This is a genomic window from Alkalimonas delamerensis (assembly GCF_030717955.1).
GTDB lineage: Bacteria > Pseudomonadota > Gammaproteobacteria > Enterobacterales > Alteromonadaceae > Alkalimonas > Alkalimonas delamerensis.
This window is the reverse complement of sequence record NZ_JAUZVY010000001.1, coordinates 861,180-918,850: the sequence shown is the minus strand read 5'-3', so window position 1 is coordinate 918,850 and position 57,671 is coordinate 861,180. Positions and strand designations below refer to the sequence as shown.

The window sequence follows — 57,671 nt, the reverse complement described above, 5'->3', positions numbered from 1 at the left end:
AAAGGCTTCGGTTTCATCGAACAAGCTTCTGGCCCAGACGTTTTCGCTCATTTCAGCGAAATCCAAAGCTCAGGTTTTAAAACCCTGGCTGAAGGTCAACAAGTTCAGTTCAGCGTCACTGCTGGCCAGAAAGGTCCACAGGCTTCCAACATCACTGTGATCTAATCGTTAAGGCAGTGCCGCAGATCTCAGAGTCACTCTGAATCCACGGACCGCTTAACCAAAAAGGCAACTGCATCGCAGCTGCCTTTTTTATTGGCTGTGACAAAGTTTTACTTGCTCAGCTACAGGGACTCAGCCAAGAGGAGCACAGCTAGAGAGCTTAGCTGGATTGAGCCAGCCGCCGCTCCTCGACCATCGCATACAGCACCGGTACCATAAAGACACTTAGCAGCACAAAGAACATGCCTCCCAGTGTCGGGATCGCCATCGGGATCATCAGATCGGCGCCACGACCTGTAGCGGTGAGGACCGGCAACAGGGCTAACATCGTGGTAGCCGAAGTCATCAGGCAGGGACGGATCCGCTTTAACGCGGCCTGCATGACTAAAGCCCGCACCTCACTGCGACTTTGCGGTTTAGCCGCACTAAACTGCTGCTTCAGGTACGTGGCCATCACCACCCCATCATCAACCGCGATGCCAAACAACGCCAGAAAGCCAACCCAGACCGCAATGCTCAGATGATAGCTTTGCAGCTGAAACAAAGACCGCAGATTGGTATCGAACCAGTCGATGTTTAAGAACCAGGGCTGGGCAAACAAATCCAGCATGATAAAACCGCCCGACCAGGCCACGGCAATGCTGCTGAAAATCATCAGCGCGGTGCTGACCCGCTTAAACTGCAAATACAGCAGCATAAAAATCAACACCAGCGATAAGGGTACCACCCATTGCAAAGTTTGGCTGGCTCGCTGCTGATGCTCGAAGCTGCCGGCAAAGCTGTAACTGGCACCGGCCGGTAGCTGCCAGTCGCCGCTTTCAATAGCCGCATCCAGATAGGCAGCCACTTCATCCACCACATCGACTTCAGCCCAGCCGCTTAAGCTGCCAAAGGTGACATAAGCGGTTAAAAAGGTATTTTCCGAACGGATCATCTGCGGGCCGCGCTGGTAGCGAATCTCCGCCAGCTGGGTTAAAGGCACCGGATAGCCGGATGCGGTATCAATCAGCACCTCAGCCAGATGCTCCAGACTGTCGCGACGCTCTCGCTGGTAGCGCACCGTGATGCCATAGCGTTCACGCCCTTCCACAGTACGGCCAACCTCCATGCCGCCTATTGCCGTCGCAATGGCCTGCTGCACCTGCTGCATGCTGACACCATAGCGGGCTATGGCAGCGCGATCTGGGTGGATCTCCAGATAAGGCTGACCCACAATGCGCTCGGCACTGACTGAAGCGGCTTGTACGCCGGGAGCCTGGCGCAGCAATTGTTCCAGCTCGATTGCCAATTGATCCAGTGTTGCCAGATCCGGCGCCGATAATTTCACCCCCATTGCCGCCCGCATGCCGGTTTGCAGCATCAGCAAGCGGGTTTCAATCGGCTGCAACTTAGGTGCTGAGGTCACGCCCGGCAGCTGGGCAGCCCGCACGATCTCTTGCCAGATATCATCCGGCGACTTTATATGCTCCCGCCATTGCCGGTAGGGCCGGCCACGCGGATCTTCAATCAGCTCGCCTTGCTTATCACGCACGAAGTCGCCTACCCGGTTGTCGTAACGAAACGCCAGCCGCCTACCCGCAGCATCGGTTTTAAACTCGCTGTGGTATTGGATCACCGTTTCAATCATGCCAAGGGGGGCCGGATCCAGGGCGGTTTCGGCCCGGCCAATTTTGCCGACCACCGAGCGCACTTCCGGGATGGCTGCAATGGCCGCATCTTGCTGCTGCAACACCGCCAGCGCTTCGCCAATGGAGGCATGCGGCATTAAGCTTGGCATCAGCAAAAAAGCCCCTTCATCCAGCGCTGGCATAAACTCGCGGCCAAGACCGGGGTATCGATGCGTCAGCTCTACCCAACGCTCGCTGTGCTGCCAATGCCCTGGCAACCAGCCCAGCGTCTGCTGCGCGCCCAGCCAGACCGTCAGGCCAAAGCCTACCACCAGCACAGGCAAGACTAAGAACAGCCATTTCAGCCGCAAAAAGGTGGCCAAAAGCCAGGGGTAGCCCCACAAAAACAGCATAAAAAAGCCCAGCACCCCTGCCAGCAACAGGGTGACAAAGCCCCAGTTGGCCAGGCTACCGGCCAATGGCCCGAGTGGCAGCCAGACCTGACTGAGCAAAGTGACCGCCGCCAGCAGCACCAGGATCACCAGCAGGCCATGACCAAGGCGCCATATCAGAGCTGCTGGTAGTGAAAAGCGCTGGCCAAAAGCGCGCAGCCTTCGCTCGATGCGTTGACAAAGCGGGAACGGCTGCAACTTTTTCCAGATACTTGCCCGATAACCGGACCAGAGCAACACCGCAGCATAAAACAGACTGGCCAACCAAAGCAGCCCCGAGCCAAACCAGATGGCCAGCAGTACAAAAGCCGCCAGCAGCCACCAGCGCGCACTGCTGAGCAGGTGCTGCTGCCAGGCCTGCCATGCATCGGCTTTGCGCCAGCGAAACAACAAGGCCAGCAACACCGGCAGCACTGTTAATGCAAGCAACGCCGCCGATAACAGCACAAAGGTTTTGGTGTAAGCCAAAGGCCCGAACAACTTGCCCTCGGCACCTGTCATGGTAAAGACCGGTAAAAAGCTAATCACCGTGGTGCTGATGGCCGTTAAAATGGCCGGACCGACTTCGTGCCCAGCCCGCCTGACCGCAGCGATGGCGGTTAAATCCGGTTGCTGCTGCCGCTGCCTGAGCAGGTTTTCACTGACAATAATGCCCATATCGACAATGGTACCAATGGCAATGGCAATGCCCGCCAGCGCGACAATGTTGGCATCGACCGCCAGCCACTTCATGGCAATAAAGCTCAGCAGCACCGTCATCGGCAACATCAGGCTCACCGCCAACGCCGCCCGAAAGTGCAGCAGCAAGGCCAGCACCACAACCACCGTCACCAGCAATTGCTGGCTGAGCGCATCCTGCAAGGTGCCCAAGGTTTCATCAATCAGTTCACTGCGATCGTAAAAAGGCACCACCGTCAGTTGACTTAAGGTCAACCAGCTGGGCCAGCTATCGGCTGGCTGAGCCCTTAAAAAGCCCAGCCAGTCGGCTTGCACGGCCGGATCCCGCCCCTGCCAGGCAGGCAACTGCCAGTCGCGGGCAAAGGCATCGACTTCAGCTGCAGTCACCTGCTGCCAGTCAACCACCGCCTTGGCCGGTAAGCCGCGCTGTACCTCGTCAAGACGACGCTTGACATTGGTTATCGCCTGACGCGGGTTGTAGCCCTCGCGTACCGTGACCACACCCCCGACGGCCTCGGCGCCATTGACATCCAGCGCCCCGCGCCGCTCAGCCGGGCCAAATTGCACCCGGGCCACATCGGCAACCCGGATCGGGGTGTTGTCCGGTGCCAACCGCACCACGGCCTGCTCGATATCGCTTAGCTGTTTGACAAAACCGACGCCCCGGATCAGGTACTCAACCCCATTCAGCTCCCGGCTGCCTGCACTGACATCCAGATTGGCTGCCATCACCGCCGAAGTCACTTGCGACAGCGTCACCCGATGCATGCGCAGCAGATCGGGGTCCACCTCCACCTGATATTCCCGCTGATAGCCGCCAATCGAAGCCACTTCGCTGATGCCTTCGGCAGCCAGCAGGCCAGTTCTCAGGTACCAATCCTGCACGCTGCGCAGTTCATCCAGATCCCAGCCTCCGGTGGTGTTGCCCGCCGGATCCCGCCCTTCTAAGGTGTAGAGAAACACCTGCCCCAGTGCGGTTGCATCCGGCCCCAACGTGGGCTGCACCCCATCCGGCAAGGCATCGGGTGGCAGACTGGCCAGCTTTTCCAGCAAGCGGGTGCGCGACCAGTAAAACTCAACGCTGTCGTCAAAAATCACTGCGATGCTGGAAAAACCAAACATCGACAAGGAGCGCACATCCTTCACGCCGGGAACACCCATCAGTGCCACGCTTAGTGGGTAACTGATTTGGTCTTCTACATCCTGCGGCGAGCGGCCTGGCCAATCGGTAAAGACGATTTGCTGGTTCTCGCCCAGGTTCGGAATCGCATCCACCGCGACCGGTTCCAGGGGCATGCCGGTTTTCCAGCCAAATGGCGCGAAGGCCACACCAGCCACCAGCAAGAGACCAGCCATCAGCAGCACCAGCAACTTTTGCTGCAGGCAGCTTTGCATCAAGCGATCAAACCAAGGGGAGCGGCCAACTGAGTCCGTATCAGTGTGCATGCTGTCCCTCCCCGGCAAACTGCTGCTGGATATCGCCACAGCGCAGCATCATGGCGCCGTAGTAAGGGTTAAGCACACGGTCCTGAGGCTGCAACCAGGCCGCGCCCCGGCCGCCTCGCGCCATCGGGCAATAGGCCCGGTACCAGCCGCCGGCCAGCACGCCTTGCTCGGCCAGTGTTAGTAGCGCCTGTACCTGAGGGTAGTAGAGCTCACGCGCCTGCTCTAATGAGCCAACATGATGGCTATGACCTTTGCCCTGCTGTATCGCCTGCACCTCAGCCGCCAGTTGCTCTGGCCAATCAATGGCGGCGACAGCCCGGTGAAAATCAGAAGCGCCCTGCTGCCAGCCGGCTAAGTCATCGTCCGTCAGTGCCTGGTACAGGCTTTGGTACGCCTGCAGCACGGCTTCTTGCTGTGCGTCTGTCAGCGAAAATGCAAGATGCTGGCTGGTATCCGACGATGGCTCATTGGATGGGGCGGCCTCACGGCTTGGGAACTTCGTTTCAACATCGCCACAGCGCAGCATCATGGCGCCGTAGTAGGGGTTGAGCACGTTCTCCTGAGGCTGCAACCAGGCTGCGCCCCGGCCGCCTCGGGCCATCGGGCAATAGGCCCGGTACCAGCCGCCGGCCAGCACGCCTTGCTCGGCCAGTGTTAGTAGCGCCTGCACCTGGGGGTAGTACAGCTCGCGCGCCTGCTCTAAAGAGCCAACATGATGGCTATGACCTTTGCCCTGCTGCATCGCCTGAATCTCAGCTTCTAGTGCCTCTGGCCAATGAATGGCAGCGACAGCCCGGTGAAAATCAGCAGCGCCTTGCTGCCAGCCGGCTAAGTCATCGTCAGTGAGTGCCTGATACAGCTGGCGGTAACTCTGCAGCAGCGCCTGTTCATCGTCAGCTTTTAGCTGAAAATCAGTGACCAGCTGGCGGCTACGGGAGCTGGCGGTTGAATCTTCGGTGCGCGGCTCCTCGGCATGAGTGCCATGGTGATGAGCATGGGGATCGCCACCTTCACCCGCTGCCGCCATCATGCTGGACAAGCCGCGGATTTGCAGTTCACTATCAAGCCGCATCGCGCCTTTGCTGACCACCAGCACCTGCTCATCCAAACCGGACAGCACTTCGTAATAGGTGCCAAAGCGCCGGCCTAAACGGACCTCACGACCGGCGTAAGTCGGGCGTTCATCGTCTAGCTTTACATAGACCAGGGCTCGCTCGCCGGTCAATAAAGCGGCCGACACTGGGATTAACAGAACATCATCCTGCGTGCTTTTTAGCTGGGCCCGGGCCAGCATGCCCGGTTTCAAGCGGCCATCGGGATTCTGCAGCAAGGCCCGCACCCGAACCGTACGCCGGCTGGCGTCCACCACCGGCTCCAGCAGCAGCACTTCTGTCTCCAACGTTTCACCTGGCAGGGCCAGCAGTTCGACCTCAATGCGCTGGCCAGGCTGTATCAACGGCAATTGATGTTCAAAAGCTTCCAGTTCCAGCCAAAGTGTTTCCAGGTTAAGGACGGTAAACAGCGGCTGGCCGGTGCTGACATAGGCCCCGGCATTGACCATTTTTTCCATCACTCGACCTGAAACCGGCGCACTGATAGTCACGGTATCCTGCAGGGTTTCACTTTGCAGGATGGCTTCGATTTGCTCGCCAGGCACGCCCAGTAAGCGCAAGCGCCGGCGGGCGGCGTCCAGTGTGGAACTGGCCGGCAGACTACCCGCACGAGCACTGCCCTGAGCCGCCGCAAGCTGCTTAGCCTGCACCAGCTCTTGCTGGATCACGATCAGATCCGGGTTAAAAATCTCCACCATCGGCTGGCCAGCCTGCACATCCACCGCTGTGGTGTCCAGGTACAACTGCTCAATCCGGCCGGAAGCCCAGGCGCTGATGGTTTTTAGCTGGCTCTGATCGGCTGCCAACTGCCCCACCAGCGACAGGCTGGCGGTGGCCTGCTGCCGCCGAACCGGGGTTAGCTCCGGTTGCAGCAACGCATTGGCTCTGGGGCTTAGCCGGATCACGGCGTCATCCCCTTCTGGCAGGGGATCATCGTCCTGCTCGACCGGGATCAGTGCCATGCCACAAATCGGGCAGCGATCATTCGGATTTTCCGAGCGCACATGCGGATGCATGGAACAGGTGTAGATGGTGGTTGCCTGATTGCGCATCGACGCCAGAGGGTCATCATCCTGCTTGGCCGCCGATTGCGCCGGAGCATGATCAGCGTGGCTGCCATGCTGATGCGGTGTTGCAAAAACACCATAAGAAACGATCAACAACCAGATAAAAAGCGCTGAGCGCTGCTTTGTGAAAGTGAACATAGAAAAAGTCCTGCCAGATTAAACGCCAAAGCAACCACATGCCACAGCATGCAGCCAAGGTTCAGATAATCAGCAGCACTCAGATCAGCAGTAAGGATTTTTCCAGATAAAGTGGGGTCGTTCGGGGATAAGGTGGGCCTTGCGCCAGATACAGGCTGTGTTGCTCAGCAGGCAGCTCAGCCGGCACCGGCTCAACCACAGCCTGCAACCACAACACCACAGCAGGCAGCTCAGGTGTTGCTGTTTGCACCGCATCCAGCGCACAGCCAGAGCAGAGATCGTGATCTGACAAGAGCTCATGCACCTGGGCTTCAGCAACAGTTCTATCAACAACAGTGCCATGGCAAGAAGGCACTTCCGCTTGCAGCTCTGCGTCATGGCTGGCTGCAAACAACTGGCCACAAAACAGCAAACACCAGGACAAAGCAAGGCTGACCATCATCGGGATGGCCCAGATTTTTTGCCGTTGTACCAGGGTGCTAAGCATGTGCAGTAACCAGATTTAAGATGTGCCTAATCTACGCTTTTGCAGTGAATTTGTCAAAATCCCAGCCAAGACTTGACTCTGGAGTAAGCTCAAGGGTTTATACTCTGGTTGGTTTCCAATTATAAGCTCAGGAGAGCCACCCGATGAAAATTGGTGAGCTGGTCAAGCAATACGGTGTCAGTGTCGATACCATCCGCTTTTACGAAAAACAGCAATTACTAAGCCCTAGCGCGCGCTCGGATGCCGGTTATCGCTTGTACAGTAACGCCGATAGTCAGCGGCTGGGCTTTATTCTACGTGCCAAAAGCGTGGGTTTTAGCCTGCAACAAATCCGTGAACTGCTGCTGATTGAAGACAACAAAGCCGCCTGGCAGTGCGCCGATGTCAAAGACAAGGTGCAGTTAAAAATGCAGGACATTCGCCAGCAAATCGCTGAGCTGGAACAATTTTATCAGGCACTGGCGAAGCTGGATCAGGCCTGTTGCGGCGGAGCTTTAAGTGCCACCGAGTGCTCCATTTTAACCGCGCTGGAGCAAGGCAAACCGGCGCAACCTGAAACACATCAGGAGGATGCGTCATGCTAAGTTTTATCGACAACTTCTGGCAGCTGTTTGTGCTGTCTGCACCCTGGCTGCTGGTCGGCTTGCTGGTCGCCGCCATTATGAAAGCCTGGATCCCAATGGACTGGCTGCAACGCCAGCTCGGAGGCGATGGTGTCAAACCTGTGGTGAAAGGCGCTTTGTTGGGCGCACCACTGCCGCTGTGCAGCTGTGGCGTGATCCCGGCGGCGATGCAATTACGCCGCGGCGGTGCCGGCAAAGGAGCGACTGTGGCCTTTTTAAGTGCCACCCCGGAAACCGGCGTCGACTCGATTTCCGTCTCCTATGTGCTGCTGGGGCCGCTGATGGCCATAGTGCGGCCTGTCGCTGCTATTCTAAGCGCCATCACCTCAGGTTTATTGGTCGGCAAAGCCACCGGGCACGATCAAAAAGCGACCGATCCCTCAGCGGTAAAAAGCTGCTGCGCCAGCAAAACCGCAGCCACTCCAGCACCAGAACCAGCACCAGTAAAATCGGCTTGCTGTGCAACTAAAAAGACAGCAGCAGCCCAGCTGTCCCGGCGACAAAAACTGTGGCAACAGGCCAAAGAAGGGGTGCAGTACAGCACCGGCAAGCTGCTGAGCGATTTTTATCTGTGGCTGATGATTGGTTTATTCTTCGCTGCTTTGGTGCAAACCCTGGTGCCGATGGATGCGCTGGCCAAATACGGCAGCAGCATCTGGACCATGCTGTTGATGGTACTGATTTCAGTGCCGATGTACGTCTGCGCCACCGCCTCCACTCCCATAGCCGCGGCTTTGATGATGATGGGTATCTCCCCCGGCGCTGCCCTGGTCTTTATGCAGGCTGGCCCTGCCACCAACATTGCCACCATCAGTGTGGTACTGAAAGAGCTGGGCAGGCGCGCGCTGGCCGCTTACTTATTTGGCGTGATAGTGATGTCGGTCTTCTTCGGTTGGTTGCTCGATACCGCACTGGATTATTTTGATATTTCGGTACAAAGCGCCATGCAACATCAGCACTCGGTCCTGCCAGACTGGCTGGAGCTCGCCGCCGCTTTGCTGCTGGCTGCCTTGATCCTTCGCATCCTCTGGCAGCAATGGCAACAAAAGCGGTCATTCGCCTCAGCTAACCATTGAAGCAGAAACATGCTTGGAAGCGCTTGCATTGCAAATGTTAACAAGCGTATGATGGGACTTGACCGTAATCACCAACAGGATGCTGGAGAACGGATGCAACGAGTCGGCTGGTTGTTGTTTATACTCAGCATGGTCCCTTGGGTTAATGCCTCAGAGCCACCCGAGCTCGAGTGGTGTCTGGACGATCATCCTTACTGGCATTTTTACCCAGACGATGGTGAACCTTTCGGACCCACCGTCGATTTAATGCACACCATCGCCGAGCGCGCCGGCATTCGCTTACGCTTCAGTGCCAATACTCCTTTCTCCCGTTGTTTGCGACAAATGGAATTAGGGCAAACCGACTTAATGACCAGCCTTAATTTCAGCGATGAGCGCGCCCGCTACATGCACTTTATCCCCTACGACGAAGCCAAGCCTGAGGTAGTCTATTTGCTGGTTGAAACCAGGGATATCACTAGCTGGCAACAGCTCAGTGAAAAGCGTATCGCCGTGGTACGCGATTATGTCTATACCCAGGAGCTGTTAAGGCGGTTGGATAAGCATCCGTTGCAATTGGTCCATGCTGAGACTTTGGATGATGCTTTTGCCTTGTTGCTGTTGGGGGAAGCCGATGCCATGATTGGGCCGGCACAAAGTTCCATTAATGTGATTCAACACAACCCCCGCTTCCATCAACGCTTTAAACGCGCCAGTTACGAATTTGACTTCCGGGAAAACAGAACCGTCAATCTCACCTTATCCAAGCGTAGTCCTCACCAGAAGTTGCTGCCAAAGCTGCAACAAGTCATCGCTGATATGGTTGAAAGTGGTGAGGTAGAGCAGTTCCGGGTGGATCTAACCGCGCTGGATGATTAAGAGCGACACTGGCGCTTGCTTTCCGGCAACCCAGTCTCTAAGCTGCCCTTTTTCAGCCACCGAACCCCATTATGACCGGAGAAATTGCCGCCCTGCTGACAGCCTGCTGCTGGGTTGTGGCTGCCCGACTTTACCGCAACCTGGGTGCCAGTTTTAGCGCTCTGAGCCTGAACTTCTGGAAAGGATTGATCAGCCTGTTGCTGTTGCTGCCTTTAGGGCTTTTACTGCCAGCTACCGAACTCAGTACGCAGCAACAAGTCTTATTGCTGCTGAGCGGCGCCATCGGCATCGGCCTCGGCGATACGTTTTTCTTTCTCGCTTTAGGGCGCCTGGGCGATCGCCAATGCCTGCTGGTGGCCGATACGCTGGCTCCACTCCTGACGGCTTGCCTTGCCATTGTCTGGCTGAGTGAATGGTTGCTGTGGCAACACTGGCTGGGGATGGCGCTGATTTTCCTGGCTTTGGAGCGGGTACTGCATGCCGGCAAAGAACATCAACAATCGCCCTCTTGGTCAGGCCTAAGCTTCGCAGCGCTTGCTGCGCTCTGTCAGGCCGTTGGCGCAGTGATAAGCCGGGATATTTTTCTGCACAGTGATGTCTCGGTGTTGCAAGCCAGCAATTGGCGCTTTGTCGGCGGCATGCTGCTTATCGTGCCGCTGATGCTGCTATGGCGGCAGCGCCCTCTACCCAGACCAGCTTCAAACTGGCGCACCTGGATGCTGTTGTTGCTTGCCGCGGTGCTGGGAACCACCCTTGCGATGCTGCTGCAAATGCTGGCCTTCCAATTGACCAAAGCGGCCATTGCACAAACGCTGCTGGCCACCAGCATTGTGCTGTCGTTGCTGCTAAGTAAAGGTCTGGGTGATAAAATCCCCAAAGGGAGCTTAAGCTGGACCCTGGCTGCCCTTTTGGGGGTCGGCCTGCTGCTGGCTTAATGCTATGCTAATGCGGTATGAGATAGGTAGTGCCCGTCCAGAAAGGCGGGCACTGGCGCAGCGCAGGGATGCGCTGCCATTTTCACTGCGTAGTAACGCATTGAAAATGTGAGACAAATGGAAAGCGGGTATAGGGATGTACCGTTTCGCGAACCTAAGGATGGAAATCGCAATTTTCATTTGTCGTTCCAGAATAAGGGCAGGAGCCTGTTTCTGGATGAAAACCAGGCAGTGCCCATCCTAAGAGGTGGCAACCAGCAGAGGACAGCCATGCTAACCAAAACCAGTACGCCACTCGATGTGCGTCTTGCCTGCCGGGAGCAGCAATTTAACGGTACCACCTCAGGTCTGGCCGCTGGCTTTGTGCAGGCCAACCTGGTGATCCTGCCCAAAGCCGATGCTGCCGATTTTCTGCTGTTTTGCCAGCGCAACCCCAAACCCTGCCCACTGATCGCGATCTCAGCCCAGCCTGGTGATACCGGCATTGCAGCCGCTGCCACAGACCTGGATATTCGCAGCGACTTACCCAGCTACCGGCTGTTTCGCCACGGCGAACTGGTAGCAGAGTTGCCGGACATCCGCGAGCTCTGGCGCGATGACCTGGTCACCTTCTTACTAGGCTGCTCCTTCTCCTTTGAAGAAGCCCTGCTGGCCGATGGGCTGGAAATTCGTAACATCAGCGAAGGGGTCAATGTGCCGATGTACCGCACCAGTATCCGCTGCCAAAGCGCCGGTAAATTCAGTGGTCCCATGGTGGTCAGTATGCGGCCGATGAAACCAGCCGATGCCATTCGCGCCATTCAAATTTGCAGCCGCTTTCCGCAGGTGCATGGTGCACCGGTCCATTTTGGCGATCCAGCCGCCATTGGCATTGCCGATCTCACCCAACCGGATTTTGGCGATGCCGTTAGCATTAATTCAGGCGAAGTACCGGTGTTCTGGGCCTGCGGCGTCACACCGCAACTGGCCATTGCCGAAGCTAAGCCAGAATTTTGCATGACCCACAGCCCGGGCTGCATGCTGGTGACCGATATTCCAAATTCAAAATTGGCGCTGTTTTAGCCGGAGGATGCATGAAATTAAACTGCGATCTGGGCGAAAGTTACGGCAGCTGGACCATGGGCATGGACAGCAGCGTGATGCCTTACATCGATATGGCCAACATTGCCTGTGGTTTTCATGCCGGTGATGCCGACGTGATGCAGCGTACTTTAGCATTGGCCAAGCACTACCGAGTTGAAGTCGGCGCTCATCCCAGTTACCCGGATCGACAAGGCTTTGGCCGCCGCTCAATGAACTGCTCAGCCGAAGAGCTGGTGAATCTGCTGCATTATCAAATCGCTGCACTGGATGGCATGGCGCAAATTCATGGGCTTGAGCTGAGCTACGTCAAACCCCATGGTGCCCTCTACAACGATATGATGCACCACCCTGCCATTCTGGAAACCGTGTTTACCGCCATTAAAAGCTACCACAAACCGCTGGCATTGATGCTGCTGGCTACCGCCGAACAAGCAAAACATCAGGCTGAAGCCGATGCCTTGGGCATTTCCTTGCTGTTTGAAGCCTTTGCCGACCGGCGCTATACCGACGCTGGCCTGTTGATGCCGCGCAGCAAGCCAGGTGCGGTACTGAATCAAACCGAGGTGATGACGCAGGTGCAGTTGCTGGTCGATGAAGGCGTGGTGATCACCGACAGTGGCAAGCGCCTTGCGCTTCAAGCCGATACACTCTGTGTGCACGGCGATAACGAAGCCGCCATTGCTGAAGTGAAGCATATTCGTCAGTTGTTGCAAGGCTAGCTTTTATGCTTGATTACAGCATTCAGATTGCCGGTGAAAACAGCCTGATCCTCTACCCGCCGCAGCAGATGTCGGCCGAGGTCAATCAGTGGGTGCTTGCTGCCTGCCAGCAAATAGAACAGGCATTGGCCGATGTGTTGCTGGATGTCACGCCATCCTATGCCTCCATCCTGGTCAGCTACAACCCGCTGCAAACGGATCATTTTTTGGTCAAAGCCCGGATCCGACAAGCCCTGGCAGCGCAAAGCGGTGAAAGTCAGCAGGCCGGCAAACTGGTCGAGCTGCCGGTGTATTACAGTGAGGAAAGCGGCCCGGATCTCACCCGGCTGGCGAAGCTGCATCAACTGAGCATCGAACAAGTGATTGAACTGCATCAGGCGCCGCTGTACCGGGTGTATGCCGTAGGTTTTGCCCCTGGTTTTGCTTACATGGGCGAGGTGGATGAACGCCTGGCCACCCCGAGGCTTGACAGCCCCCGCGCCAAAGTGCCCAAAGGGGCGGTGGCGATTGCCGATCGCCAGACGGCGGTCTATCCGGCCGAATCGCCGGGTGGCTGGAATTTGCTGGGCCTGTGCCCGCTGCAGCTGTTTGATCCGGCCAAAACGCCCAGCATGCCGGTGGCTGTGGGCGATCAGGTGCGCTTTACCGCCATCGATAAAGCCGAGTTTTTGCGCCTGGGAGGCGTATTATGAGCGGTTTTCGTATTGAGCAAGCCGGCCTGCTTTGCACCTTGCAGGATCAGGGGCGTTTTGGTCAAAGCCGACTCGGCCTGACTACGGCAGGCCCGGCCGATGGCCATGCTTTTCGCTGGGCCAATGCTTTGCTTGGCAATGCAGCAGGTAGCTGCGCTCTGGAAATCACCCTCGGCGGCCTGCAACTGAGCACTGAGCAAGATACTGCAATTGCCGTTTGCGGTGCGGCTGTGCCGCTTAGCATCAACGGCAAGCCAAAAGCTTTATGGCAAGGCCATGCCATCAAAGCAGGCGATCGCATTGAGCTGGGGATGGCAACGTCTGGCGTACGAGCTTACCTGGCAGTCGCTGGCGGCTTTTCTGTGCAGCAACAGTTTGGCAGCAGCGCTACCGTACTGCGCGAAGGCATTGGCGGGCTGGATGGCGGCAAGCTCACAGCCGGGCAATTGCTTCCGGTAACGAAGCAAACGGCAGCCATGACTGCACAGCCGCTCTTTGCCCTGCCCGAGCGGTTTTGGCCGGATTATCAGAGCCCACTGACATTGCGTCTGATTGAAGGCTATCAGTGCGAGGATTTTTCGGTCGCAGAGCGGCAACGCTTTTATCAACACCCCTACCAGATATCGCCCAAGTCCGATCGAATGGGCTACCGACTGCAGGGCCCGCCACTGCACTGCCAGCGCAGCAGCCTGCTGTCAGAAGGCATCTGCTATGGTGCTGTGCAGGTGCCTCCGGATGGCCAGCCCATCGTACTGCTGTGCGATCGGCAAACCCTGGGTGGCTACCCCAAGCTTGGCTCGGTGTTGTCGCTTGATTGCTGGCAACTGGCCCAGCGACCGGCAGGCTTTGAGCTGAATTTCGCCGCCATTAGCATCGAGCAAGCACACAACACGCTGCATTTGCAGGAACAACGCTTTTGGCAACAACACAGCCAACTGGAGGTGCTTTGATGAAGTCATTGCTGCCACTCAGTCGTCAGATTGAAGATTTGCTGGTCGCGCGTAACTTACGTGGTATGCAGCAGCTGCAACAGGCACTACGCCCTGGCTATTACCTGCGCGCGGCTCGTATCCTGAACCAGTGCCAAGGGGTGGTTTTTATTGGCACCGGCTTTCCGGTGGCCGATACCTTTGAAACCGATGGCCCTGTTGGCGCTATTGCTTTGTACGATTGCCTGCAGCAACTGGGCGCCCGACCTGTGCTGGTGTGTGGCGATCCACTCTATTCGGTGCTCAAAACCGATTACCATTGCCATCCACTGCCCATCAACTGCCAGCAAGATGTGGCGGCACTGGCGGCCGAAGCCCTGCGACATTATCAGCCACAGGCAGTGATCTCAATTGAGCGGCCTGGGCGTGCTCAGGATGGCAACTATTACAATATGCGAGGCGAAGACATCAGTGGCCGCTGCGCCAGCTTCGATGACTTTTTAAATCTGGCCGCCTGCCCGACGCTGGCCATTGGCGATGGCGGCAATGAGATCGGCATGGGCAATATCAACACAGCGGTCCAGGCGCTCACTATTATTCCGGCAGCCACCGAATGCGATGAACTCTTGCTGGCCGATGTGTCCAACTGGGGCGCTTATGGCTTGATTGCGCTGCTTAGCGTCTGGCGCGAGCAGGATCTACTGGCGCAAATACAACCGCTACGAATTTTGCAGTATTTATCCGACCGCGGCAGTGTCGATGGTGTCAGCCGCCTGAATACCTTAACCGAAGACAGTTTGGATGCCAGCGAAGGCATGGCTGTTCTAACCTCTTTACGTGCCCTTTGTGGCTTTAGCTGAGTGTAACTATGAGTATTGTGTTTTTAAATGGCGACTATCTGCCGGCTGCAGAGGCCCGCATCTCACCGATGGACCGTGGTTTTTTATTTGGCGATGGCATCTACGAAGTGGTGCCGTCCTACCAGGGACGCTTTGTCGGCCTGACTCCCCATCTGCAGCGGATGCTGAGTGGCCTGGAGCAGCTGAGCATTGACGCAGGCCTGAGCTTGGCCGACTGGCAGCAGCTGTTGACGGGTTTGCTGGCGAAAAACCAGAGTATGGGCGAAAACCTCGCTGTGTATCTGCAGGTAAGCCGCGGTGCTGACAGCAAGCGCGGTCACGCCTTTCCGGCCAATATAAAGCCTACGGTGTTTGCCTTTGTGTTTGAAATTCCACCGGCTCCTATCGCCGACAAAGCCAAAGCACCGCGCTACCGGGTGGTGACCGCCGACGACTTGCGCTGGCAGCGCTGCCACATCAAGTCGACCTCTTTGCTTGGCAATGTGCTGCACTACCAGCAAGGCTACGCTCAGGGCGCGCAGGAAACCGTGTTATTTAACCGTGAAGGCAATCTGACTGAAGCCGCTTCCTGCAATGTGTTTGTGGTCAAAGACGGCGTCATTGCGACCCCACCGCTGAGTACCGAGCTGCTGCCTGGTATTACCCGGCTGATTCTGCTGGCGATTTTGCGAAAATACAGCAGCTACCCGGTGGAAGAGCGCGCCATCAGCAGGGCTGAAGTACTGGCCGCCGATGAAGTCTGGTTAACCAGTTCCAGCAAAGAAGTCGCTCCTGTGGTGCAAATCAACGATCAATGGGTTGGCGATGGCGAGCCCGGCGATATCTGGCTGGATGTGCAGACGCTGTTTAGCGCCCATAAATACGAGTTTTAAACGTTAGGGCGTGTTGACGAAAGAGCCCGCTGCTGCGGGCTCTCTTGCAAAAAAAAGCTTAGTCGACCTTACGACTCAGCGACCAGCGCATGATCTCGCCCCAGCTTGGCTCTTTGCCATACATCTGCATGCCACGCAGAAAAATACGGCCCCCCAGCTGGCGCATCCAGTACAGAGTCGCCAGCAACAAGGCCAGCGACAAGCTTAGCTGCCACCAGGGCACTTCCACCATCGACATCTTAACCGGCATGGCGACAAAGGAGGTCAGTGGCAACCAGCTTAGCAAGGTCATGGCCCAACCTGTCGGGCTGTCGATCACCAGCCAGGTCAATAACAAGGGTAGCCAGGTCACCATCATCACCGCACCTTTACCACTGGTGTTGGGATCGTCAATCGAGGCAGCAATAGCCCCCATAAAACAAGCACAAAGCAACAAACCTGCCAGCGCAAAAGGGATCAGCCAGAGGATTACCCAGCCATTCAACCAGCTGAGATCCAGCCCTTCGCCGGCAAATAAAGACACCACCAGATAAAACACCAGCATAATTAAAGAGGTGGTGAGCATGGCTTTTAAAGCACTGAAGCTGTGCCCCAACACCTTGCCGTCCATCCATTGCTGCGGCGTTAAAATGGCGTACAACTGCTCGGTGACCCGCTGTTGCTTTTCGCCGGTTATGCTCATCAAAATCTGGCCAAAGGCGGTGCTCAAGCCAATCAGCAGCAAAATCAGCACGGCAAAAGCAATCATTTTCTCCGGAGTATCTTCCCCCTTAAAATCTTCGGCCAGGAACTGCCGCTGCAAGGTCACTGGGTGCTCCAGCTCGGCCAGTTGCTGCGCATCAAGCCCGAAAGCGATGGCTTTTTGCTGGCGGAAAAACCCTTGCAACTCGAGCTCCAGCTGCGCCAACCATTTGCTGGAAGATTGAGTGTGCAGCACCCAGTCCTCGCCATCGGAGGTCAGCACAGCATGCCAGGTTTGCTGCTCCCGCAGTTGCTGCAGCTGTTGCGACAGCTCAATGCTGGGTCGTTGAAACTCGAACTGGTCGGTATTTTGAATGCGAAGTTCAGCCGGTACCGCAACCCGGTAGACCGAGCGACTTTCATCGGTTAGATAAACCCAGGCAAAAACGCCCCCCATCACGGCAATCATAATCAGATAGGAAATCAGCTGCTGCTTCCATTTAAAAAACCGCAAAAACTCCCAGCGCGCGACGATCAGACTCTGACGGGAAATCATGCCACCACCTCCAACTTCACCCGGCTTTGATGTTTGGCCATCGCCTGCAAGTACAACTGATGCAGATCCGGCGTTTGCATGGCGATTTGTTCCGGCTCTATCCGCTCCAGCAATTGCCGCAGCACCGGCGCAACCTGCGCCTCAGCCTTTAACCGAATCAACGCCTGCCCAGGAGCCTGCTGCTCCAGACTGCTCACTTCAGGCAGGGCCTGCAACCACTCTATCGGCAAGGGCGTTTCGCTGCGTAGCAAGATCTGCTGCTCTGGTTTTGCTTGCTGGCGAATGTCGGCCAGACTTCCCGCCAACACCACCTCGCCTTTGGCCATCAGCACCATGCGATCGGCCAGCTTCTCGACCATTGCCATCTGATGCGCACTCAGCAGCACCGTCATGCCGTTTTGCTTAAGCTGCTTTAAAAACTCAACCACTTTTTCCTGATTGATGGGGTCCAGCCCGGAGAAAGGTTCATCCAAAATCACCAAAGCCGGCTTGTGCAGCACCGCGGCAATCAGCTGTACTTTTTGCTGGTTGCCCTTAGACAGCTGCTTTAAGTCTTCGTGTCGGCGCTCGCTGAGCTCAAACACTTGCAGCCAGTGCTCCATTTCTTGCAGAGCATCCGCCTTACTCATGCCATGCAATTGCGCCAGAAACAGCAGGTTTTTCTCGATGGATTTATCGCCGTACAAGCCCCGGTCTTCCGGCAAATACCCCAGCAGCCGACGCGGCACCTCGTTGAAGGTTTTGTCCTGCCAATGGATGCGGATCTCACCACTGTCTGGTTTGGTCATGCCGACCAGCATCCGAATAATCGAGGATTTTCCGGCGCCGTTGGGCCCCAGCAAGGCGAAGATTTCGCCACTGTCAATTTGAAAGCTGACCTGATTGACTGCAGTCACCGTGGCGTATTGCTTGGTCACTGCTTCGATATGAAGTTGCACTGTAAAGCTCCTTGCCTGACAACAAAAGCAGCACCAAGGCTAGCATTGCATCAGACAGGAGCCCATCAAAAAAGTGTTAGCAAATATAAAAACAAGCTTGTGAGCCCAACCTTAAAATCATCGGCTAAAAACCAGATGCAGCTGATTGCGGTGTTCGCTTTTGTCTTGCGCATCGAAAGGCAACACCAGATCGTCCTTGCCATTGCCAGTCAGATCGGTAATCAGCACCCGGCTGCTGTCCCGCGGTACTTCGAGATCCAGCCGCTCGCTGCGGCGGCTAAAAAGCCGGCTGCTATCAGGTGCATACAAACGCAAACGTCCACTTTCCCCCACCAGCAGGTGCTTGCGCCCTGTACCAGTTAAATCCGCCAGTTGAAACAAGGGCAAATCAAAGCGCACATTGCTGATGCTGACATCGACCCGGGCTTGTTGCCGTAAATCGGCCCGGCTGGGATAACGGCCATGCTCGTCCATCAGGAAAAAATCGATGTCAAGATTGGCATTGCCACGCAGCAACACCCGAATGATGGTGCCAACACCAATGTTGGTGCTGGGGATGTAAAAATCCTGGCGGCCATTGCCATTAAAATCCCCTATCACCACATCTATCGGGACATTGTCGGTTTTGACCCGGGTATCCGGCTCGGCATCGAACTGCAGCCCTTGCTCCGTCATGCGGCCATAATGAATGCGGTACTCGTTGTTGCGCTCCAGCGCATCGGCCATCAGCTCGCGCTCCATCACCAGATCCGGGATGCCGTCGCCATTCATATCCTGCACTGCAAAAAGCCGGTCCAGCTGTTGTCCCTGATAACTGCGGCCGGCATCGTTGCGCTGATCCAAAGTTCGCTCTGTCGACAAGGGCACTGGCCAATCCAATGCGGTTGGCTGTTCGCTGAAGCTGCCGTCATCTGCTTGCAGAAAGGCCCAGAAACGACCGTCATCCACCACCAAAAGATCCTTGCGACCATTGCCATTGCTGTCCAACACAAAGGGACGACGTGGTTGGTAATCCAGCCGGCTGCTCTGCCAGCTTTGAATACGACTGGGCAGCTGCAACCGGTAATGGCGGAAGCTGCCATCGGCTTGCTGGCGCAGCAGGTGCGACTCGGTAAAGTCCGGAATAAAAAAGTCCGTCAGCTCGCTTCCCAACTCCAGGGTAAAATTGCGCTGTCGCAGCCGCACCGGGTCGAGCACCCGATGCACCGAGCTTACTTCCAGCAGTTGCTGGTATTGGCCACTCGGTAACTGCATGTGATAAAGACCATCAAGCCCCCAAAACACCAGTTGCGGTCGTTCATAACCCGCCAGTTGAGCTTTGGTAAAAAATTGCGCCGATGGCGGAATCGCAAGAGGCTGCACTTCGTAGGCATCGCTGTCAATCAGGCTAAGCCAGCGTTGGTACTGGTTAAAACCCGACACCAGCAGATAAGGCTGCTCTGGCAGTTTCATCACACTGCCATTGGCCGGATGCTCCAGCTGCAGCTGCACCCGTTCCAGCGTCAGCTCCTCGGCCTGCAGCAGACCGATGCTGAGCATGCCAGTCATCAGTAAAGCGCTTATTTTTCTTTTAATCATGAAGTTAGCATCCAGCCGTTCAGGGATTCAGCATCAAAGGTAGCATGCAGCCTAAAAAGAACACAATGAAATGTATACCCAAGTGACCTCAAGATGCGAGTTTCAGAGTCGCTGGGCGCTTTCAGTGCAAGGCACACTGGCGACGCAATGTCGGCCACCTTGCTAGCCAGAGTAACGCCGCAGTGGAAGCACCCAGCGGCTCCCGCAGGGTGGGGCTAAAAGCGCTTTATGCGGCGTTAGCTGTTGTCGATTTGGAACCACCAAAGCTTCCAACAACTGCCTTGCCTAAAGCGCTTTTATCTCCCGCTGAAGTCCGTATCTTGAGGTTACTTGGGTATAGCTGAACAACAGAACGAAAAACGCCGGGTGATGGATCACCCGGCGTGGCAGGATAGCTTGTACGCCTGAGGTTTAACGGGCGTTGGTGCTCTCAAAGATTTTATCGGCAGATGCCGCAACAAAGCCGGTGTACAGCATGCCTGGCGCCACTTCGTAGCGACGGGCAAACTCGTAGAAACAGCTAGGAATAGTGGCCGGGCCATCGCTGAACGGCAGGGTAATCAGATCAGCCAGGGTGGAGGATTGCTCCAGCAACACCTCTTTGCTGCCTTTGATTTCGCCGCCCGAAGTATTGAGCAGAAAGCCACCGTCTTTCAGTGCCTGATTGACCTGCTCCAGCGTCTCGAAGTTTTCCAGCGCATTGACACTGACGGTAAAGTGGTTGGCACGGAAGCCCCAGGCCGCCATCCAGGCCGCGTACTCGCTTTCTGCCAGCAGGGCTTCGTAGGTGGCATGATCCATTGACCAATGGGTACCGGAGTACAAGAAGTTATCGGCAGTCACCGCATCGTCCGGGATCTGGGCAACCAGCTCAGTGACAATACGCTGCAGATTTTCAGAGCACTGCTCCAGCAACAGCTCGGAGATAAAGACCTTCGGCTGATTGCGATCCGGGTGCTCAAAATGCTTGGCATAGAGCTTTTTCGCTTCAAAATGGTACTCGCCACACTCTTGGTAGCCCACCGCTTTGAAATGCGCGGCCAGCTTTTCCAACCCGATTTTTTCCAGGTTGAAGGTCCGTAAGGCGATATGGTCATTGATGATGTCTGCCTGCTGCGAGCTTCCCAGCAGCTGATGGACACGCTTGGCAGAAGGCGTTACTTCCAGGTAGTTCTGCCACAAATTTTCGAACAGCTCATTGACGTTGCTATGCATGACGCTCACCTTACTTCTTAACTTCCAGGATGCCCCAGCGGGGCAGCTAGTATAACAAATTTGATATCAATCAATACCGGCTTAACGACGGCCTTTTTCCAGTACAATAAAGCGGGCCAGCTCGCCTTCGCTAAGTTGCAGTGCATCAGCCAGCTCAGGCTTCAGCAACAAGACGCCTTCGTGTTCATCAAAGCGAGCCTGGTCGCTGAAGCTGGCACGAAAGCCTTGGGTACCGGTATTGCTGATGGCCAGCATCTGGCCGTGATCCAGCTGCTCTACCAACCGAACCGGCACTTTCAGGCTGCTGGCCACCGAATGGATCTGACTCAGCCTGGCTTCGATGGTGGGGCCAGCATCGAACAAATCGACATAACCACGATGGACAAAGCCTTCTTGCTGCAACATTTTCAGCGCCGGTTTGGTTTGCTGATGCACCTGACCAATCACCTGCTGCGCTTCTTCTGGCAACAACCCCACGTAAATCGGATGCCGCGGCATCAGCTCGGCGATAAAGGCTTTTTTCCCCACCCCAATCAAGTGATCGGCAGTTGGAAAATCAATGGTTAAAAACAGCTTTTGCAACCAGCCCCAAAATGGCGGCTGGCCATTGCCATCTGAAACACCGCGCATTTCGGCAATCACCGTATCCGCGAAACGCTGCGGATGTTCGGCCATAAACAAAAAGCGCACTTTGGACAGAAAACGCCCGGTGTAGCCTTTGCGGTAGCTCTGACGCAAGAACAGCGTGCAAATCTCTGAAGCACCGGTGTAATCGTTGCAAAGTGTCAGCGTTTTCAGCTGATTTAGCACATTCAGCTCGGCCGAGTGATGCATCACCCTGTTTTGTTGAAAATGATAGAGTGGTGTCTCAAGCCCAACTGCCGCTTCAATACCGGTAGTACCGACAATATCGCCAGTCGCAGTATCCTCCAGCACAAACAAATAGCCCTGCTGACCCGGCTGCTCGACCTGCTGCGCAAAACTGGCTTCAGAGTGCACAATCTTTTGCTGCAGCCGACCGTCGTTGACCGGCAAGGAGGTAAAGCCAGCACCAGACTCTTCGGCAATGTGGCGCAGCGCGGCAAAATCACTGCTCTGAATAGGGCGAATCACCAACATGCGTGTTTAACCCTGCACGATTTTGGCAACTGCACGCTCAAAGCGTACCAGACCTTCACGGATATCGGCATCCGGGATCACCAGTGACGGCGTAAAACGCACCACATTGGCACCGGCCACCAGCGCCATCAGGCCTTCTTCGGCAGCCGCCACCATAAAATCGCGTGCCTTGCCGGCATAATCGGCGTTCAGCACGGCACCCAGCAGCAAGCCCTGGCCGCGAATGGTATCGAACACCTGGTATTTTTCATTGATCTGAGACAAACCATCACGAAACAGCTGCTCTTTGGCTTTTACGCCAGCCAACACTTCCGGCTGGTTGACAGTATTCAGTGCCGCTAGAGCCACAGCGCAAGCCAGCGGGTTGCCACCATAGGTCGAACCATGGGTACCTGGGACCAGATGCTTGGCAATGGCGGTGGTGGTTAACATAGCGCCAATCGGGAAGCCGCCCCCCAGAGCTTTGGCCGTGGTCAGGATATCCGGCGTTACCCCTAACCCCATGTAGGCATAAAGCTCACCGGTACGACCGACGCCGGTTTGTACTTCATCAAAAATCAGCAAGGCCTGGTGCTTATCGCACAGCGCCCGCACTTGCTGCATGAATTCAACATCGGCGGGTACAACCCCACCCTCGCCTTGCAACGGTTCAACCATCACCGCACAGGTGCGATCAGAGATTAAGGCTTTTAAGCTGTCGATGTTGTTAAACTCGGCATGCTCAATGGCTTCCGGCTTAGGGCCAAAACCATCGGAGTAGGCTGGCTGACCACCGACAGTGACCGTAAAGAAAGTACGGCCATGGAAGCCTTGTTTAAAAGCAATAATTTGATCTTTGTGCTCACCAAACTGATCTTTAGCAAAACGACGAGCCAGTTTCAGCGCGGCTTCATTGGCTTCAGCACCGGAGTTGGCAAAGTAAACTTTCTCGGCAAAGGTAGCATCGACCAAGGCTTTAGCCAGCAACAAGGCAGGCTCGTTGGTCAGCACATTGGACAAATGCCACAGCTTTTCACCCTGCTCTTTTAACGCAGACACCAGCGCCGGATGGCAATGTCCCAAACAGTTCACCGCAATACCACCGGCAAAATCGATGTACTCCTTGCCCTGCTGATCCCAAACCCGTGAACCTTCGCCCTTCACCGGAATCATCTGAGCCGGAGCATAGTTTGGAACCATCACTTCATCGAATAGTGCTCTGTTTACCTGTTGCATGAAAAACCTCACTGAATGGATTGTCGGCAGGGAACCGGAGAAAAGATACCACCGAAATTAAGATAACTTAGTGTAATCGTCATGACTGCCATTTTGCAGTATCATTCTGTACACTATTGAAAGTTATTTATTCGATTTGACCAATAAAGGTGTCGAAATGATAAGTTCGGACGATGAACAGCTGCTGGCCATCCTGCGCACCAACGGCAGAGCCAGTGTGTCGGATCTGGCGCGGGCGCTGCAGGTATCGCGCACCACCATCCAGAATCGGCTGCAACGGCTGGAACAACAAGGGGTGATTCAGGGCTATACCGTGGAGTTGGGCAGCCGTTATCTGGCCGAGCAGGTGGCCGCCCATGTCTCAATTAAAGTGAAACAAAAGCTCACCGCCCGCACCAACCTGGAGCTTAAGCACATGCCGCAGGTCGCAGCGCTCTATGCCATCAGTGGCGAATACGATTTAATCGCTGTGGTGCAAGCACAGAATACCGAGCAGCTGAGCCATATCCTGGACGATATTGGCAATCTGGAAGGGGTGGAAAGAACCAACTCCTCGGTGATTTTGGAAACCAAATTTAAGCGTTAAAGCTTTTTCTGCCAGAACACCGCCTGCCCCATGGCAGGATCCAGCTGATAGCCAGCAAAGCCAAACTTTTGGTAGCTGGCTTTGGCCACGGTATTGCCTTCCAACACTTCCAATGTCAGCTTGCAGCAATTGCGGGCCCGGGCCAGTTGCTCCACCGCCTGCAGTAATGCAGTACTCAGTCCCTGGCCGCGATAGGCTGGCAGCACCGCAATGTCGTGAATGTTCATAATGGGCTTGGCTGCAAAGGTGGAAAAGTTTTCCACGCAATTCACCAAACCGGCTGGCACCCCATCGATATAGGCGATAAAGCTAAAGGTATCGCTGCGCTCAGCCAGCCGCTCGGCCAGATGAGCCTGCACCTCATCCGCCAAGGGCTCGCCGCCCCCCATTGGGTCCAGCGCATAGGCATTAAGCAATGCAACCAGTGCCCTGGCTTGCTCTGGATCCCGATAATTTACCGCTTTTACATCCATTTCAACCGTCCTAATAACTGATAATGGTGATCACACCCAACAACATAAAAATGGCGCAGGCAGTGCGGCGGGCCCAATCGAGCGAAATTTTCTCCATCAGCCAGCTGCCGGCATACACCACAGGCACATTGGCGGCCAGCATACCAAAGGTAGTACCCCAAATCACCATCCAGATAGCGTCCTCGAAGGTGGCCGCCAGGATCACGGTGGCAATCTGAGTTTTATCGCCAATTTCAGCCAAAAAGAACAAAATGCAGCTGGCCATAAAGGCACCGAATTTGAGCACACCGGTATCCTCACTGTCGTCTTTATCGGGAATAAGCAGCCAGAGTGCGACCACAATAAAAGAACCACCCAGCAACCAGCCCTGCCAGCCTTCGGGAATAAACTGCGCCACCCAAACCCCAAGCCAGGCTGAAGCCGCATGATTTAACAAGGTAGCCACCAGAATACCGGCGATAATGGCTAATTTGGAACGAAAACGAGCAGCCAGAAATAAAGACAGAAGCTGGGTTTTATCGCCAATCTCGGCAATAGCGACTGCGGTGAATGAAGCAAGAAAAGCATCCATGGGAACGACTCAGCGGGAACTTCAACCAAAGACACGCGACAGACTCCCGCTATGGGTCTGTGGCATGTCTCAGGTCTCATCAGTTTGCAGTGCGGCTGCAAATGTTGTTGCCATGTGCATTGAGGCACAAGGATGTTGACAACAACGCCAGTCAAGATGAGCTGGCCGATTACTCCCCCAAGCGCGGTGCGGATTGTATCTCGTTGAAAATAGAGATGCAAGTGCGTCTTTTGCTGGATTAAGCACAGGTTCAGTTGTAGTCTGTTAATCTTTAATGAAGGCTAGAACTAAACCATTCTTGTTTTTGTCTCATATACTAGGGCTAACACGCCTTAAGCTATTGAATGCGTTTCAGGAGTTGATCATGTCCAATTCAGTAAGTGCTACTCAGGCAGTCTCTGCGCAGAAATCACAGCTTCGCCTGGCTGTCTCAACTTTTTGTTTAGTATTGGCCCTGCTTATCCTGACGGGCTGTGCCAGCAAGCCAGAACCGCGTATTGACTATGCCCGGGATGTGAACTTTGCCCAGTACCAGACTTTTGGCTTTTTTGAGAATCCAGAAACCAATACTGCCGAGTACCAAAGCCTGCTGACCGATCACTTCAAATCTGCTTTGCGTCGTGAAATGGAAGCTTTGGGTTACCGTTACCAGGCTGAAGAGCCACAACTGCTGCTGAATTTTGCCTCCATCACCGAAGACAGAACCGATATCCGCAGCAGCCCCTTCCGTGCCAACGTTGGTTTTGGCCGTTATGGCTACCGCTCGGCTTGGCACCTGGGTTTTCCCATCTATCAGTCGGATATCGAAACCGTGCACTACAAACAAGGCACTGTGCGCATTGATTTGGTCGATGCCGCCCAAAACCGCCTGATTTGGCAAGGGGTGCAAGAAGGCCGTCTGACCCGCGACGCGCTGAAAAATCCAAAGCAAGCAGTGGATGAAACCGTGGCTTTAATTTTTCAACGTTTTCCAACCCGACAGCCCTGAGTCAGTCAGAGCTGGATGAAAGCAGCCTGCGGGCTGCTTTTTTTGTGGCTAAAAAAAACCGGCCAATATGGCCGGTAAAGGAATTCAGGTTGCATCAGGTCCAGCACAGACCGATACCAACCCGCACTCGCACAGGAGGAACAAACACCCCTCTTTCGACAGGCTGTGCTAGTATGTCAGGCCTTAATGACAGCTTAATGACGATGCCACCCCTTTGCTGAACTTTCGCCACACCAAACAAAAACAGGTGCTGCTGATCGCTTTGCCAATGATCGCCTCCAACCTGACCATCCCCTTGCTCTCTTTGGTAGATACCGCCGTAGTAGGCCATTTGGAGCATGCCTGGTATTTAGGCGGGGTCGCCCTTGGCAGCAGTTTAATCAGCCTGGTCTTTCTATTGCTGGGCTTTTTGCGCATGAGCACCACAGGGCTCACGGCTCAGGCGCTGGGGGCCAAGCAGCAGGATGCTCAGCGTGATGCCTTGTTGCAAGGGATGCTGGTGGCAACCGGCCTGGCCTTGCTGCTGTTGCTGTTGCACCCTTTGGTGATGCCGCTGGTGCAGCTGGTTAGTCAGGCCAGCAACGAAGTGTTGGAACAAGCAGGCATTTATTTTCAGATCCGCATCTGGAGTGCCCCCGCTGCCCTGCTTAATATGGTGCTGCTTGGCTGGTTTCTGGGCTTGCACAATGCCCGTTACCCGATGATGCTGCTGATCTGGAATCAAAGCCTGAACATTGTGCTGGATCTGTTGTTTGTGCTTGGCTTTGGCTGGAAAGTGGCCGGTGTTGCGGCTGCCTCCGTTTTGGCCGATTACAGCACTCTGCTGCTGGCCTTACTGCTGGTCCGAAAACTATGGCAGCAGCATCAACTTCCTCCCTTTAGCCTGCTACAACTCAAGCAACTGACTGGCTACCCACGGCTGTTTGCCCTCAACCGTGATATTTTTATTCGCAGCCTTTGCCTGCAATGCGTCTTTGTGTTCATTGCCTTTCGAGGTGCCAGTTATGGCGATACCATCGTCGCAGCCAATGCGGTGCTGATAACCTTCCTGATGCTGGTGTCCTACGCGCTGGACGGTTTTGCCTATGCCGCCGAAGCCTTAACGGGCAAAGCCGTTGGTGCCCGTGATCCATCCGAGCTAAACACCCTGTTCCGACTATTGGCAGGCTGGGGCCTGGTGTTGGGTCTTGGCTTTAGCGGCCTGTTCTGGCTGGGTGGTCCTACCCTGATTACGCTGTTAACCAGCATTGAAGAGGTTCGGCAACAAGCCAGTCTGTTCTTGCCCTGGCTCTATGGCTTGCCGCTGATTGCGGTCTGGAGCTACCTGCTGGATGGCATCTACATTGGTGCGACCAAAGCCAGGGCCATGCGCAAAAGCATGCTGCTGTCCTTTGCTGGTTTTGTGCTCTGCTACGCTTTGCTGCAGGGACTGGATAACCATGCACTCTGGCTGGCGCTGTCACTCTTTATGCTGCTGCGGGGCCTGACGCTTGGCTGGCCTTTGCATCGTGGCGGCGCTCATTTCTTAGTGAACCATTAAAAAAATTCAAGTTGTGCAATTTTCAGCCGACAACCTGGATAAGCTATACTGCATTTGAAACACGAGGCACTGATTATGGCAATTGCACCTATCCCCCCCAAAGCTGCCGAGACCAGCAGCAAGCAAGAGGCAGCCCCTAAATCCGAACTGGATAAAGCCGTTGCGGATCGCGCTGCCAAAGAAACAGCCAAGAATGCCCAGAATGCAGCTATTTTGGCAGCCAACGAGCAGGTCAGTTTGAAAGCCAACAGCGAAAGTCTTCGCTTGCTGTACAAAACCGCGCTGGAGGCCATCAACAAAGAGCTGGAGCCGGTACTGGGCGAAAATGCCGCCCAGAAAACCTACGACTCCGGTATTGATGTTTCACCAGAAGCAACCGCCGAGCGCATTGTTAGCTTTGCCACCAAGTTTTATGGCCGCTATGAAAAAATGACACCGGATATGGATGAGCAAGAGCGGCTGGACAGCTTCTTAAAGATCATTGGCGGTGCCATCGATCAGGGCTTTAGCGAAGCCAAAGACATTTTAAAAGGCCTGAATGTGTACGAAGGTGAGATTGAAAGCAATGTCGATGCCACCTACGACTATGTACTGAAAGGCCTGGCACAATTCCGTGAGCGGATGGAAGAGTTGATGCAGAAAGAAAGCAACGATAAACCCGCGGTTTAGCAGCCAAAAAAAACCGGGCCAACGAGCCCGGTTTTTCATGGTCATACCTTCACAATTTATAAATTGTCTTCAAACAACTTAAAGATACGGCGGTATTGATCCAGCCAGCTGCTGGGCTGGACATAACCGTGATCTTCGACCGGATAAATCGCCGTTTCAAAATGTGGGATTTCCAGCTCTATAAAGCGCTGTACCAACCGCACCACATCCTGGAAGAATACATTACGATCGACCATAGGCGCACTGATCAGCAGCGGGTAACGCAAGCCTTCTGCAAAGTAAATCGGCGAACTGCGTTCATAAGCAATGGGATCAATGTCCGGCGTGTTCAGGATATTGCTGGTGTACGGGTGATTGTAATAGGCCCAGTCGCTAACCGGGCGCAGAGCGGCGCCAGCTCGGAACAGTTCCGGCTCGTTAAACATGGCCATAAAAGTCATAAAACCGCCGTAGGAGCCACCGTAAGTACCAACCCGGTTGCGATCAACATGAGCGTTCTCCACCATCCAGTTGACGCCATCCACCAGATCTTCCACTTCCGGCGTGCCCATTTGCCGGTAAATGGCGGTGCGCCAGTCACGGCCATAGCCTTTCGATGCCCGATAATCCATATCCAGCACCACGTAGCCATGCTGCGCCAACAAATTGTGGAACAAGAACTCGCGGAAATACACCGACCAGCCCAGATCGCTGTTTTGCAGGTAGCCGGCACCGTGGTTAAAGATCACCGCTCGGTGGCGCTCGCCCTGGCCGTGGTTTTCCGGTAAATACAGCTTGGAGTAGATAGGATCGGCCTGATGACTTGATGGCACAGGCACAATCTTAGGTGCTTGCAATGGCAAGGCTTTGAAGGCATCGGAAATGGTATAAGTCAGGCGCTGAACCTCAGCCGCAGGCTCGGCTGACGTGACATACAGCTCATGCGGTTTCAGGTTGTTGGAGTAACGCAACAACAAGCGGCTTTCATCCGGAGACAATTGAAAGTCAACGGCACCTGGCAACTGGGTCACTTGCTGCAAGCTGTTGTTGCTAAGCTGCAACCGAAAGACATCGTACTGGCCTGGGTGATTGCGGTTGCCTTTAAAGTAGACAAAACGGCCATCGCGGGTCAGGACCGGGTTGGCAACTTCAAAAGTGCCTTCGGTCCGCTTTTGTGGCCGGCGCTGATCCAGTTGCTTGGTATAGAGGTGGGAAAAACCACTTTCTTCCGACAGGAAGTAGATGGTATCGCCGGCAGGCAGCCAGCCAAAATCATTGAACGCGTAATTGACCCAGGCCGGATCGTGCAACCGGTGCTGTGGCACCAACCGTTTGTTGGCAAAGTCGACTGTAGCCAGCCAGCGGTCCTTGTTGTCAAAGGCTTTCAGCATCACAGCCACTTCGGTGCCCTGCGCATTCCAGCGCATGGCACTTTGAGTCCAGTACCAATCAGTCATCAGCCCAATATCGCGAATGATTTTTTCACTGCGGTAACGCTCACCACGAGCCCGGGCATTCTCGGCTTTCACATCTTTCAGCACGTCTTCGTTGTAGCCAGGCAAACGGCTGTAACTGAGCACTTGCTGCTTGCCATCGCTTAAGTCAACCAGGATCAACTCCTGCGGCAAAGGTTTGAAATCATGCACGCGGGCCCGAACCGACTCGGCAATGATGTCACCACTTGGCGTGATGTAATTGGGCATGATGTCGCGATCGTTGCTGCTTTGCTGCTCACGAACGGCCACCAGCAGGTAGTTGCCCTGCGGCGACAAGCTGGCATCAACAATGTGCTTGTTGCGGCCAACGTAAATGCTTTGCGGCGGCATCGCCGGGTTTTGTTGTTTCAGGGTTTGCTCTTGCTGATGGCGCTCTTGCTGGTTGCGGTGTTGCAACGCAATAAAATCGATCAGCTTGTGCTGCTCTTGTGCCAGATAGCTTGCAGGCACGGCCGGTGCTTTCGGTGCATCTTCGGTTCGGATACTGAACAATTGCTCGGTCAGACCCGTCTGCGGGTCAACCGCAAAATACTGCCAACCGGTGCGGTAAGCCAGACGACCATCGGTCAGAAACTGTGGATCGCGCTGCGCATCCTGGGTACGGGTCAACTGACGGATGGCACCACTTTCGCTGTCATGGACAAACAGATTGCCCTGAAAAATATAAGCCTGCAGCCGGCCATCGCTGGAGTATACAGCGTTGGCCGCTCCCATTTGATGCAGCTCGGCCAAAGGCACCTGCTCGCCGTTGTCCCGGCTGCTGTCGTGAATTGAGCGACGATACCAATCGCGAAGCTCACTACCTTCACGTTTGCGCTGGTAATAAATGAACTGGCTGTCGGCCGACCAGAACTCATTTTCCGCCTGACGTCCCAGCCAGTCTGGGTGCGCCATAATCTGCTCCATGGTCAAGCGAATGCTGGCATCGCCCGGATAAACCGGATCCAACTGAATGGTTTCAACAGCGTAGGTTCTGGGTTCTGACTTGGCCTGCACAGGCGCAGCCAGCAGCGAGGCACCGGCCAGCGCCATGGCCAGCAAGGAAATCGATAATGGTTTCATAGTGGTACTTTTTTGGTTGTTAGACGTATGGACTATGCGCCTTTATACAAAGGCTACCGTCTGGATGCAAGCAAAGCAGGACTAAGAGGGGAAGAAACAGGTTTAATCGCAACAGTCAGACGCCAGCAGACGACGACTGTTGCAAACTGACAGAAAGATTAAGCCGCGACCAACTCACGACTGACTTCAGCAAGGCGATGCTCCGCTTTTTCCAGTGCTTTGGTTGCCGCTTCTTCGCCCAGATTCAAGCCCTCGGCATAGATAAAGTGCTGCTCACTCAAGCCAATGAAGTTGAAAAATTGCTGTAAGAATGGGGTTTGGCTGTCGGCTGCAGTGCCCTGATACAAGCCACCACGAGTCGCAAAGACCACCACAGGCTTCGCATCCAGCAAGCCAACCGGACCTTGTTCGGTGTACTTGAAGGTAACACCGGCACGGGCAACCCTATCCAGCAACGCCTTCAACTGCGATGGAATGCCAAAATTGTACATTGGCACCCCCAGCACAATGGCATCTGCTTGCTTAAAGCGTGCAATCAAATCATCGGAGTGACGCGCCAAAGCGGCTTGCTGCAAAGTACGCTCTTCTTCCGGCGTCATCCAGGCCGCAATTTCATTCATTTCCAAGTGTGGCAGTGGCTCTGCATTCAGGTCCAACCTATCCAGCTGCACCCCAGACGGCAAGGTTGCTAAAAAAGAGGCCACCAGTTGGCTGGATTTTCCGGCTTTACCGCTAATGGAACTTTCAATCACCAATACAGTTTTCATCGTGTTGTCTCCTATTTAGGCTATGTGGCAATGATAAAGGAATAAAACAGAATGAAAATCGCATTTAATCGCCATAATCATTCTAAAAAATGAGATAAACCCAATGGCGTTTTCTGGCCGTATAAGGCACAACGACAACCATGACGATGCAACACAACCTGGAAATTACAAATGATGTTGAACTCGGCATATGTTCAAAGGCATGATGGAAGTACGACTTCATCAACAGAGCCTACCATGTTACCAAAGGATGAGACCACGGCTAACGTTCGCACCGGCCAATGGGAAGATGCGCTTGGCTACGTCGCAGTTCATCAGGATAAAGCTGCCTACTCGGAGCTGTTCCGCTATTTTGCGCCCAGGCTAAAAGCCTTTGGCATGAAAATGTTTGGCAATGAGCAGCAGGCATTGGAAATGGTGCAGGACACCATGCTGAATGTCTGGCGCAAAGCCCGCCTATTTGATCCTAGCCGGGGCTGTGCATCGACCTGGATTTTTACCATAGCGCGCAATGTTCGCTTTGATATGTTGCGCAAAAAGCAAAGTCGCAAAGACGACATCAGTGCCGACGATCTTTGGTACGACGGCAACTACCCGGAATTGGAAGATTCCGGCAGTCATCAGTGGGATACCGTGCTGATGACTGAAAAATTGGCTCCACACTTCGAACGACTGCCTGAGGCACAGCGTCTGGTGATGGTTAAGGTGTATTTAGAAGAAAAGTCGCATCAGGAAGTATCGGATGAGCTGGCGATCCCACTGGGCACCGTCAAATCCCGAATTCGTCTGGCGCTGGATCGTTTGAGAGAGGCACTCGATGACACACGCAGTTAAACATCATCCGGGCATTCCGTTACTGGAACAGTACATTGAAGGCACGCTGGAAGCAGACATTGCTCTTGCAGTCGCTGCCCATATTGACTTGTGCCCGCATTGCCAACAACTCTGCCAGGATTTAACGGCGGAGCAGGGCTTGCAGCTGGAGCTGACAGCGCCGACCAGTTCGATGGACAGCACTGATTTTGATGGCATGCTGGCCGATATTCTGGCCGAGGCGCCACTCGAGCCATCCGCCACCACAACCAAGCAAGCAACTCATGTTCAAGTCCAGTTGAAGGACAAAACCTTTACCGTGCCCAGAGCTCTGGCTCGACTGGTAAAGCAGCAGACCAAGTGGACCCAGCTTGGCAGTATTGCCACCAACAAGCTTCCGGCTGGTGATAAACGTCATGTGTCTTTGCTCTACATCGACAAAGATACCGCCATTCCGCAGCATACCCACAAAGGGCTGGAAATCACTTTGGTGCTTAGTGGTCAAATTGTGGATGAACAAGGCAGCTATGGCGTCGGCGACTTGCTGATCAACACCCCAGACGATACCCATACGCCGCGTACCTTGCCCGATGAAGACTGCCTGTGCCTGTCGGTGCTCAGTGCACCGCTGCAGTTTAATAAGGGCATCACCCGCTTGCTGAACCCCTTGCAGCACTTGTTTTACTAATCAACATCCGACCTTTGGGGCCAGTTATTACTGGCCCTTTTTTTTAGCTAATCAGCGCCATGCCACCCTTCAGGTTGTACAGTTGGCGAAAGCCTAGTCGTGCCAGTACCTGACAAGCCACCAGGCTGCGGTTGCCAGTGCGGCAGACCATCAGCAGAGGCGTATCCTGCTGCCAGTCCGCATGGCTGAGCCTATGGCACAACTTCGACAAAGGCACCTCCAGCACGGTACAAGCCGCTGGCAAGTAAGGCGCTAAAGCACCGGCACTTTGCTCATGCGGTTCGCGCACATCAATCACCTGCAAATCAGTATGCTGCTGTACAAACTCAGCCAACTGCTCCGGTGCAATGGTCGCCTTCGCATCGGTTGGCATCACTTCAACCAGGCCACAAAAGTGTTGCTCCAGTGCTTGCAACTGGCGAGCCTGAGCATTGGCAGCTTGCTGCCAGTCTTCGACCGGCAACGCATCTTGCAACAAAGCCTGCAGCAATGGCTGCTCCTCGCAGGCAATGGCCAGGGTGGTGAAAAAACGCTGGGCGTAATCGTGACTGGACAGCAAAACTGTATCCGGCTGAACCAAAGTCTGCAGCTGCTGCAAACTTTGCTGCAATGCTTTGGCATCGCCACCGGCCAAATCTGTTCGTCCTACCCCACCCGGCAGCAGCAAATCCCCGACAAAGGCGGCTCTGAGTACCTGCTGTTGATACAACAAATAGCTGTTGGCACCAGGGCAATGACCCGGCGTATCCAAACGCTGCAAGCGGTACTGGCCACAGCTGAGCGAGTCGCTGTCTACCGGCCAGCCCAATGCATCGGTCGGGTGACGACAATCCAGCTGCAGCAAAGTACAGAGCTCGGAGCGCACCGACGCATGATCCGGATGTTGATGAGTGTCCAGTACTGCTTGCAGCTGCAATTGCTGGCCCTTGATCATCGCCTGCAAACGCCCCAGCAGTGGCAAGGCCGCATCAATGACGACGGCGGCCCTGGTTTCAGGACAAACCAGCAGGTAGCTGCATAAGCCTTCGTGCTTTAACTGAGTCAGGCCTTTGGTATGCCACTCCAATGTTGGGGTGGCGTCGGTCAGCACCAGGCAATGCTTTTGCACCACAGCAGCCAACTCCAGGATCCGCTGGCAGGCTTGCTGGCACTCAGCTGACGTCATAGCCGGACCAAAGGACAAACGAATGGAACCCTGCGAGCGCCATGCTTCCAGCCCCATCGCATCCAGCACAAAGCTACTGGGCACTTTGGAACTGCACGCCGAGCCTGAGCTGACCCGGATGCCGGCAGCATCAAACAAGTCCATGATGTCTTTGCTGTAAAAGCCCGGCACTGAGAAATTAATGGTGGTCGGCACGGCGTAGGGGGCATCGCTGTTGAGCACCAGCTCAGGAAAAACCTGGCGTAAGGCTGTCAGCAGCTGATCCCGGTATTGCCAAAGCCTTGATGCCGGCTGAAATACCGAGCCCTCGGTTTTCAGCAATTCGGAGAAAATGGCATGCAGCGCAGCGACACCGGGTAAATTCTCGGTACCAGAGCGCAAACCGCTCTCCTGCCCTCCGCCCACAATCAATGGCTGATAATGCGCGCCGGCACGGACGTACAAAAAACCGATGCCTTTGGGAGCATAGAGTTTATGGCCACTAAAAGGTGCATAGTCAATGCTGGTCCTTTGCAGATCCAGCGTCATTTTCCCCAGCGCCTGCACGCAATCGACCAGCCAGGGAATGTCGGGACGGTGCTGGCGGATACAGACTTCCAGCGCCGCTAAATCTTGCATTACGCCGGTCTCGTTATTGGCCGCCATGGTGCAAATCACTGCAGCTTTTGGCAGGTGCTCGGCAATAAAACGCTGGCACAAGCGCCCATGCCGATCCACCGGGATGGCGCAAAGACTTGCTTCCAAACCCAACAATTCATTCCAATGTTGCAAACTTTGCGGGACCGCTTTGTGCTCTGTGGCGCCATACAACAGCAGGGTGCCAGCACCTGTTCTGCCTTCGGCTTTCGCCTTGGTCAGCGCAGACAACACAGCTGCCTGTATACCCTCAGTGGCACCGGAATTAAAAACAACCTCGCCGTTACCGGCACCAATCAACTGACGGGCCAACTGACGGGTAGCTTCCAGCTCCACTTTGGCTTTAATGCCTGTAGCATGCACACTGCTGGGATTGCCAAAGGATTGCATCATATGATGCTGCACAGCGGCAGCAGCGCATGGCAACACCGGCGTGGTTGCATTGTTATCCAGGTAGATTTCAGTGCGTTTTAAGGGCAAGTTTGCAGTCATAACCACTCAGCATATAACAAAAAGGAATAACATATTCCTTTTAATGATACTGTGCTTTGAGACAGAAAAAAACCGCCGGAGCGGTTTTTTTAGCGGTAGACTGTTATTCCATTAAATCCTTGGGAATGCTGGCCCTTAAGCCAGACCAAATCTTACCGCTTTCCCAACCGTATTTCCGCACCACGGCAATCACTTCATCGTGACGACCGGCTTCGGCATACGCCAGCAGCTCTTTGTAGTACAAGCGTGCCAGCTCACGGGCTTCTGGCTGGGAAAAATAAAAGCGGGCGATCTTGGTGTACAAACCGCGAAAACCATTCAGAATCAACACATAAATGCGGTTGGATGAATGCAGCGCCAGCTCATGATTGAGTTCATAATCAAAGTCCGCAAAGGCTTCTGCGCTATCCGGCAACTGATCGGCGCCGGCAAAGGCCGCCATGGCTTCTTCCCGATGCGTTTTAATGGCACCACGAATGTAAATGGCGCTGATGTTGGTGCGCGCCGACAACAGCTCGTTGACCAGATCAGGCATCTGATCCTGATCCAACCGAGCCAGGGTTTCCAAAATGTTCAGACCTGAGGTTTCCCAGAAATTATTCACTTTGGTGGGTTTGCCATGCTGAATGGTCAACCAACCATCCCGGGCCAGACGCTGCAGTACCTCACGCAAGGTGGTTCGGGTGACACCAATCAGCTCAGAGAGCTCGCGCTCTGCCGGCAAAATTGAGCCTGGGGCAAATTTGCCATTCCAAATGGAGTCGACAATGTATTCTTCAGCAAAACCGGCTGGGCTTTGTGCTTTGATTAGGTTGGTCATCCGGGAAGATCCACCTTTGCTGTGTTGGCATTCAAAAATATCGACTGATTGTACCAGAGAACAGCCAGTTAACAAGTAGCACTCCCTATTTGCCGGCAGAATAGTCCCGGATGGTTGTCAGCAAGGGCGCAATGGCATAGAGTAAGTGCCTCAAAAATAAAATTTTCCCGGAGCCCAATGATGTTGGAGTGGCTTAAACAATTCTCACAACAGCGGCGCAGCTGGCTGCTGTTGCTGCTGACCGCCAGCGGCCTGCAATTGACTGCCTTGTATTTTCAATATGGCATGGGGCTGGAGCCGTGCATGCAGTGCGTCTACATCCGGGCTGCGGTTGCCGGCATTATGCTGGCTGCATTGCTTGGCTTGCTGGCTCCGGGTAGCTTGTTGCTTCGATTGAGTGCCACCCTGGGCTGGTTGGCCGCTGCAGGCTATGGTTGGCTGGAGGCACGAAAACTGAGCGACATTGAGCAACTGATTGCTGAAGGCGGTTTTTACAGTTGCGCGCTTTTTGCCGATTTCCCCGACTGGTTACCACTGCACGAGTGGTTACCGGCATTGTTCGATCCGATCGGGCCCTGTGGTGCCATTGACTGGCAGTTTGCCGGCGCCAGTATGGCCGACTGGATGCGGTGGATTTTTATCGCTTATGGTCTGGTGGCCTTGCTGGTACTGGCCTGCCAATGGGTTCGGATTAACCCGAACCCATACAAAGGCTGATTACTCAACAATCGCCAGCAATTCCACATCAAACACCAAGGCGCTGAATGGTGGAATAGCGTGGCCCGCGCCGCGCTCACCATAGGCCAGCTCATGCGGGATGTACAGGCGGTACTTGGCACCGACCGGCATCATTTGCAGCGCTTCGGTCCAGCCGGCAATCACGCCGGATACCGGAAACTCCGCTGGCTCGCCACGTTGATAGGAACTGTCGAACACAGTGCCATCAATCAGGGTACCGTGGTAGTGGGTGCGTACAGTCGACTCACGCGCAGGCTTGTCGCCCTCGCCCGCGTTCAACACTTCGTACTGCAAACCAGAGGCTGTGACCGACACTTCGGCGCGCTTGGCATTTTCTGCCAGGAAATCTTCCCCGACTTTGGCTGCAACCTCGGCTTTTTCTGCCTGAGCTGCCTGCATCCGCTGGCTGATTTCAGTGAAGGCGGCACGGATCAGCTCATCAGAGACCGCTGGTGTTTCGCCTTGAAAAGCCGCTTTTAAACCAGCAGCCACGGCGTCAATATCCAGGCCGTCAAAAGGGTTGTCGGCCAATTGCTGGCCCATTTGCAAACCAATGCCGTAGCTGGCGTGCTGCTCAAGAGATGTGTATTGTTCTGACATAAAACTCACTTTGTGATTGGCGCTGCATGGTGCAGCAACGAGTGCTTATACTACCGCAAAGTCAGTGCTCTGTCAGGCTTCAGCGGGATCGACCTGCTGCAAATGCTGCCAAAGCTGCTGCACCAGCTGCTGATCGCTGTCGTTCAGCTCGCCTTGGGCAATGGCCTCAGACAGGCTCTGTTCCACCCCAGCCTGAATGTCCTGCGGTGCAAAAGGCGCTGCGGCCACTTCCAGCTTTCCCACCGCCAAATCAAAGTGTCCGCGCAAATAACCGGCAGCAAAGAGCTCATCATCACTTGCCGTCGGGATCATGGCATCCAGATAGTCAGCGACGGCGGCTACGTAGGCTGTTGCATTCATAAGTCGGGTTCTCCCAGTCGATACATCACATAATCGTTGTAGCCGGTCAGCACCGGGATCAAGCCTTGCAACTGCTGATCCAGCGCCGCATCGCCACTGTCACTCAGCAAAGGCCGTCCCTGCAGTTGCTGCAGCTTGGCTTTGGTGGCAATCAGCCAGATATTGTCTCGGCCAATGGCCCGGATCACCGCCGGGGACAATTGCTGATTGCCGCGGCCAAACACATGGCCCTGACCGCCTATCAGGGTGATAATCAGCTTGGTTTCCCTGCCCTGCACCAGCTCAAGCAGCTGAGCAGCCGTCACATCCTTAGCCAGGATGGCACCGTTTTCCACCACATCAACGCCCAGCAAGGTGTTGTCCAGCCCGAGCTCTGCCATCACAGCAGCCACCGTCGAACCAGAGCCCATCACATAACGCACATCCGGCTCCATTTGACTGACCACCCAGGCAACCAGGTCGTCCAGGACCAGCTCTTCGGATTCACGCCCGCCCATTTTCACGCTTTGCACATACTGCAAGGCGGCCGGGATCGACAGCTCGCCAAAACGCCGCGCTTTTACCACACCTTGGCGAAATGCTTGTTCATCAATGTCCATCACATCGGCTTGACGCATCGACACCAACTCGCCCCGCACCAGGCTGGCAACCAGCTTGCCGGCGGCCATTGGGCTGATGGCATAGACACCAGAATGAATTTTACAGCCTGCCGGAATGCCTAAGGCGGTGACCTGCTCAGGTAAGGCCGCGCAGATGTTGCGGGCGGTGCCATCGCCACCTGCGAACAACAGCAGATCAATGCCAGCCTCTACCAGGGCTTTGGCGGCCGCTTCGGTGTCTTCTGCGGTGGTCGGCTCGCTGCGCGGCTGATAGCAGCTCTGATGCTCAAAGCCCAATGCTGCCACCAACTGCTGCCCCATGCTGCCCGTCACCGTTTTGATCACCAGCTTGTCTTTTAGTGGCAACAATTGCTGCAAGGCCGTTTCGCTGCGCTGGTTAGCCAGAGGCTCAGCCCCCAATGCCAACGCTTGCTCGGCCACGCCATCGCTGCCTTTTAAGCCAACACTGCCTCCCAGGCCTGCCAGCGGATTGACAATAAACCCCAAACGAAACATGGCTGATGCACCCTCCTGCCTTGATGGCGCGCATTGTATACCCAAATGACCTCAAGATGCGAGTTTCCCCAGCTTGAGTGCAGCGGCAAAGTGCCCTAAAGTAGCCACAGGTTTTTTCATGATGACGTCGTATGCAACCAGCAGATAACAGCCTTGAACTTCAGCAGGCCTTTAGCCGCCAGCAAGGCGCAGCCAGGGCAACCCCCTACCCCAATTACCAGCAACGCCAGCAGGATTTAGACCGACTGGAACAGGCACTCAAAATCGAGCTGCATCAACTGACAACGGCGCTGTCGGCTGATTTTGGCAAACGAAGCGCTGAAGAAAGCCTGCGAATTGAGTTGCTGCCGGCGCTGCAAAACCTGGCCTATCAGCGCAAACAACTCAAAGGCTGGATGAAGCCCGAAAGGCGCCACACCAGTTGGCTGTTTCAACCAGCCCGTAACCGGGTGCATTACCAGCCCAAGGGCGTGGTCGGTATTGTGGTGCCCTGGAATTACCCGGTTTTTCTCGCCATCAGCCCACTGGTGGCGGCATTAGCAGCCGGCAATAAAGTGATGCTGAAACTGTCGGAAGACACCCCGGCAACCAATCGCTGTCTGCGCCAACTGCTGAACAAGGCATTTCCGGCCGAACAAGTGGCCGTGTTTGATGGCGATGCTGCCCAAGCGGCCGCCTTTGCCGCTTTGCCATTTGATCACCTGCTCTTTACCGGCTCCACTGCCGTTGGCCGCAAGGTGATGCAGGCCGCTGCTGCCAACCTCACTCCGGTTACGCTGGAGCTTGGCGGCAAGTCGCCGGCCATCGTAGCAAAGGACGCCAAACTGACCGTCAGTGCAGAGCGGCTGGTGTTTGGTAAGTGTGCCAATGCCGGCCAAACCTGTGTCGCGCCAGACTACCTGTGGGTGGCAGAGCCGGTGCTGGAGCCACTGTTGGCTGAGCTGCAAGCAGCCTTTCGCCGACTTTACCCAGCCGAGCGGCTGGAACACGACTACAGCTGGCTTTGTACCGAGCGTCAGCGCCAGCGAATGCGCAGCTTGCTGCAACAAGCCGAGCAAGCCGGGGCGACCATCATCAGCTGCGGTGAAGCGTCCTGGCAGCACTATCTAGCCGAGCAGGACGACGATCAAACGCTGGACAAACAGCAGCAAAGAAACCCGCGGCTATTGCCACTGCAGTTGGTGCTCAACCTGCCGGAGTCGAACCCACTGCTGCAGGAAGAGATTTTTGGTCCCATCCTGCCCATCCGCAGTTACCAGCAGATAGAGCATGTGTTTGCCTGGTTGCAACAGCAACCCCGCCCACTGGCGCTGTACCTGTTCAGCCAGGATGCCAAACTGCAGCAACAGGTCCTGTTGCACAGCCACTCCGGTGGCGTCGGCTTCAATGATTGTCTGATGCAGGTGGCGCAGGACGACCTGCCCTTTGGCGGCATCGGCGCATCCGGCATCGGAGCTTACCATGGTAAGGAGGGGTTTCTGACCTTTAGTCATGCCAAAGCCGTCCATGCCAAAGGCTGGTGGCATCCGGGCAAACTGATTTACCCGCCTTATACCCATCAGTGGCTCAATAAAGCGTTACGTTGGTTGCTGCGCTAATTTGCTATTTCGCAGCGGCTGCACTTTACTAACACTAAGAACCTCGCACGGCCAAACTGAAGGAACCGTTATGCGCAAACCATTGATTGCCGTTTGCTTAAGTTGTGCTGCTTTTTCTGTTCAGGCCAACTGGAGCCTGGAACTAGCAGTCACCAACAATTACCTGTTCAACGGTGTCAGTCAAACCGATAAAAAGCCGGCGTTTCAACCGGGCTTAGTCTGGGAAGCCGGCAATGGCTTTTACGCTGGTCTTTGGGGCTCGAATGTGGATTTTGGCGAAGGCACCAAAGTTGAAGCCGATGGTTACCTAGGGTATTTCCATCAGTTCCGGGACTTTGGCCTGGATGTTGGTTTAGCGCAATACACCTATCATGGCCGCAGTCACAGCTCAGAGCTCAACTTCAGGGAGCTCTACCTGACCTTGCACCGGCACCATTACGAGTTATCCTTCTGGTACAGCGATGACTACTTTGGTTTTGGTGGCGGCCATCTGGTGGTCAAGCTGGCCCGCAGCTTTGCTTTAAGCCCTGGCTGGACCTTGCAAGCCGGGCTGGATCGTTCCCACTCCTTTGATAAAGCAAGCTACGATTGGGAAGGCAAGTCGGGTTTCTTTCATGCCGAATTGGTCCTGAGCACCGATCTGGCCGGCTTTATTATCAGCGCCGGCCTGCACACCACCACCTTGAAAGAGCGCTGGGGCGATGATGCGCTGGTATTAACGGTCAGTCGCACTTTCTGAAACAGGCGGGTGCACCTGAGCTGGCAAGCAAAGCGCCAGCAGCATGGCAAGCAGCGCTGTGGCTGCTGCCACCACAAAGGTCTGCGTCGCTCCCAAGCCATCCTGCCATAAAATGCCAGCCGCATAGGCGCCAACGGCACCGCCGCCCCCGAAGATGAAACCGGCATAGAGCGCCTGGCCACGGCTGCGCAGCGCCTTGGGAAAATAGTGCTGCACAAACTGCATGGCGCAACTGTGGGCAATGGCAAAGCTACCGGCATGCAGCAGCATGCTGATGGCCAGCCAGAGCGGAGAGTGAGCCAAAAAAGCCAGCATCAACCAGCGCACCGCCGTGAAGCCGTAACAGCAACCCAGCACCAACCGGTAACTGCGCCGTTTTAACAGGCTGCCCATCCAGAAAAAAGCCACGATTTCAGCCAGTACCGCCAGGCTGATAAAAAGCCCGGTTTCTATGCCGCTGTATCCCAGATCCCGGGCATACAGGGTAAAAAAAGCATAAAAAGGCGCAAAGCTCATTTGCAAAATAAAAGCGGCACCCATAAAGCACCAGAGCACCGGTTGGCGCAGCAAGGGGCCAAACCCCTGACTGCGCTCTTCAGGTTGGCTGGCAATGGCGATGTTGGGCAGTAAAAACAAGCTGCCAATCAACAGCAGCATCAAAAGTGCAGCCCCATACGGCAAGGACTCCGTACCCAGGCTCTGCAGCAAAACCCCACCCGCCATCACCAGCACGATGTAGCCAAGACTGCCACTGCTGCGGATCCGACTGTAACGGCTGGTGTTGTCGTTTAAAAAATGAAAGGTGGTTACTTCCAGCTGGGGCAAAATCGCCGTCCAGAAGAAGCTGAAACTGGCAAAGCCCAGCAACAAGAGCCAGAAGCCCTGATCAAAGAAGCTGAAGATCCAGCCCAGCAAAGCCAGCACGGCTCCCAGTCGCATAATACGTAATGGTTGGCCCTGACGCTCGGCCACAAGAGCCCACAAACTGGGGCCGACGATGCGGGTCGCAGTGACCAGCGCCAGCAAAACGCCAATGTCGTAGGAGCTAAGCCCTCGCCCATCCAGAAAGAGACCCAGGTACGGGATGAAGATCCCCAACACCCCGTAATAGGCAAAATAGGCCAGTACCAAAGCAGGCACCGCCGATGGTGCTTTTAGAGCGATCATTCGTCCTGCAGACGGGCGATATCCGGCGTGGTGCAAACCACATCAGCATTCTGAGCCCGATGGCGCAGCAGATGATCCATCAGCACAATGGCCAGCATGGCTTCTGCAATGGGCACAGCGCGTATGCCGACACAGGGATCGTGCCGGCCTTTGGTCAGCATGTCGACTGGCTCGCCCTGCAGATTGATGCTTTTGCCCGGAATGCTGATACTGGACGTGGGCTTGAGCGCAATACTGACCCGAATGTCCTGACCGCTGCTGATCCCACCCAGAACGCCACCGGCGTGATTGGCACTGAACCCTGCTGGAGTCAGCTCATCACGATGGGTCGAGCCTTGTTGTTCTACTACGGCAAAGCCGTCGCCAATTTCGACCGCTTTGACGGCATTAATGCTCATCATGGCATGGGCGATATCGGCATCCAGCCGATCGAATACCGGCTCGCCCAAACCAACCGGTACCTTGCTGGCGACCACATTGACCCGGGCACCGACTGAATCGCCAGCCTTTTTCAACTCACGCATGTAGCTATCCAGCGCCTCAAGCTTGGATGGATCCGGGCAAAAGAACGGATTTTGATCCACTTGATCCCACTGCACCTGCTCCACGGCCACCGGACCAAGCTGCGCCAGATAGCCTCGAATTTCAACACCAAACTTTTCCCGCAGGTATTTCTTGGCAATAGCACCTGCGGCCACCCGGATTGCTGTCTCCCGTGCCGATGAGCGGCCGCCCCCCCGATAATCACGAATACCAAATTTATGCCAATAGGTGTAGTCGGCATGCCCCGGGCGAAACACCTCTTTGATTTTGGAGTAGTCCTGCGAGCGCTGATCGGTATTCTCAATCAACAGACCGATGGAGCAGCCGGTACTGATGCCTTCAAACACACCGGATAAAATTTTCACCTCATCCGCTTCGCGTCGCGCTGTGGTGTAGCGTGAGGTCCCCGGCTTTCGACGGTCTAACTCCAGCTGCAATTCTTCAGCCGTGATCGTAAGGCCCGGCGGACAGCCATCGACAATGCCGCCAATGGCGGGTCCATGACTTTCACCAAAAGTGGTGACCCGAAATAATTGCCCGATGCTGTTGCCCGCCATTTACCATTCCTCCAGTTGCTGCTGACAGCGCAGCAATTCTGCTTTATCAATCGAAAATACCCCAATACCACCCTGCTCAAAAGTCAGCCAGTTTAGGCCAACGTCAGGCAGTTGCTGCTGCAAGGCCACCATGCTGTTGCCCACCTCACAAATCAGCACCCCGTCATCGGTTAAGTGCCGGGCTGCTTCGGCTAGGATACGACGTGTCAGCGCCAGCCCATCCGCTCCAGATGCCAGCCCAAGCTCCGGCTCGTGTAAAAACTCCGATGGCAAATCAGCCATGTCTTCTGCATCGACATACGGCGGGTTGGTAACAATCAGATCGTACTGCTGACCCGCCAGGCCATCGAAACCATCCGACAGCAGTGGAAAGACCCGGTGCTCCAGCCGGTGCTGCGCAATATTGTATTCAGCCACCGCCAAGGCATCCGGACTGATGTCCGCAGCATCCACCTCGGCTTCGGCAAATTGATAGGCGCAAGCAATGGCAATGCAGCCAGAGCCGGTACACAAGTCCAGGATCCGACCAGGCTCACGCCCTTTAAGTTGCTGCTGAAAGCTTTGCCCAATCAGCTCCGCTATCGGAGAGCGTGGGACCAGAACCCGCTCATCCACGTAAAATGGCAAGCCGGCAAAATAGGCTTGCTGCGTTAGGTAGGCGGCAGGGATGCGCTGCTCGATACGCTGCTGCAACAAGGCCAGAAAATCCTCGCGCTCACGCACCGTCAACCGGGCCGGAAACAAGCGTTCATCGGTCATGGGCGGCAGCGCCAGCACTGCAGACATCAGACTGGCAGCTTCATCCCAGGGGTTATCGGTACCATGACCCAGATACACATCGCCCTGGTTCATTTTACTGACAGCAAAGCGCAGCCAGTCTTGTACCGTATGCAGTTGCTCCAGGGCATCTTGTGCCAGCTCCGGGCTGAACAAAGGCTGTTCAGCAGGCTGATTGGGGTCTGTGATCATAGTTATCCAGATTTAGCAGTGGCAGGCAACACGACTGATTTGTGTTGCCCGACTCGTTTGATTACACTTGCACCATGCCGAAAAAAACCGAAATAAGCCCGGAAGACAGCCAGTTGTTTCGCGACATCGTCGCCGATGCATCGCCGATGGTGCAGGACAAAAAGTGGCATCATTCTACTCCGGTTGCAGCAAAAACTAAAGCAAAAGCCCGGCCAGAGACCGAGCAGCAAGCGCTGTTCTATTTTTCCGACCAATACGAAGGCTATGTCTGCAATGAAGGTGCGCAGAGCTTTGTGGCCGATGGTGAGGATCCGCTGCTGGCCAGAGCATTAAAACGGGGCCAAATCCAACCTCAGGTCACGCTGGATCTGCATGGCATGACCCAACAGCAAGCCAAGCTGGAATTGGCCGCCCTGTTGCATTGGTGTCAGCAGCAACAGCTGCACTGCGCCTGCATTGTGCATGGCAAAGGATTGGGCATCCTGGCCCGTAAAGTGCCCAACTGGCTGATCCAACACCCCAATGTACGGGCCTTTCACAGTGCTCCGCGCAGCTGGGGACGCGATGGCGCCTTGCTGGTGTTGCTGCGGCTGCCGAAAGGGGCTGTGGCCGATATACCCAAGTGACCTCAAAATGCAGGCTTCAGCGGGAGATAAAAGCGCTTTAGGCAAGGCAGTTGTTGGAAGCTTTGGTGGTTCCAAATCGACAACAGCTAACGCCGCATAAAGCGCTTTTAGCCCCGCCCTGCGGGAGCCTCTGGGCGCTTCCACTGCGGTGTTACCCTGGCTAGCAAGGTGGTCGACATTGCGTCGCCAGTGTGCCTTGCATTGAAAGCGGGTATATGGATATACCGTTTCGCGAACCTGAGGATGGAAAGCGCCCAGAGGCTCTGAAACTCGCATCTTGAGGTCACTTGGGTATAGAGATAGCAATCCGCTATCAGACTAAACCGACAGCAAATTCAACTCAGACGGCGACATGGACTCCAACAAGTCACCACTGTTGCGAGGCTGATACTGCAAACAAGCCATGCCGGCAGTGCTAAAGACCGGACATTGACCGGCATGGCTAAAGCCTTGCACCAAAAAACTGACCAGTGGCATGTGGGATACCAACAAAATACGCTGCTCAGGAGCAGTCGACCAAAGCGCATCCAGATAGAGTTGCACCTGCAATGGGTCGCCATCGGGAACCAGATCGCTGAGCAGACCGAGCTGACAACTGGCTGGTTGCTTCATCACCATCAACTCTGCCGTTTGGCGAGCCCGGGTGTAAGGGCTGCACAGCACCCGATCAAAAGCCGGGTAGTGCTGCTGCAGCCAGCTGGCCATTTGAGTCACCTCAGACCGGCCTTTGGCAGTGAGTTGCCGCATGGCATCAGTGCTTTGCAAGGCTTCAGCTTCACCATGACGCATGATTACTAAATTGACCATTTACTGCTACCTACTGCTGTTTTTACATCAGGCGAAAAATTGTGCGCTATGATAATGAAAGTTTCGTACCGCTGTAACTGTTATTAAGGCATAAACTTACGCTATGCTATTCCTTAAAGGTATGAAAAAACATCGATAAGCCAGTTGTATCCCCAACCCAGCAGGCCGACCATTGAAAAAAATTGAAATAAAGCAAAGCCCTAACGATCCGAAGCAGTACCATTACCTGACTCTGGAGAATGGCCTGGCGGTGCTGTTGATCCAGCAAGCGGATGCAGAAAAAAGTGCCGCTGCCCTCTGTGTTCGGGCTGGGCACTTTGATGATCCGAACGACAGGCAGGGCCTGGCACACTTTACCGAACACATGCTGTTTCTTGGCAGCCAACATTACCCGGTTGCCGGAAGCTTTGGTAACTTTGCCAGCCATCATGGTGGCAGCAGCAACGCTTGGACCGGCACCGAGTACAGCACCTACTTTTTCGATTGCGACAATAACCACTTTGCCGAGGGGTTGCACCGCTTTGCCGATATGTTCAGCCACCCCTTGTTTGCCGATGGGTACATCGAGAAAGAGCGCCAGGCGATAGAAGCCGAATTTACCCTGAAGTTAAAAGACGACGGCCGTCGCATTTATCAGGTGCATAAAGAAACCGTCAATCCAGCCCATCCCTTTGCCAAGTTTTCTGTTGGCAACCTGCAAACCCTGGCCGATACCCCTGAGCAAAGTTTGCGCGAAGCCTTGCTGACATTTTATCAGCGTTTTTATGTTGCCAACCAAATGACCCTGGTGCTGGTCAGCCCTGCAGCCGTCGAACAACAGCAGCAATGGGTTGAGCAGTACTTCACTGAATTAACAGCCGGGGATCCCAAACGGGACTGGTTGCAGCAACCGCTTTATTTACCCGAGCAGCTGGGGTTGGATCTGCTGATTGAGCCACACAAAGAAATGCACAAGTTGGTGGTCACCTTCGCATTACCTTGCATTCAGCATTGGTACCCGTACAAACTGATCAGTTTCATTGCCCATTTACTGGGCGATGAAGGCCCCGGCTCTTTGCACACAGCGTTAAAAAGTAACGGCTGGATCAATCAGCTAAGCGCCGGAGGTGGGGTGGATGGCAGCAACTTTAAAGACTTTAGCATCTCTTGCGAGCTGACCTTGCTGGGCATGAGCGTCATTGATGACATTACCGCGGTCATTTTTAATTACCTGGCCATGCTGCAGACTGCTTCCTTTCCAGGAACCTTGTATCAGGAGCGTCAGCAGTTGCTGCACTGGTCCTTCCTGTATCAAGAACCCAGCACCCCGGAACAAACCGCCACCGAGCTGGCCGTTAATATGCATCACTACCCAACCGAAGATGTGGTCTTTGGCGATTACCGGATGGAGACGCCCCCTGAATCACTCTACCGTCAGGTTCTGAGCTACTTCCGCCCCGACAACATGCGACGGATGCTGATTGCGCCCGGACTGGAGACCAGTCAGCAAGCACGTTGGTATGACACTCCGTATCAGGTGCAGCCATTGCCAGTTGGGCTGCAACAGGCATTGAGTCAAGCCAGACCCACCTCAGACTTGCAACTCCCAACGCCCAACCCCTATCTGGTGTCTGAACTCAGACTATTGCCACCGAACGCAACCCAACCGCGGCCACTACGCATTCATCAGAGCGATGCCCTAACCCTCTGGTTTAAAGCCGATGCAGATTTCCATACCCCAAAAGGCCATATTTATCTGCAACTGAGTCTGCCACATAGTACGGCAAGCTGCTGGCACCTGGCAGCCACCCGCCTATGGGTAGAACTGCTCAATGACGAGATCCAGCAAGTTTTTTACCCGGCAACCACCGCCGGGCTCGGTTACAGCGCCCATGTACAAAAACAGGGGATCAGTCTGCACAGCTATGGACTCAGCCACAACCAAATTCAGCTGCTGATGGATGTGCTTAATCACATCCGTCATTTCCAAATTCAACCAGAGCGCTTTACCGAACTGAAACAGCAATTAATGCGCCACTGGCGCGACAGCCATAAAAACAAGCCCGTGGCCAGTTTATTTAGCCAGCTCTCTGCCGTGATGCACCCACACAACCCAGGCGTTGATCAGCTGCTGCATCAGCTGTCGACCATGACAACAGAAAGCTTCGGGCATTTTAACCAACAATTGCTGCAGCAGCTCCATGTCGAAGCTTTTATGACCGGCAATTGGCAGCAACAGGACGCCACCGAGTTGCAACAGCAACTGTTAGGCTGGCTGGCGAACGTTGAGACCTGTCCGGTGACGAGAGACCCCGAACGCTCCATTCAAGGCCAGGGCCCTGTCTGGCTGACCGTTGCAGTCGAGCACCCCGATCATGCACTGGTGATTTACTTACCGGCTCAAGACAAGTCTCCCAAGCAAATGGCTCTTTTTATGCTCGCCAATCACCTGCTGGCACCCCGTTACTTTCATCAGCTTCGCACAGAGCAGCAGTTGGGCTACCTGGTAGGAACAGGCTATGTGCCAGTGAACACCCTGCCAGGTCTGGCCTTTTACATTCAATCCCCGCACAGCAACTGCCAGCAACTGTATCAGGCAACTCTAGCGTTTTACCGGGACTTTCTGGCATCTTTGGAAGCCTTGTCGCCACTTGAGTTTGCTGAGTTAAAGCAGGGGCTATTGCAACAACTGAATGAAAACGATACCAGCTTAAGCAGTAGAGCCAAGCGACTCTGGCTGGCCATTGGTCAGCAGGATGAAACCTTTAATTTGACAGAGCGTATCCGTACCGCTTTGGAAACGCTCAATCTGGAGAGCTTTATCCACTTTTTCTACCAGTTGTTGTCACCGGATTACGATGCGCTATTTCTGGCCACCGATAGCCAGCCTAGCCACAGTCATCTGCGTTTTATGTCGGCAGCTGAGTTTATTTCAGAACTGGAAACAAACTGATACGATTTGTTTTTGACAGCTTGGCGCAACTTCTATAAGTTAACGGTACCTCAACCGTAGCCAACTGAACGAATGCGCGCTGGCATTAGCACAACAATAACAACAAGCTGCCCGCTTATCCTGCTGCTACCTGCCCCTGCCCTTGCAGTGAACTGGGAAGGGGTTCAGCCTTATTTACTAAGCATCGTACTGCTGCTGTCCTTTGGCGCCCTGCTGCTTGCTCATCTTAGTATTGTGAAAATGCGCCGCTACCAGCGTCGACTTGAACACAGTGAGGAACGACTCCGACTGTCGCTATGGGGCAGTGGCGATGAGCTTTGGGACTGGAACATTGAAGAAGGAACCTTGTACCGCTCAAGCTCCTGGCAGACACCGGTAGAACTGGCTCCCAATACTCAGGACATCCCACCCAACCGCCAGCAAATCCACCCTCAGGATCTGGATCGTGTCAGTGATGCCTTAAGCGAACACCTTGCTGGCAAGACGCCTTATTTTGAAGCCACCTACCGGATACAATCCAGTGCCAATGAATGGGTCTGGGTGCTGGACCGGGGGAAAGTGGTCAGCTACAACAGTCAGCAGCAAGCCAGCCGAATGACAGGAACCCTGAAAAATATTCACCACATTAAGCTGGCAGAAGAGCGGCTGCAGCTCTTTGCACAGTGCCTGGAAAATATCTCCGATGCGGTGGTGATTTGCGATAATAACTTCCGCATCCTGGAAGTAAACCCAGCTTTTAGCCGCATCACCAGCAAAAGCCGGGCCGACGTTTTGCATCTGCCCTTCGAGCTTTCTCTTTACCCGAACCGCTTTCTGCGCGATATCCGGCAAAAGCTGGTAACCACAGGCACCTGGTCCGGCGAGGTGGAGGAGCAACGCAGCGATGGTCAAACCTACTATGCGGAATTAAATTTTAATGTTGTCCGGGATGAGCGCGGTGAGATCCAACAGTATGTTGCGGTATTCTCCGACATTACCGAGCGAAAGAATCGCGAAAAAGAGCTTAGCCGACTGGCCAACAGCGATACCTTAACCGGCTTGCCCAACAGAGCCCTGTTTCTCAGTCAGCTCAGCCAGTTAGTGAAGCAGCAAAAACGCCACTCATTGCTGATGTTTGATTTGGATAACTTCAAAAAAATCAATGATTCATTGGGCCATCAGTTGGGTGATGGCTTATTAATTAAACTGACCGAACGTTTAAGTCTGTTTCCCCGCAGCAAAGGCCAATTGTACCGTTTAGGTGGTGATGAGTTTGCTATTTTACTGGAAAATACCAACGATATTCATACCATTACCAGTCTGGCTAAAGAGCTTATCAAGCAAATTAATCTGCCATTTTTTATTCATCAACATGAGCTGGTGATCAGCTGCAGCATTGGCATTGTGCTCTACCCGGAAGATGGCCAGGATCCACAAAGCTTACTGCGAAACGCCGATACCGCCATGTACCATGCGAAAAATGAAGGCGGTAATCGCTACCTGTTTTTTAATGACAGCATGAACAAGCAGGCCGTCAAACGACTGCAGATCGAAAACCTGATCCGTCATGGCTTAAAAGAAGACTTCTTCACTGTCTACTACCAACCTAAAATGGACATCCACTCCGGCAAACTGCTCGGCATGGAAGCTCTGGTGCGCTTTATCACACCCAAGCGCGGCATCATCAGTCCGGCCACCTTTATTCCGGTGGCTGAGGAAACCGGCCAAATTGTTGAAATTGGTGCCGTGGTGTTGCGCAAAGCCTGTCAGCAGGTGAAGGCCTGGATAGATCAAGAATTATTTCATGGCCGGGTGGCTGTCAACCTCTCCGCCAAGCAATTTATGCTGCCTTTTTTGTGCGAGCAAATCGATGATGTGTTGCAACAAACCGAACTGCCCTCTTACCATCTGGAGCTTGAAATTACCGAGGGTACTGTCATGCAGTCACCCACCATGGCGATTGATACCATGAAGAAGCTGCGGGCGCGCGGCATTCACCTGGCCATGGATGACTTTGGAACAGGCTATTCCTCGCTGGCGTATTTAAAACAGTTTCCACTCAACACTCTGAAAATTGATAAGGCGTTTGTAGATGATATGGGCACAGCCCGGGGCAGGAATATGGTCGATACCATCGTCACCATCGCCCACAATTTAAGCTTAACGGTGGTCGCTGAAGGAGTGGAGGTGAAACAACAATTGGATATGCTGAAGCAGCTTCGCTGCGAAGTCATTCAGGGGTATTATTACAGCAAGCCACTGTCTGCAGACGATTTTACCCAGTTTTTAAGGCAACAAAAAACACAGGACACCAGCTCAAAGGTGACAGCCCTGACATCCGCCAGCAGCGTAAACTAATGGCCTGGCTGCTCGCACAGCCAGGCTAAACAGCAGAACAAACTCAGTCGCTATCTGCCTCTACGTAGCTAAAATCATCACTGCTATCGGCGATGCGCTTTTTACCGAACACGGTGTGAAACTTACGTTTTTCCTGCACCCGCTGTTTGTATTTCAGCCAGGTTTTCTCCACTGCCGAGGCAGCCTCAGCTTCACCTTTGCAAACCATTACAAAGTGATGCTCTTCATCGGTTTGAGGAGTGCGACTGCCCTGCTCCAGCTCTTGCAACGCAATACCGTGCTTTTCCAGCAAATTGCCCTCAGCCAGGGTAAAACGTCCGGAGCGGGTAAACCCTTTCGGGAAATTCCGATCATCGAAAAAGCGACGTGTAGCGACAAAACTTTGCTGCATCACTTTTTTCCTCTTTTGCTCATCATGACAATGCGTTAGTGGGTATACAAAGCAAGTCGCGATTGGGATCACAATCCGCTTGCCCTGCGCAACTGTGCGGAGTATGGTGAACAAAATCGCCCTCGTAAAACAAAAGTTTTTTATCGTGAAGATAAAAATTTCTAAGGGAACACGGTGGATACTGAGTTACTCAAAACTTTTTTAGAAGTGCAGCGCACCCGACACTTTGGCAAAGCAGCTGAAAACCTCTTTTTGACTCAGTCTGCTGTTAGTTTTCGCATCCGCCAGCTTGAGCAGCACTTGGGCGTGACCCTTTTTAGCCGGCACCGCAACAATATTCAGCTCACCACGGCAGGAGAGCGTTTGCTGCCGCATGCTGAAAGCATGATGCTGACCTTGCAGCGAGCCCGCCAGGATGTTGCCGTGCCAGCCGACCACCAGCAACTGGTGATCGCTGCCACCGCAACCTTGTGGGATAGCTACCTGATGCTTGCCTTTCTGAGTATGCAGCAACAGCTGCCCAACATCAGCTGGCGTGCTGAGAGTCTGGAGCGGGAGTCCATTATTCGAGGGCTTTCCGAACGGCAGCTAGACCTGGCCATTTTGTTCGATCCCCCCAACAGCGATGACTTGTTGGTTACCCATCTAACCGAGCTGCAGTTAGTTCCGGTTATCCACGCCGATAGCCCGGCTACCAAAGAAGCCCTGCAAGCCAATTATATCCTGATGGACTGGGGAACCGCTTTTCAGATGAAACAAGCAGGTATTGTGCATGAAGATACCCGGGTCACAGTGCGGACCAACCACGCTGGTATTGCATTGGCATCGGTGCTGCAACAACGCGGAGCAGCTTACTTGCCAAAAAGCATGATTCAGGGGCACCTGGAGTCAGGAAGATTACGGCAAATCGATACCATGCCAGTGTTGCGGCGAAGTTTATCCGCCGCTTACCTCAAGCAGGCTGAAGAAAATGAAGGGGTACAGCTGGTTTTAACCCAATTGCAGCAGCTTATGGCCTGAACAGGCGGCTGCTTTGGCCTCTTGCTTTTAACAACACCAAACGTTTATGGCTGGTAAAAAGAGGAAGCAACAAAGGACCTAGCGCAAGCGCAGCCATCGCCCAACGCCAGGCTGACATACCCGCCCGCAGAGCAGCAATGTAAATGGAGATCGCAGTACAGATAAAAACAACTGGCAACAACAACAACGTAAGGCTCCTACCGGTCTCAATGGTGTTATTTTACCAAAGGAATCGCGGTCGTGTTGTTAAAAGCGCGACAATTTACCGTAGCTCTTGTTCACAATAACCAGAGCCAAGCCTTTGGTAGACCCAGGCATTATCCCCACTTGCCAGCACCACCTCAAATCGGCAGTAACGCACGCCCAGACGTTCGTAGCGGTCAACGCGCTGCATTTGTGTTGCTGTGAGTGTTATCAGGTAGCCAGCAACAACGCCATCAACTTGAGGGACTATGGTTAAACCACTTTTCTGATACCCCTCAAGCTGTGCGGGCACAGCTTCAATCTGAGCCCCCACTACCAACCGCCGAATCAGTGGTTGTTTCAAGGTTCCATAAACAAAAACCTGGTAATGACTTTGTTGATAGCTCAGAGATAATGGCGACTCAAATCGCCACCAACTCATTAGCTGCCATAGCAAAAGCAGCATAGCGATTGCTGATGCAGCAACAAAGGGCCTGGTTTTAAGTAATGGTGGTTTAATCATACCAAAGCATAAAAGAGACAGTCTCTGTCTGAACGGAGCGTTCGTGCCCTCCACTCAGTTCAGGCACGAACTCCAAAGTAAAGACTCAACACACTTTAGGACGGGTAAAAGGTTTTTCCCTCTGCCGCCATCTGTTGCAGCAATTCGCAAGGCGCAAAACGACTGCCAAACTGCGCTTCGTAGCCTTGCAGCATCTCAACCAGTTTGGCCGCCCCCAGGCTATCCATGTAGCGGAAAGGCCCGCCCAAAAAAGGCGGGAAGCCAATGCCAAAAATAGCACCAATATCGCCATCACGGGCCGAAGCAATGACCCCTTCTTCCAGACAACGGGCCGCTTCGTTCAGCATTTGCACCGTGGTGCGTTGCACCAGCTCGTTTGAGTTCAGCTTCGGGCTTGGCGTAATTCCAAGCACGGTGTACACACTGGCATCAACTGGCTTCTTGCCTTTGCCTTTGCCGCTGTACAGATAAAAGCCTTTGCCGACCTTTTTACCTTTGCGGCCATCGGCCAACAGCTTATCAAAGGCAGCCGGCGCAGCAAAACGCTCACCCAACTCGCTTTGCAAGATAGGACCTATCTTCGCCCCCACATCAATACCCACTTCGTCGAGTAGGGTAATAGGACCAACCGGGAAGCCAAACTTAACCAGAGCTTTGTCCAGTTTTTCAACGGGTTCGCCTTGCAACAACAACTGAGCCGCCTCATTCATGTAGAGCGCCAGTATGCGGTTGACATAAAAACCCGCACCGTCTTTGACCACAATCGGGGTTTTGCCTTGCTTGCGGGCAAAAGCCACCGTGGTCGCAATGGTTTCGGCCGAGGTACCGGCATGAGCAATGACTTCCACCAGCGGCATTTTGTCGACCGGAGAGAAATAATGCAGACCAATCACATTTTCCGGCCGCTTGGCTTTGGCTGCGATCTGGCCAATCGGCAAAGAGCTGGTGTTGCTGGCAAAAATGGTGTCGGCTTTGCAATGCTTTTCAATGTCGGCCACCATTTTCTGCTTTAACTCCAGATCTTCGAACACGGCTTCAACCACCAGATCAACATCGCTAAAGCCACTGTAATCGGTGGTGCCCGTCATCAGTGCCATTTGCTTTTGCAGCTCGGTTTTGCGCATAAAGCGGCGTTTTACTTTTTTATCCAGCAACTGGTAGCCGTAGGCCAGGGCATGGGCAATGCCCTGCTGCTGAATGTCTTTGATCCGAACCGGCAAGCCAGCTTTGGTTGCGGTGACACTGGCAATGCCACCACCCATTAAACCGCCGCCCAACACCGCTGTTTTGCGAAGTGTGCGAGGTTTGGCATCGCCGGCACCACTTTCTTTCTTCATCTCTGTGGTGGCAAAAAACAGTGAGCGCAATGCTTTGGATTCAGGCGTCATGCAGAGCTCACCAAAGGCTTTGGCTTCAGCGGCCAGCCCCTGTTGCATGCCCTTATCAATACCGGTACGAATCACCTGCAAAATTTTAAGCGGCGCCGGGTAATTGCCATGGGTTTTGGCCAGGGTTTGCTTGCGCGCCTGATCAAACACAATGCCACGGCCCGGGGCGGTTTTTTCCAGCAATTTCCCCACCAGATTCAGCTTGGGTTGCTGCGCCGGCTTTTTGCCGGACAGTGCCAGCTTGACAGCAGCATCCAGCAAAATGCTGTTGGGCACCATCGCATCGGCCAAGCCGGCTTTTAAGGCTTGCTTCGCCCGCAGCTGCTTACCAGTCAGCATCATGTCCAATGCTTTTTGCAAACCAACCAAACGGGGCAAACGTTGGGTGCCACCACTGCCGGGTAAAAGCCCAAGCTGCACTTCCGGCAAGCCCAACACGGTTTTGCCGTCATCGCTGACCACCCGCTGATGACACGCCATCGCCAGCTCCAGACCGCCGCCCAGACAAGGACCATGAATGGCTGCGACCACTGGCACGGACAGCTGCTCAATTTCAGCAAAAACCTCCTGCCCTAGCTTAGCAATGGCTTCGGCTTCTTCGGCGCTGTGACAACCATCCAGCATGCTGATATCAGCACCAGCCACAAAAGAATCTGGCTTGCCGCTGATAAGGACCACGCCTTTGACGCTGCTGCTTTGCTTTAACTCGGCCAGCAAGGTTTTAATTTCATCGGCAAAGGTCGCCTTCAGCACATTCATCCGCTCACCAGGCACATCCATGGTGATCACCGCGATGCCATCATCGCGGTGGTGCAATGCAAAACTGCTGCTGTTTTGTTCGGTCATTAGTCGGTCTCCACAATCATGGCAGCACCCAGGCCACCGGCAGCACAGGCGGTGGTCAGGCCTACCCCACCACCCCGGCGTTTCAGTTCATTTAAGGTTTGCACCAGCAAACGGGTACCGGTGGCGGCGAAAGGATGGCCGTAAGCGAGCGAGCCTCCATTAACATTGAACTTGTCCATATCAATCTCACCAATGGCTTTGTCCAGCCCCAGCTTTTCCTGGGCGAATTTGGTGCTGCCAAACATCTTCATATTGGCCAGTGCCTGAGCAGCAAAGGCTTCGTGCATTTCAATCAGAGTTAGATCGCTCAGCGTCATGCCTGCCCGTTGCAGCGCCACTGGTGTGGCGTAGGACGGCCCCATCAGCATGTCTTCCCAGACATCGATGGCGGTGAAGGCATAGCTGCGAATGTAACCGAGAGGCTCGTAGCCAAGGGCTTTGGCACGGCTTTCGGTCATCATCAGCACGGCGGAAGCACCATCGGTCAAAGGCGTGCTGTTGGCCGCAGTGACGGTACCATGGTTGCGGTCAAACACCGGCCGTAACCGGGCGTAGGACGAGAGCTCAGACTCCATCCGCACATTGTTGTCTTGCTCAAAAAAGGTTTTATGCGGTGGCACATGCGCTACCATGACCTCATTGGCCATCAGACCGGATTGCCAGGCTTTGGCCGCCAGGCTGTGCGAGCGATGCGCCATTTCATCCTGAGCCTCCCGGCTGATGCCGTGGGTTTTGGCCATCTGCTCGGCCGTCTGGCCCATCGAAAGACCTGTGCTGTACTCGGCAACGGCAGGCGGTACCGGCAACAGGTCTTTCAACCCCAGTCGCTTTAAAATACTAAGCTTCTGCCCCAGGGTTTTGGCTTTGTTCATGTCAACCAGAGCACGCCCCAGTTTTTTACTGACCCCTATTGGCAAGACGGAGCTGGAGTCAGCACCACCGGCAATGCCCACCTCAACCATGCCCGACAGCATGCTCTCCGCCACATTGGCTACCGCCTGAAAACTGGTGGCACAGGCCCGGGTGACACTGTAGGCGTCGGTATGCACATTCATGCCGGTGCCCAGCACAATTTCACGGGCAATGTTTGGCGCTTCTGGCATTTGCACCACCTGGCCATAGACGACCTGCTCTACCAAAACCGGATCGATTTCAGAGCGGATCAACAGCTCATTGACCACCATCTTGCCCATATCCAGTGCCGAAACACCATGGAAAGCAGTCGCCTGTTTGGCAAAAGGAGTACGCAAGCCACGCACAATGGCAATGCGATCCCCCTGGCGGGTTGTTAAATCAATTCGCTTGGTCATAGAATTCCTCATGGTATCAGCAACAGGTCAGACCTGATTAATCCCGATTGTAACCAGAGTCGACGAAAATTAAAACACTTGTTTTATACCTAAGTAACTTCAAGATGCGAGTTTCAGAGTCGCTGGGCGCTTTCAATGCAAGGCACACTGGCGACGCAATGTCGACCACCTTGCTAGCCAGAGTAACACCGCAGTGGAAGCGCCCAGCGGCTCCCGAAGGGCGGGGCTAAAAGCACTTTATGCCGCGTTCGCTGTTCTTGCTTTGGAACCACCAAAGCTTCCAACAGCCGCCTTGCCTAAAGTGCTTTTATCTCCCGCTGAATCCTGCATCTTGAAGTTACTTAGGTATACAATGCCAGTCGCAAGGACAGCACTTGCCTTTTACAGATTGAACCTTATATAAAGGCATACGTCATAGCATAGCTGCTTTTATTCCCTGCAAAGGTTGAATTCTATTATGGTACAAGCTTTTACCGAATTAAAACGCTACCTCGATGGCCAGGTGCTGGGGCAACCGGCTCTGACCGAAGGCATTTTGATTGCCTTGTTGGCCAATGGCCACCTACTGGTGGAAGGGCCACCTGGCCTGGCCAAAACCAGAGCGGTCAATGCACTGGCCCAGGGCGTTGAAGGCGACTTTCACCGCATCCAGTTTACCCCGGACCTGTTACCGGCCGATTTAACCGGCACCGACATTTACCGGCCGGAGACCGGCCAGTTTGCGTTTCAAAGTGGCCCCTTGTTTCACCACATTATTCTGGCCGACGAAATCAACCGGGCACCGGCCAAAGTGCAATCGGCCTTGCTTGAAGCCATGGCCGAAAAACAGGTCACGGTCGGCCGCACCACCTACCCATTGCCTGAGCTGTTTTTGGTGATGGCGACCCAGAACCCGCTGGAACAGGAAGGCACTTACCCGCTGCCGGAAGCCCAGCTGGATCGCTTTTTACTGCATCTGAACGTCGACTACCCGGATGCCGAAACCGAATTGGCCATTCTGCAATTGACCCGAGACGAAGCCTTGCAGCAAGAAAGCAAAGCGGCTCCCCGCATGAGTCAGGCCGATATTTTCTCCGCCC

The 57,671-nt window shown here is 54.5% G+C and carries 51 protein-coding genes (2 of these 51 cut by a window edge); 25 read left to right on the top strand and 26 right to left on the bottom strand.

Going from position 1 to position 57,671, the window contains the following annotated elements:
• Positions 1-165: the 3' portion of a cold-shock protein gene (locus tag Q3O59_RS04165; protein WP_305944368.1), read on the top strand. Its footprint begins 45 nt before the window's first position; the window shows 165 of its 210 coding nt (coding positions 46-210); its start codon lies off the left edge, out of view; its stop codon occupies positions 163-165.
• 157 nt (positions 166-322) lie between these two features.
• Here the strand turns inward: Q3O59_RS04165 and Q3O59_RS04160 are convergent, their stop codons facing one another.
• The 3 genes from Q3O59_RS04160 to Q3O59_RS04150 form a co-directional block, all read right to left on the bottom strand.
• Complete coding sequence (locus Q3O59_RS04160; protein WP_305944367.1) at positions 323-4,345, bottom strand: efflux RND transporter permease subunit; 4,023 nt, start codon at positions 4,343-4,345, stop codon at positions 323-325.
• Entirely contained in the window at positions 4,335-6,662 is a 2,328-nt protein-coding gene (locus Q3O59_RS04155) for an efflux RND transporter periplasmic adaptor subunit (RefSeq protein WP_305944366.1), read from the bottom strand. Before Q3O59_RS04155 ends, Q3O59_RS04160 begins: the two co-directional genes overlap by 11 nt.
• A gap of 79 nt (positions 6,663-6,741) precedes the next feature.
• Positions 6,742-7,149 carry a hypothetical protein gene (locus tag Q3O59_RS04150; protein ID WP_305944365.1) on the bottom strand — a complete coding sequence of 136 codons (408 nt, stop codon included), beginning with the start codon at positions 7,147-7,149 and terminating at the stop codon, positions 6,742-6,744.
• Positions 7,150-7,292: 143 nt separating this feature from the next.
• Between Q3O59_RS04150 and zntR the strand changes: the two genes are divergently transcribed.
• The 10 genes from zntR (at position 7,293) to Q3O59_RS04100 (ending at position 15,796) form a co-directional block, all read left to right on the top strand.
• Entirely contained in the window at positions 7,293-7,733 is a 441-nt protein-coding gene (zntR, locus tag Q3O59_RS04145; protein WP_305944364.1) for a Zn(2+)-responsive transcriptional regulator, read from the top strand.
• Positions 7,727-8,848, top strand: coding sequence for an SO_0444 family Cu/Zn efflux transporter (locus tag Q3O59_RS04140; protein ID WP_305944363.1), 1,122 nt, complete (start codon positions 7,727-7,729; stop codon positions 8,846-8,848). Before zntR ends, Q3O59_RS04140 begins: the two co-directional genes overlap by 7 nt.
• Positions 8,849-8,941: 93 nt before the next feature.
• Complete coding sequence (locus Q3O59_RS04135; RefSeq protein ID WP_305944362.1) at positions 8,942-9,706, top strand: substrate-binding periplasmic protein; 765 nt, start codon at positions 8,942-8,944, stop codon at positions 9,704-9,706.
• Between the two features lie 71 nt (positions 9,707-9,777).
• Positions 9,778-10,641 (top strand): DMT family transporter, encoded by an 864-nt coding sequence (locus Q3O59_RS04130; RefSeq protein ID WP_305944361.1) that lies wholly within the window; start codon positions 9,778-9,780, stop codon positions 10,639-10,641.
• A gap of 270 nt (positions 10,642-10,911) precedes the next feature.
• The gene (locus tag Q3O59_RS04125) at positions 10,912-11,703 is read left to right on the top strand and encodes a putative hydro-lyase (RefSeq protein WP_305944360.1); all 792 of its coding nucleotides are present in this window, start codon (positions 10,912-10,914) and stop codon (positions 11,701-11,703) included.
• A gap of 11 nt (positions 11,704-11,714) precedes the next feature.
• Positions 11,715-12,443, top strand: a complete 729-nt coding sequence (locus Q3O59_RS04120) for a 5-oxoprolinase subunit PxpA (RefSeq protein WP_305944359.1) — start codon at positions 11,715-11,717, stop codon at positions 12,441-12,443.
• Between the two features lie 5 nt (positions 12,444-12,448).
• A complete protein-coding gene (gene pxpB / locus Q3O59_RS04115; protein WP_305944358.1) occupies positions 12,449-13,135 on the top strand; it encodes a 5-oxoprolinase subunit PxpB in 687 nt (228 codons plus the stop codon).
• Positions 13,132-14,085: a 5-oxoprolinase subunit C family protein gene (locus Q3O59_RS04110; protein ID WP_305944357.1), complete on the top strand. Its 954-nt coding sequence runs from the start codon at positions 13,132-13,134 to the stop codon at positions 14,083-14,085. Before pxpB ends, Q3O59_RS04110 begins: the two co-directional genes overlap by 4 nt.
• Complete coding sequence (locus tag Q3O59_RS04105) at positions 14,085-14,924, top strand: DUF4392 domain-containing protein (RefSeq protein ID WP_305944356.1); 840 nt, start codon at positions 14,085-14,087, stop codon at positions 14,922-14,924. Before Q3O59_RS04110 ends, Q3O59_RS04105 begins: the two co-directional genes overlap by 1 nt.
• A gap of 8 nt (positions 14,925-14,932) precedes the next feature.
• Entirely contained in the window at positions 14,933-15,796 is an 864-nt protein-coding gene (locus Q3O59_RS04100) for a D-amino acid aminotransferase (protein ID WP_305944355.1), read from the top strand.
• 58 nt (positions 15,797-15,854) lie between these two features.
• On the opposite strand, the gene Q3O59_RS04095 is transcribed toward Q3O59_RS04100, so the two are convergent.
• The 6 genes from Q3O59_RS04095 to Q3O59_RS04070 form a co-directional block, all read right to left on the bottom strand.
• Complete coding sequence (locus Q3O59_RS04095) at positions 15,855-17,033, bottom strand: ABC transporter permease (RefSeq protein ID WP_305944354.1); 1,179 nt, start codon at positions 17,031-17,033, stop codon at positions 15,855-15,857.
• Positions 17,030-17,971, bottom strand: a complete 942-nt coding sequence (locus Q3O59_RS04090) for an ABC transporter ATP-binding protein (RefSeq protein ID WP_305944353.1) — start codon at positions 17,969-17,971, stop codon at positions 17,030-17,032. The genes Q3O59_RS04095 and Q3O59_RS04090 overlap by 4 nt, the downstream gene beginning before the upstream one ends.
• A gap of 117 nt (positions 17,972-18,088) precedes the next feature.
• On the bottom strand, positions 18,089-19,549 hold the full coding sequence (locus Q3O59_RS04085) for an FG-GAP repeat domain-containing protein (protein ID WP_305944352.1): 1,461 nt from the start codon (positions 19,547-19,549) through the stop codon (positions 18,089-18,091).
• Positions 19,550-19,960: 411 nt separating this feature from the next.
• A complete protein-coding gene (locus tag Q3O59_RS04080) occupies positions 19,961-20,764 on the bottom strand; it encodes a DUF1338 domain-containing protein (protein ID WP_305944351.1) in 804 nt (267 codons plus the stop codon).
• 81 nt (positions 20,765-20,845) lie between these two features.
• The gene (gene astA, locus Q3O59_RS04075; protein ID WP_305944350.1) at positions 20,846-21,883 is read right to left on the bottom strand and encodes an arginine N-succinyltransferase; all 1,038 of its coding nucleotides are present in this window, start codon (positions 21,881-21,883) and stop codon (positions 20,846-20,848) included.
• Positions 21,884-21,889: 6 nt separating this feature from the next.
• Positions 21,890-23,098 (bottom strand): aspartate aminotransferase family protein, encoded by a 1,209-nt coding sequence (locus Q3O59_RS04070; protein ID WP_305944349.1) that lies wholly within the window; start codon positions 23,096-23,098, stop codon positions 21,890-21,892.
• A 157-nt stretch (positions 23,099-23,255) separates the two neighbouring features.
• Here Q3O59_RS04070 and Q3O59_RS04065 point away from each other — a divergent pair, with 157 nt between their 5' ends.
• Positions 23,256-23,684 (top strand): Lrp/AsnC family transcriptional regulator, encoded by a 429-nt coding sequence (locus Q3O59_RS04065; RefSeq protein WP_305944348.1) that lies wholly within the window; start codon positions 23,256-23,258, stop codon positions 23,682-23,684.
• On the opposite strand, the gene Q3O59_RS04060 is transcribed toward Q3O59_RS04065, so the two are convergent.
• Both Q3O59_RS04060 and Q3O59_RS04055 read right to left on the bottom strand, forming a co-directional pair.
• The gene (locus tag Q3O59_RS04060) at positions 23,681-24,157 is read right to left on the bottom strand and encodes a GNAT family N-acetyltransferase (RefSeq protein WP_305944347.1); all 477 of its coding nucleotides are present in this window, start codon (positions 24,155-24,157) and stop codon (positions 23,681-23,683) included. The two genes, Q3O59_RS04065 and Q3O59_RS04060, sit on opposite strands and share 4 nt — an antisense overlap.
• A gap of 10 nt (positions 24,158-24,167) precedes the next feature.
• Positions 24,168-24,728 (bottom strand): TMEM165/GDT1 family protein, encoded by a 561-nt coding sequence (locus tag Q3O59_RS04055; RefSeq protein ID WP_305944346.1) that lies wholly within the window; start codon positions 24,726-24,728, stop codon positions 24,168-24,170.
• A gap of 364 nt (positions 24,729-25,092) precedes the next feature.
• Here Q3O59_RS04055 and Q3O59_RS04050 point away from each other — a divergent pair, with 364 nt between their 5' ends.
• The 3 genes from Q3O59_RS04050 (at position 25,093) to Q3O59_RS04040 (ending at position 27,925) form a co-directional block, all read left to right on the top strand.
• Positions 25,093-25,716 carry a DUF4136 domain-containing protein gene (locus tag Q3O59_RS04050; protein WP_305944345.1) on the top strand — a complete coding sequence of 208 codons (624 nt, stop codon included), beginning with the start codon at positions 25,093-25,095 and terminating at the stop codon, positions 25,714-25,716.
• 214 nt (positions 25,717-25,930) lie between these two features.
• Positions 25,931-27,256, top strand: a complete 1,326-nt coding sequence (gene dinF, locus Q3O59_RS04045) for an MATE family efflux transporter DinF (protein ID WP_305944344.1) — start codon at positions 25,931-25,933, stop codon at positions 27,254-27,256.
• 75 nt (positions 27,257-27,331) lie between these two features.
• Positions 27,332-27,925 (top strand): DUF5610 domain-containing protein, encoded by a 594-nt coding sequence (locus Q3O59_RS04040; protein ID WP_305944343.1) that lies wholly within the window; start codon positions 27,332-27,334, stop codon positions 27,923-27,925.
• Between the two features lie 56 nt (positions 27,926-27,981).
• On the opposite strand, the gene Q3O59_RS04035 is transcribed toward Q3O59_RS04040, so the two are convergent.
• Both Q3O59_RS04035 and Q3O59_RS04030 read right to left on the bottom strand, forming a co-directional pair.
• The gene (locus Q3O59_RS04035) at positions 27,982-30,462 is read right to left on the bottom strand and encodes a S9 family peptidase (protein WP_305944342.1); all 2,481 of its coding nucleotides are present in this window, start codon (positions 30,460-30,462) and stop codon (positions 27,982-27,984) included.
• Between the two features lie 158 nt (positions 30,463-30,620).
• Positions 30,621-31,229, bottom strand: coding sequence for an FMN-dependent NADH-azoreductase (locus Q3O59_RS04030; RefSeq protein WP_305944341.1), 609 nt, complete (start codon positions 31,227-31,229; stop codon positions 30,621-30,623).
• 237 nt (positions 31,230-31,466) lie between these two features.
• Between Q3O59_RS04030 and Q3O59_RS04025 the strand changes: the two genes are divergently transcribed.
• Both Q3O59_RS04025 and Q3O59_RS04020 read left to right on the top strand, forming a co-directional pair.
• On the top strand, positions 31,467-32,063 hold the full coding sequence (locus tag Q3O59_RS04025) for a sigma-70 family RNA polymerase sigma factor (RefSeq protein WP_305944340.1): 597 nt from the start codon (positions 31,467-31,469) through the stop codon (positions 32,061-32,063).
• Entirely contained in the window at positions 32,047-32,730 is a 684-nt protein-coding gene (locus tag Q3O59_RS04020; RefSeq protein WP_305944339.1) for a ChrR family anti-sigma-E factor, read from the top strand. The genes Q3O59_RS04025 and Q3O59_RS04020 overlap by 17 nt, the downstream gene beginning before the upstream one ends.
• Positions 32,731-32,773: 43 nt before the next feature.
• On the opposite strand, the gene Q3O59_RS04015 is transcribed toward Q3O59_RS04020, so the two are convergent.
• Positions 32,774-35,023: an aminotransferase class V-fold PLP-dependent enzyme gene (locus Q3O59_RS04015; protein ID WP_305944338.1), complete on the bottom strand. Its 2,250-nt coding sequence runs from the start codon at positions 35,021-35,023 to the stop codon at positions 32,774-32,776.
• A 103-nt stretch (positions 35,024-35,126) separates the two neighbouring features.
• Positions 35,127-35,843: a fatty acid metabolism transcriptional regulator FadR gene (fadR, locus tag Q3O59_RS04010; RefSeq protein ID WP_228593049.1), complete on the bottom strand. Its 717-nt coding sequence runs from the start codon at positions 35,841-35,843 to the stop codon at positions 35,127-35,129.
• 180 nt (positions 35,844-36,023) lie between these two features.
• On the opposite strand from fadR, the gene dsbB reads away from it, so the two are divergent.
• The gene (gene dsbB / locus Q3O59_RS04005; RefSeq protein ID WP_228593050.1) at positions 36,024-36,560 is read left to right on the top strand and encodes a disulfide bond formation protein DsbB; all 537 of its coding nucleotides are present in this window, start codon (positions 36,024-36,026) and stop codon (positions 36,558-36,560) included.
• On the opposite strand, the gene bamJ is transcribed toward dsbB, so the two are convergent.
• From bamJ to Q3O59_RS03990, 3 genes are all read right to left on the bottom strand, one after another.
• A complete protein-coding gene (bamJ, locus tag Q3O59_RS04000) occupies positions 36,561-37,181 on the bottom strand; it encodes a BamJ family beta-barrel-assembly machinery protein (RefSeq protein ID WP_305944337.1) in 621 nt (206 codons plus the stop codon). It lies immediately after the preceding gene.
• Positions 37,182-37,253: 72 nt separating this feature from the next.
• Complete coding sequence (locus tag Q3O59_RS03995) at positions 37,254-37,541, bottom strand: YfcL family protein (protein ID WP_305944336.1); 288 nt, start codon at positions 37,539-37,541, stop codon at positions 37,254-37,256.
• Positions 37,538-38,656, bottom strand: a complete 1,119-nt coding sequence (locus Q3O59_RS03990) for an ATP-NAD kinase family protein (protein WP_305944335.1) — start codon at positions 38,654-38,656, stop codon at positions 37,538-37,540. The genes Q3O59_RS03995 and Q3O59_RS03990 overlap by 4 nt, the downstream gene beginning before the upstream one ends.
• 131 nt (positions 38,657-38,787) lie before the next feature.
• Here Q3O59_RS03990 and Q3O59_RS03985 point away from each other — a divergent pair, with 131 nt between their 5' ends.
• Both Q3O59_RS03985 and Q3O59_RS03980 read left to right on the top strand, forming a co-directional pair.
• Positions 38,788-40,254 carry an aldehyde dehydrogenase family protein gene (locus Q3O59_RS03985; protein WP_305944334.1) on the top strand — a complete coding sequence of 489 codons (1,467 nt, stop codon included), beginning with the start codon at positions 38,788-38,790 and terminating at the stop codon, positions 40,252-40,254.
• Positions 40,255-40,324: 70 nt separating this feature from the next.
• Positions 40,325-40,993 (top strand): TorF family putative porin, encoded by a 669-nt coding sequence (locus Q3O59_RS03980; protein WP_305944333.1) that lies wholly within the window; start codon positions 40,325-40,327, stop codon positions 40,991-40,993.
• Here Q3O59_RS03980 and Q3O59_RS03975 read toward each other — a convergent pair.
• Genes Q3O59_RS03975 through prmB form a run of 3 tightly spaced genes read right to left on the bottom strand, consistent with a single transcriptional unit; the run spans position 40,970 to position 44,229 of the window.
• Positions 40,970-42,160: an MFS transporter gene (locus tag Q3O59_RS03975; RefSeq protein ID WP_305944332.1), complete on the bottom strand. Its 1,191-nt coding sequence runs from the start codon at positions 42,158-42,160 to the stop codon at positions 40,970-40,972. The two genes, Q3O59_RS03980 and Q3O59_RS03975, sit on opposite strands and share 24 nt — an antisense overlap.
• Positions 42,157-43,260, bottom strand: coding sequence for a chorismate synthase (gene aroC / locus Q3O59_RS03970; RefSeq protein ID WP_305944331.1), 1,104 nt, complete (start codon positions 43,258-43,260; stop codon positions 42,157-42,159). The genes Q3O59_RS03975 and aroC overlap by 4 nt, the downstream gene beginning before the upstream one ends.
• Positions 43,261-44,229: a 50S ribosomal protein L3 N(5)-glutamine methyltransferase gene (prmB, locus tag Q3O59_RS03965; protein ID WP_305944330.1), complete on the bottom strand. Its 969-nt coding sequence runs from the start codon at positions 44,227-44,229 to the stop codon at positions 43,261-43,263.
• A gap of 74 nt (positions 44,230-44,303) precedes the next feature.
• On the opposite strand from prmB, the gene smrB reads away from it, so the two are divergent.
• Complete coding sequence (gene smrB, locus Q3O59_RS03960) at positions 44,304-44,855, top strand: endonuclease SmrB (protein ID WP_305944329.1); 552 nt, start codon at positions 44,304-44,306, stop codon at positions 44,853-44,855.
• A gap of 318 nt (positions 44,856-45,173) precedes the next feature.
• Here the strand turns inward: smrB and sixA are convergent, their stop codons facing one another.
• Complete coding sequence (gene sixA / locus Q3O59_RS03955) at positions 45,174-45,662, bottom strand: phosphohistidine phosphatase SixA (RefSeq protein ID WP_305944328.1); 489 nt, start codon at positions 45,660-45,662, stop codon at positions 45,174-45,176.
• Between the two features lie 172 nt (positions 45,663-45,834).
• Between sixA and Q3O59_RS03950 the strand changes: the two genes are divergently transcribed.
• A complete protein-coding gene (locus Q3O59_RS03950) occupies positions 45,835-48,594 on the top strand; it encodes an insulinase family protein (protein WP_305944327.1) in 2,760 nt (919 codons plus the stop codon).
• A gap of 240 nt (positions 48,595-48,834) precedes the next feature.
• Positions 48,835-50,931, top strand: a complete 2,097-nt coding sequence (locus Q3O59_RS03945) for a putative bifunctional diguanylate cyclase/phosphodiesterase (protein ID WP_305944445.1) — start codon at positions 48,835-48,837, stop codon at positions 50,929-50,931.
• A 43-nt stretch (positions 50,932-50,974) separates the two neighbouring features.
• On the opposite strand, the gene Q3O59_RS03940 is transcribed toward Q3O59_RS03945, so the two are convergent.
• Positions 50,975-51,322 carry a MaoP family protein gene (locus tag Q3O59_RS03940; protein ID WP_305944326.1) on the bottom strand — a complete coding sequence of 116 codons (348 nt, stop codon included), beginning with the start codon at positions 51,320-51,322 and terminating at the stop codon, positions 50,975-50,977.
• 174 nt (positions 51,323-51,496) lie between these two features.
• Between Q3O59_RS03940 and hdfR the strand changes: the two genes are divergently transcribed.
• Entirely contained in the window at positions 51,497-52,342 is an 846-nt protein-coding gene (gene hdfR / locus Q3O59_RS03935; protein WP_305944325.1) for an HTH-type transcriptional regulator HdfR, read from the top strand.
• Between the two features lie 262 nt (positions 52,343-52,604).
• Here the strand turns inward: hdfR and Q3O59_RS03930 are convergent, their stop codons facing one another.
• The 3 genes from Q3O59_RS03930 to fadI form a co-directional block, all read right to left on the bottom strand.
• Positions 52,605-52,967, bottom strand: coding sequence for a gamma-glutamylcyclotransferase family protein (locus tag Q3O59_RS03930; RefSeq protein WP_305944324.1), 363 nt, complete (start codon positions 52,965-52,967; stop codon positions 52,605-52,607).
• Positions 52,968-53,143: 176 nt separating this feature from the next.
• Complete coding sequence (fadJ, locus tag Q3O59_RS03925) at positions 53,144-55,282, bottom strand: fatty acid oxidation complex subunit alpha FadJ (RefSeq protein WP_305944323.1); 2,139 nt, start codon at positions 55,280-55,282, stop codon at positions 53,144-53,146.
• A complete protein-coding gene (fadI, locus tag Q3O59_RS03920) occupies positions 55,282-56,592 on the bottom strand; it encodes an acetyl-CoA C-acyltransferase FadI (protein WP_305944322.1) in 1,311 nt (436 codons plus the stop codon). Before fadI ends, fadJ begins: the two co-directional genes overlap by 1 nt.
• Before the next feature lie 457 nt (positions 56,593-57,049).
• Here fadI and Q3O59_RS03915 point away from each other — a divergent pair, with 457 nt between their 5' ends.
• A protein-coding gene (locus tag Q3O59_RS03915) for an AAA family ATPase (protein ID WP_305944321.1) crosses the window boundary here: on the top strand, positions 57,050-57,671 show its 5' portion. Its footprint extends 332 nt past the window's final position; only the first 622 of its 954 coding nucleotides appear in the window; it begins with the start codon at positions 57,050-57,052; its stop codon lies off the right edge, out of view.

Coding starts and splice junctions, on each gene's coding strand:
- Q3O59_RS04160 (WP_305944367.1), bottom strand. CDS start 4,345: ATGCACACTGATACGGACTCAGTTGGCCGCTCCCCTTGGTTTGATCGC.
- Q3O59_RS04155 (WP_305944366.1), bottom strand. CDS start 6,662: ATGTTCACTTTCACAAAGCAGCGCTCAGCGCTTTTTATCTGGTTGTTG.
- Q3O59_RS04150 (WP_305944365.1), bottom strand. CDS start 7,149: ATGCTTAGCACCCTGGTACAACGGCAAAAAATCTGGGCCATCCCGATG.
- zntR (WP_305944364.1), top strand. CDS start 7,293: ATGAAAATTGGTGAGCTGGTCAAGCAATACGGTGTCAGTGTCGATACC.
- Q3O59_RS04140 (WP_305944363.1), top strand. CDS start 7,727: ATGCTAAGTTTTATCGACAACTTCTGGCAGCTGTTTGTGCTGTCTGCA.
- Q3O59_RS04135 (WP_305944362.1), top strand. CDS start 8,942: ATGCAACGAGTCGGCTGGTTGTTGTTTATACTCAGCATGGTCCCTTGG.
- Q3O59_RS04130 (WP_305944361.1), top strand. CDS start 9,778: ATGACCGGAGAAATTGCCGCCCTGCTGACAGCCTGCTGCTGGGTTGTG.
- Q3O59_RS04125 (WP_305944360.1), top strand. CDS start 10,912: ATGCTAACCAAAACCAGTACGCCACTCGATGTGCGTCTTGCCTGCCGG.
- Q3O59_RS04120 (WP_305944359.1), top strand. CDS start 11,715: ATGAAATTAAACTGCGATCTGGGCGAAAGTTACGGCAGCTGGACCATG.
- pxpB (WP_305944358.1), top strand. CDS start 12,449: ATGCTTGATTACAGCATTCAGATTGCCGGTGAAAACAGCCTGATCCTC.
- Q3O59_RS04110 (WP_305944357.1), top strand. CDS start 13,132: ATGAGCGGTTTTCGTATTGAGCAAGCCGGCCTGCTTTGCACCTTGCAG.
- Q3O59_RS04105 (WP_305944356.1), top strand. CDS start 14,085: ATGAAGTCATTGCTGCCACTCAGTCGTCAGATTGAAGATTTGCTGGTC.
- Q3O59_RS04100 (WP_305944355.1), top strand. CDS start 14,933: ATGAGTATTGTGTTTTTAAATGGCGACTATCTGCCGGCTGCAGAGGCC.
- Q3O59_RS04095 (WP_305944354.1), bottom strand. CDS start 17,033: ATGATTTCCCGTCAGAGTCTGATCGTCGCGCGCTGGGAGTTTTTGCGG.
- Q3O59_RS04085 (WP_305944352.1), bottom strand. CDS start 19,549: ATGATTAAAAGAAAAATAAGCGCTTTACTGATGACTGGCATGCTCAGC.
- Q3O59_RS04080 (WP_305944351.1), bottom strand. CDS start 20,764: ATGCATAGCAACGTCAATGAGCTGTTCGAAAATTTGTGGCAGAACTAC.
- astA (WP_305944350.1), bottom strand. CDS start 21,883: ATGTTGGTGATTCGCCCTATTCAGAGCAGTGATTTTGCCGCGCTGCGC.
- Q3O59_RS04070 (WP_305944349.1), bottom strand. CDS start 23,098: ATGCAACAGGTAAACAGAGCACTATTCGATGAAGTGATGGTTCCAAAC.
- Q3O59_RS04065 (WP_305944348.1), top strand. CDS start 23,256: ATGATAAGTTCGGACGATGAACAGCTGCTGGCCATCCTGCGCACCAAC.
- Q3O59_RS04060 (WP_305944347.1), bottom strand. CDS start 24,157: ATGGATGTAAAAGCGGTAAATTATCGGGATCCAGAGCAAGCCAGGGCA.
- Q3O59_RS04055 (WP_305944346.1), bottom strand. CDS start 24,728: ATGGATGCTTTTCTTGCTTCATTCACCGCAGTCGCTATTGCCGAGATT.
- Q3O59_RS04050 (WP_305944345.1), top strand. CDS start 25,093: ATGTCCAATTCAGTAAGTGCTACTCAGGCAGTCTCTGCGCAGAAATCA.
- Q3O59_RS04040 (WP_305944343.1), top strand. CDS start 27,332: ATGGCAATTGCACCTATCCCCCCCAAAGCTGCCGAGACCAGCAGCAAG.
- Q3O59_RS04035 (WP_305944342.1), bottom strand. CDS start 30,462: ATGAAACCATTATCGATTTCCTTGCTGGCCATGGCGCTGGCCGGTGCC.
- Q3O59_RS04030 (WP_305944341.1), bottom strand. CDS start 31,229: ATGAAAACTGTATTGGTGATTGAAAGTTCCATTAGCGGTAAAGCCGGA.
- Q3O59_RS04025 (WP_305944340.1), top strand. CDS start 31,467: ATGTTACCAAAGGATGAGACCACGGCTAACGTTCGCACCGGCCAATGG.
- Q3O59_RS04020 (WP_305944339.1), top strand. CDS start 32,047: ATGACACACGCAGTTAAACATCATCCGGGCATTCCGTTACTGGAACAG.
- Q3O59_RS04015 (WP_305944338.1), bottom strand. CDS start 35,023: ATGACTGCAAACTTGCCCTTAAAACGCACTGAAATCTACCTGGATAAC.
- fadR (WP_228593049.1), bottom strand. CDS start 35,843: ATGACCAACCTAATCAAAGCACAAAGCCCAGCCGGTTTTGCTGAAGAA.
- dsbB (WP_228593050.1), top strand. CDS start 36,024: ATGTTGGAGTGGCTTAAACAATTCTCACAACAGCGGCGCAGCTGGCTG.
- bamJ (WP_305944337.1), bottom strand. CDS start 37,181: ATGTCAGAACAATACACATCTCTTGAGCAGCACGCCAGCTACGGCATT.
- Q3O59_RS03995 (WP_305944336.1), bottom strand. CDS start 37,541: ATGAATGCAACAGCCTACGTAGCCGCCGTCGCTGACTATCTGGATGCC.
- Q3O59_RS03990 (WP_305944335.1), bottom strand. CDS start 38,656: ATGTTTCGTTTGGGGTTTATTGTCAATCCGCTGGCAGGCCTGGGAGGC.
- Q3O59_RS03985 (WP_305944334.1), top strand. CDS start 38,788: ATGCAACCAGCAGATAACAGCCTTGAACTTCAGCAGGCCTTTAGCCGC.
- Q3O59_RS03980 (WP_305944333.1), top strand. CDS start 40,325: ATGCGCAAACCATTGATTGCCGTTTGCTTAAGTTGTGCTGCTTTTTCT.
- Q3O59_RS03975 (WP_305944332.1), bottom strand. CDS start 42,160: ATGATCGCTCTAAAAGCACCATCGGCGGTGCCTGCTTTGGTACTGGCC.
- aroC (WP_305944331.1), bottom strand. CDS start 43,260: ATGGCGGGCAACAGCATCGGGCAATTATTTCGGGTCACCACTTTTGGT.
- prmB (WP_305944330.1), bottom strand. CDS start 44,229: ATGATCACAGACCCCAATCAGCCTGCTGAACAGCCTTTGTTCAGCCCG.
- smrB (WP_305944329.1), top strand. CDS start 44,304: ATGCCGAAAAAAACCGAAATAAGCCCGGAAGACAGCCAGTTGTTTCGC.
- sixA (WP_305944328.1), bottom strand. CDS start 45,662: ATGGTCAATTTAGTAATCATGCGTCATGGTGAAGCTGAAGCCTTGCAA.
- Q3O59_RS03945 (WP_305944445.1), top strand. CDS start 48,835: ATGCGCCGCTACCAGCGTCGACTTGAACACAGTGAGGAACGACTCCGA.
- Q3O59_RS03940 (WP_305944326.1), bottom strand. CDS start 51,322: ATGCAGCAAAGTTTTGTCGCTACACGTCGCTTTTTCGATGATCGGAAT.
- Q3O59_RS03930 (WP_305944324.1), bottom strand. CDS start 52,967: ATGAGTTGGTGGCGATTTGAGTCGCCATTATCTCTGAGCTATCAACAA.
- fadJ (WP_305944323.1), bottom strand. CDS start 55,282: ATGACCGAACAAAACAGCAGCAGTTTTGCATTGCACCACCGCGATGAT.
- fadI (WP_305944322.1), bottom strand. CDS start 56,592: ATGACCAAGCGAATTGATTTAACAACCCGCCAGGGGGATCGCATTGCC.